Raw genomic sequence first — 55,304 nt, 5'->3', positions numbered from 1 at the left:
TGGCCATGATGTGGATGTGGTCGTCGGCGTGACGGACCGCGATCCATCGGCATGCCTTCTCGTCGCCGTCGGGGGCGATGCCCGTGGCGTGCACGACGCGGCGGGCGACCTCGGCCCACTCGGCGTCGGTGAGGTAGCGGTCGCCGGGCGCGGTGCGGACCGGGCAGTGCCAGACGTGCTGCGGTGGCTTCTTGCCGCCCAGCTCGCGGGTGCGGAGGTCGACATGGTGGTCGAGTCGCCTGGCGAGCTGGGAGTAGGTGGCTGCCGGGCCGCGGCCGGGGTCGGGAGCGCCGGCCATGTCCCATGCGGCGACGATGTGGGGGTTGGTGTGCTCGTCGCGGCGGCCAGGGCCGAAGAGGTAGGCGATCAGTCCGCGGCTGTCGGAGCCAGTGGAGACGTCAGGAACCATGAGTCGTGCCGTTCGCGAGGAGCTGGTCGATGAGGTGGAAGCTGTTCTGTGCTGCTTGCTCGACGTGGTCGAGAACCGTCTCGGCGCGCTCGGGCACGGTTCCGCGGTTGATGGCTGCGGTGATCTGGTTGAGGTTGCCGCCGATGCGGTTCAGGGCGACCGTGTGCGCCTCGACGGCCTCGATCAGGGGGCGGAGAGGATCGTCCTCCGGGCTGCCGACCATCCCCGCCTTGCCCACCGCAACGGCCAGGGCCGCGTCCCCGACGAATCCGGCGAACCTCTGACCGCGCTGCTGAGCGGCGGCGCTGATCACCTGGACCGCGGTGCGCGTGAAGCGGATGGTCTTCTCCTGGTCGCGCTTCTCCACGGTGCGCTTGCGGTTCATCTGCGCGGGCAGGGCGGGGGCGTCGAGATCCCGCCAGGAGGGCTGCTCGACGAGCGGTGGGGCATCGGCCGGCGTACTGCGAGGAGCGGAGTCGGCTGCGGGCTGGCAAGAGTCCTCAGCCACCCCCTCCTCCGGCTCGGGCGCCCCCTGGCGCTCGGCCTTGACCTCCGCCACCCCTGGGGCGGGGGCAAGCGCGGACGAAGCCTCGTTAGAGGCTCGTTCGCTCCAGCTTGCTGCTGGTCGTCGGATGAGCCTGAAGAGCTTCCTGCGGCGGCGGGAGGTGGTGTCGTCGGAGTTCGATTCGGGCATGGTGGTGCTCCGTCAGTCGTGTGGGGTGGGGCTTCGTCGCATCCGTCGCATCCGTCGCGTGGCTGGTCAGCACAGGTACGGAGAGGGCCGCAGGTACGGATCGATCCGTAACGCCGAGGAGATCCGTCCCCGCGCTGACCTGCGCAGGGACGGATGCGACGAATTGATGCGGACCTGGAGTCAGCGAGTGGGCCTGGGGCCTGCGGGCCCTCCCGGCGGGCTGGTGGGCAGCGTCCCGGACGGAGGGGCGGGCGGCCTGCCCCGGGTCGGACGTGCCGGGACCTCGGCTGTGGGTACCGATGGAGCGGGGTCAGGGCAGTAGCGAGCCCAGGCGTCCACGAACTGATTGCGGGCGTACGCCTTGGCCTGCCTGCCGTTCTCGAACCGGTAGTTGGCCGGGCTGATGCCGAAGTCGCGCAGCAGGTTGGCCAGGTGGTAGGCGTTCATCCCCTTCGTGCCGTACTCCGCCCACGGAGCCTCGGCGTCCTGGATGAGGACGGCGAGCAGGTCCTGGCTGCGCAGTGCCTCCTTGCCGCTCTCCTGGTCGAAGACGCGGCGGATGTCACGCAGCAGCCGCGTCTTCAGCGTCGTCTGCTCGTCCTGGGCCACCTCGTTGCGCGTCATCGCCAGACAGGCGGCACGTGCCCGCGCGGGCCAGTGCCCGCCGACGAGATCGGCGACGATGACCAGCGGCTCCCATGTGTCGGCGGCGCGGTCCTCGACGGGCATCTTCGGCACCGCGCCCGCGACAGTGCCGCGCAACGGGACCAGCCAGTCGGCCAGCCGGTCGCGCAGCGCGTGCAGTTCCGGTACGGAGTACCGCGATCGGAACGGGGTGATCCGCTCGCCCGGCTTGCGCTTCTGCATGCGGATGACGATCGCCCGGTCCATGATCGTGTCCGGCAGGTCACCGATACCGGCCAGCGCCGCCATCGCGAAGGTGGGGAACGCGGTCGGCTTGTGCTCCGGCCCGGAGATCCGCCAGGCCGGCCGGTTGCGCTGGTGCCCGGCGTTCAGCAGGCCGCGCAGGTCCTCCTTGTCGCCCGCCTTGGGGCCGAAGATGGTGTCGGCCTCGTCCACCAGCAGCGTCGGCGGGTTCTTGCCGATGACGCGGAAGACGACCGCCGGGGAGGTGTTCACCGTCATCATCGGCTGGTGGACGGTCTCGTAGAGGACGTCCAGGAGGCGGGACTTGCCGCACCCCTTGGTCGGCCCGACCACCGCCAGCCGTGGCGCGTGCTGGAGGCCGGGCTGGATGTGGGAGGCCGCGACCCAGAGGGCGACGGCGGTCAGGGCCTCGTCGCTCGGCAGCATCACGTACCGCCCGATCGCCGTGCGGAGGTCGTCCAGCATCGCGCTGCCTTCGCCTGCTGCCCTGCCGCCGTCTTGGGATTCTGGTCCGCCTGGAGCGGGATCGCCTGCGCTGTACGACGCTGTTGTCGGGGCACTGGCCTCGGCGGGCGGGCCTCCGATGGCGGGGCGTGTCTGCCGGTCGCAGGGCAGACCCTGTCCTGGAACCGCGATCGGTGGCCAGACAACGCTGGATGCCTTCGAGGGGGCGGGGGACGTAGGGTCCTTCATAGATGTTCCTCTCGGGTGGGGGCGAGACGGGCAAGGTCTCGCCCCCGACCAGTTCGTTCAGGGATGGGCGACGTGCGGCGGAATCTCCGGCCCTCGGCGTAGGCGCGCCGAGGGCCTTTGCTGTGTCCGGGCGGGGCGGCGGTTCATGAGGCCAGGTCCCAGTCGTCTCCGCCGTCGATCAGCGCGTTCTCGTAGCGCAGTAGTTCGGCCTCGGGGTAGAGCACCCGCTTGCCGACCTTGATGCCGCGCGGTCCCTTCCTGAGCTGGCGCCAGTAACGGACGGTGCTCTCGGCGGTGCGGTAGCGCTCGGCGACCTCGGCGGTGGTCAGGTATCGCATGCGTTCCCATTCGGCTAAGTAGCGATTCGATATGCATAATCAGTACCTCATGATCGGCGGTTAGCCAAACAGGGAAGCTCGTGTTTCAATTTGGATAGCGACGGTCGCGATGGAGGTTCGATGGCAAGCGAGAAGGCCGAGGGTGGCGAAGTGCCGCTGCTCTACAGCGAAGGCAACGTGGCGGGCCGCGTGGCCCTGGAGCGCGAGGTCAGAGGATGGAGCACGACCGAGCTGGCCGAGCGGGTGACCAGAGCCGGCGTAAAGATGAACCAGACGGCCGTGTGGCGCATCGAGAACGGTTCACCCCGCCGCCGGATCAATCTCGATGAGGCGCTCGCCTTCTCCCGCGTCTTCGAGCTCCCCCTCGAAGAGCTGATGTCGCCGCCCCTCGAAGGGCTCGACGTCGACAGTCGACGGCTCGTCCAGGAAGCCGTCGAAGCGTTCTACGAAACCCGTGACGCCCGCGATCGTCTGCACCGTGCCGTGGTCGCCGTCGCCGGCCACATCAAGGCTCACCCGGACAGCTCGCGGGCGATCCACGAGCAATGCCTCCGCCTCATGGGGGACGAGCGAGACGCCCGCGTCCTCAGCGGCGACATCGAGGACGGGGGCCACTACTGACAACCAGCACAGAGGAGAAGCCACTTGGCGAACGTACAGAAGCGCCCCAACGGCAAATGGCGCGCCCGCTACCGTGATCTCGACGGCAAGGAGCACGCTCGCCACTTCGAGCGGAAGCTCGACGCCCAGCGCTGGCTCGACGAGGTCACGGCCAGCATGGTCACCGGCCAGTACGTCGACCCCCGCGCCGGCCGCGTCACCTTCGAGAAGTACGCCGAGAGGTGGCAGGGCTCGCTCATCGCGAGCGAGGCGGGTGAGCGCATCACGGACAACGCGCTCCGGCTCCACCTCGTACCCGCGCTCGGCGCCCGCTCACTGGCGGCGATACGCCGTAACGACATACAGGTGCTCTTCAAGCACCTGTCCGACCAGCTCGGCCCCGGCAGCGTGCGGAACGTCTACGACGTCCTCGTGCGCGTCATGACGGCGGCCGTGGACGACAAGGTCATCGCCTCCAGTCCGTGCCGCCGGATCACCCTTCCGGTCATGCCGGACGAGGAGGTCACCCCGCCCACCGTCGCCCAGGTCGAGGCCATGGCGCGCGTGATGCCGCCGTACATCCGCGCGGCCGTCGTCACGCTCGCCGGATCAGGTCTGCGGATAGGGGAGTTGCTCGGCCTCAAGGTGTCGGACGTCGACTTCAAGGCCGGCAGCATTCGCGTGGAGCGGCAGCGGCTCCAGTCGGGGAAGGTCGGTCCGCCGAAGACCGCGAAGTCCCGGCGGACGGTTCCGGTCGGGGAGGTCGTCACCGACGCGCTCCTCGGGCACCTCGCCGCGCGCCCCTCCACGGAGTGGCTGTTCACGATGGAGGAGGGGAAGCCGCTCAACTACCGCCGCTGGAAGACCGAGTGGAACTGCGCCCGCAGGGCGCTCCAGGCGGAGGAGAACGAGGCGGCCGCGCACGAGGGCCGTAAACCCGTCGAACTGCCGCACATGGTGACCCACGACCTGCGGCACTTCTACGCCTCCGCGCTCATCGCAGGCGGGGCAAGCGTCAAGCAGGTCCAGATGGTCCTCGGCCACGCGTCCGCAGTCATCACACTGCGGATCTACGCGCACCTGTGGCCGGGCGAAGAAGACCGCACCCGGTCCGTGATGGACGCCGTTCTCGGCGGCCTGCGGACCGGGTGCGGACCGGTAGGGAGCCCGACCAGCGAAACCGCAGGTCAGACGGCCTAACCAGAGATCAAGCCTTCTTGGTCTCCCAGAAAATGGTGTCGATCTGGGCAATCAGGTCCAGAGCCTTCTGGCCCGTCGCCGGGTCGTTCGACGCCTTGGCCGCGGAGAGCGCCTTCAGGGTGTCGTTGACCAGCTGGTGCAGCTCCGGGTACTTCTCGAAGTGCGGGGGCTTGAAGTAGTCGCTCCAGAGCACCGAGACGTGGTGCTTCGCGAGCTCGGCGCGCTGTTCCTTGATCAGAACAGAGCGCGTGCGGAAGTCCGCGTCCTCGTTGGCCTGGTACTTCTCCTGGACGGCCTTGACGGACTCCGCCTCGATGCGGGCCTGGGCCGGGTCGTACACACCGCAGGGCAGGTCGCAGTGTGCGCTGACCTTCACCTTGGGGGCAAACAGGCGGGAAAGCATGGAGCTGTCCTTCCTCGTGATCGTCTTCTCAGGTGGGACATTACTCCGTGAGACCCGGCTTTTTGCGGGTGCCCCCATGGGCTTAGGCCAAAAGTCCAGGGTGAGGATGGGACCAGTGGCCGAATGTACGGAGCGCCGTGGGTGGCGTGTACTGGAGGACGGACCGGGAGGTGCCAGGGAGATGCCGGGGCTGACACAGGGGCCGGGGCGAGGGCGGGCGGTGCGGGTGCGGTTTCAGGTGGTGGAGGTGACGGGGCCTTCGATGGTGCCCACGCTCTATCACGGGGACTGGCTGCTCGTGCAGTTCGGGGCGCCGGTGCGCCCGGGGGACGTGGTGATTCTGCGGCATCCCTTCCAGCAGGATCTGCTGGTCGTGAAGCGTGCCGCCGAGCGCCGCGGGGGCGGCTGGTGGGTGCTCGGTGACAACACGTTCGCGGGCGGGGACAGTACGGACTACGGGACGGTGCCCGAGGAGCTGGTGCTGGCCCGGGTGCGGGCCCGTTACCGGCCGCTGAAGAAGGATCAGAGGTCGGTGTTCGGCGTGCTGGGCTGGGCGGCGTCCGCGCTGAGGCCCGTCTCCGCCGACCGTTCGGTCTCCAGGCGCTTGCGGGCCCGGTAGGCAGCCACGTTGGCCCGGGTAGCGCAGCGGTCCGAGCAGTAGCGCCGTGAGCGGTTGGTCGAGGTGTCCAGATAGGCGTTGCGGCACGGTGCGGCCTCGCACAGACCGAGCCGGTCCACCCCGTGCGAGGTGAGGTGGAAGGCCAGGCCCATCACCGCGATCGCGGCGTAACCGGCCGTCGCGTTCGACGGGTGGTCGGCCAGGTGCATGTGCCAGTCCGGCTTGCCGTCCTCGTCCCGGGTGTCGTGGCCGGAGATCTGCGGGCTCACCGGGAATTCCAGCAGCAGTGAGTTGAGCAGGTCGACCGCGAGCGTCTCGTCGCCGCCGTCGGCCGCCTCGAAGACCGCGCGCAGCCTCGCCCGTACCGACCGGAACCGGGTCACGTCCGCGTCGGTGGCCCGCCGCGCGGCCTGCGCATTGGCGCCGAACAGCTCACGGACGGCGTCGACCGAGGTGAGGGCGTCCTTGTTGCGGGCCGGCTCCTCGGTGTTGACCAGGCGCACGGCGTAGTCCGAGTAATAGGCCAGTTCCACTTGTAGTCCTTACGGCGTCGGTCTAAGGTCGATGCGTATCGACCAGTGTAATGGGTGGTCGGGGCAATTGGGCATTACGTGGAGGTTGGGATGACGGAAACAGTGACGGGTGCCGACTGGCCGGCATGGCAGGCCAGCTGGGACCGGCAGCAGGAGTGGTACATGCCGGACCGCGAGGAGCGGTTCCGGGTGATGCTGGACATGGTCGAGGCCGTGGTGGGGCCCGAACCGCGCGTACTCGACCTGGCGTGCGGTACGGGAAGTATTACGGACCGGCTCCTCAAGCGGTTCCCGAAGGCGACCAGTACGGGCGTCGACCTCGACCCCGCGCTGCTCGCGATCGCCCGGGGCACCTTCGAGGGCGACGACCGGGTCACCTTCGTCACCGCCGACCTGAAGGACCCCTCCTGGACGGAGCGGCTGCCCTTCGATTCGTACGATGCCGTCCTGACCGCCACCGCGCTGCACTGGCTGCACAGCGAGCCGCTGGCCGCACTGTACGGGCGCATCGGCCAACTCGTGCGGGACGGCGGTCTGTTCATGAACGCCGACCGGATGATCGACGCCGAGACCCCGCGTATCAACGCGGCCGAGCGCGCCCACCGGCACGCCGGGATGGACCGCGCCAAGGCGGCGGGCGTCCTCGACTGGGCCGACTGGTGGGCCCTCGCCGCCAAGGACCCGGTGCTCGCCGCACCGACCGCAGAGCGGTTCGAGATCTACGGTGAGCACGCCGACGGCGACATGCCGTCCGTGCAGTGGCACGCCCGTACCCTGCGCGAAGCCGGATTCGCGGAGGCCCGCGCGGTCTGGGCCTCGCCCTCGGACAGCCTGGTGCTCGCCGTCAAGTAGGGGCGGAAGGAGGGGGTGGTGCGGGCCGAGGGCCGTGCCGCCCCCTTTTTTTGTGTGCGGTCCGCTGCAACCCGCCGTGCACTCCGGCGCACTGGAAGGGTGAGACGGTCCGCACCCGCGGACCCGGAGAGGGGCGGGGATGCGGATCGACGACGATGCCGCGCTGCACGCCTACGTCGAGGGCAGACGCACGGCGCTGTTCCGCAGCGCCTATCTGCTGTGCGGCGACCGGCACGAGGCCGAGGACCTGGTGCAGACGACGCTGGTCAAGGTCGTGCTCGGCGGGCGGCGCCACGGGCGGCTCGACAACATCGAGGCGTACGCACGCAAGACCCTGGTCAACACCTTCATCGCCTCCCGGCGCCGCTTCTGGCGGCGCGAGCGGGCGTACGGCGAACTGCCCGAGACGGCGCACACCGCGTCCGACACGGACACCGGGCTGATGGTCCGGGCGGCGCTCGCCACGCTCACGGCCAGACAGCGCGCCGTGCTGGTACTGCGCTACTGGGAGGACCTGAGCGTCGAGGCCACGGCCGCGCTGCTCGGGATGCGGGAGAACACAGTCAAGAGCCACACGGCTCGGGGGTTGGCGGCGCTGCGCGCCGAGATGGTGGAGGAGCCGGTATGAACGACGTGCAGGAGCTGCTGGGGCGGGTCGCGGACGAGGCGGGGCGGTCCACCCTCACCACCGATGCGGTCTACGCGAAGGCCGCCCGGGTGCGGTGGCGGCGGCGTGCCACTGTGTCGGCCGCTGCGCTCGCCGTCGTCGCGGCCGGAGCGGTCGCGGTGCCGCAGCTGGGGCCGGAGGCGAAGCACTCTTCGGTCGCGGCGTCCGGGGAGCCTGTCGGCAAGAGCGGAGCGGCGGAGCGGCTGGGCGGCAAGAGCGCCAAGGCCGCGCGGCTGGCCGAGTTGCTGCCCGTCGATGCGGGGGACATCGAGCAGGTATCGCTGGCCGTCCTGCTCAAGCAGGCGACACCCCAGCAGGCCAAGGAGAAGTACATCGGGCCGCTGGACGGCCAGTACTCGGTCCGCACGGACGGAGGCGTCGGCTACCTGGTCCTCGCCAACATGACTCGTGAGGGGATCGCCAAGAAGCTCGGCGGAGCTCACATGCCGAAGGACCTGTGCGCGGGGCAGCCCAGCCAGACGCCGCACCGTACCGACTGCGAGCGCGAGGTCCTGCCTGACGGGCGGGTACTCACGACCTGGAGCAGGCAGTGGGACAATCGAGACGGCGGCACTCCGCAGTGGGGGGCGGAGATTATCGGCGAACTCACCCTGCAGGACGGCGGGCTACTGACCGTGAGGGACAGCACCGGTTTCGACGGCGAGCACGCGCAGGGGCCCCTGCTCAAGACCCCGCCGCTCACCAGTGAGCAGCTGCGCACGCTGCTACTGAGCCCGGAGCTGCTGCCGAAGAAGTAGGGGGTACGGGGAAGGGGCGGTACGGACGTCGAGTCCGTACCGCCCCTTCCGTGTACCGCTTTGTCGCTAAAGCACCTTGGACAGGAACGACTTCGTCCGGTCGTGCTGCGGGTTCGTCAGTACGTCGCGCGGGTGGCCGGACTCGACCACCACACCGTCGTCCATGAAGACCAGCGCATCGCCCACCTCGCGGGCGAAGCCCATCTCGTGGGTGACGACGATCATCGTCATGCCGTCCTCGGCCAGACCGCGCATGACGTCCAGGACGTCACCGACCAGCTCCGGGTCGAGCGCGGACGTCGGCTCGTCGAAGAGCATCAGCTTCGGCTCCATGGCCAGCGCACGGGCGATGGCCACCCGCTGCTGCTGTCCGCCGGAGAGCTGCGACGGGTAGCTCTTCGCCTTGTCGGAGAGACCGACCCGGTCCAGCAGGCTGATGGCCCGCGCGCGGGCCACGGACCTGGACTCGCCCTTGACCTGGACCGGTGCCTCCATGACGTTCTCAAGGGCCGTCATGTGCGGGAACAGGTTGAAGCGCTGGAAGACCATGCCGATGTCCCGGCGCTTCACAGCGACTTCGCTGTCCTTGAGCTCGTAGAGCTTGTCGCCCTTCTGGCGGTAGCCGACGAGCTCGCCGTCGACGTACAGCCGGCCTGCGCTGACCTTCTCCAGGTGGTTGATGCACCGGAGGAAGGTCGACTTGCCGGATCCCGAGGGGCCGATGAGGCAGAAGACCTCACCCTGGGCCACCTCCAGGTCGATGCCTTTGAGGATGTGCGCGGCGCCGAAGGACTTGTGTACGCCCTCGGCCTTCACCATGGCGGTCATGCCATGCCTCCCTTCGGGCGGCCCAGCGACAGCACGTTGGCCCGGATCTTCTGCATTGGTGTCGGCGGCAGGGTCCGGCTCGAACCCCGTGCGTAGTACCGCTCCAGGTAGTACTGGCCGACGCTGAGCACCGAGGTCATGACCAAGTACCAGGCCGCGGCCAGGAAGTACATCTCGACCGGGGCGCCGGACGCCTGCCCGATGTCCTGGGCGTACCGGAACAGTTCGTTGAACTGCACGGCGGCGACCAGGGACGTCGTCTTGAGCATGTTGATGACTTCGTTGCCCGTCGGCGGCACGATCACGCGCATCGCCTGCGGGACCACGATGCGGCGCAGCGTCTTGCTGTGGCTCATGCCCAGCGCTTGCGACGCCTCCGTCTGGCCCTCGTCGACCGAGAGCAGACCCGCACGGCAGATCTCGGCCATGTACGCGGCCTCGTTGAGACCCAGGCCGAGCAGCGCGGTCAGCAGCGGCGTCATGAAGGACGACCACTCGTCCTTGTAGATGGGCCCGAGGTTGATGTACTCGAAGACCAGACCCAGGTTGAACCAGACGAAGAGCTGGACCAGGACCGGGGTGCCGCGGAAGAACCAGATGTAGAACCAGGAGATGGACGAGGTCACCGGGTTCTTCGACAGGCGCATGACGGCGAGCAGGATGCCGCCGACCACACCGATCACCATCGACAGGGCGGTCAGCAGCAGAGTCTGCCCGACACCCTTGAGGATGCGGTCGTCGAAGAAGTAGTCCGGGATGGCATCCCAGTTGATCTGGCCCTGGGAGAACGCGTAGACGACCGCGGCGAATGCTGCGATCGCGATCACCGCGGAGGCGTAGCGCCCGTAGTGGCGGACCGGGATGGCCTTGATGGCCTCCGGTCCGGCCGCCGGGGTGGGGGGCTTGGGCGGCTCGTCGGCCGGACCCGTCTTCTTGATGTCAGTCACAGATGAGCCTTTCAGCGCCGGTCCGGATCAGGAGCCGCCGTTGATCTTGGCCTCGGTGACCGCGCCGGCCTCGACACCCCACTTGGTGATGATCTTCTCGTACTCGCCGTTCTTGATGATCGCGTCCAGGGCCGCCTGGACGGCCTTGGTGAGCTCGTCGTTGCCCTTGGCGACGGCGATGCCGTACGGGGCCGCCTCGATCTGGTCGCCGACGATCTCGAAGTCCTTGCCGCCGCCCGAGGTCTTCACCGCGTACGCGGCGACCGGGAAGTCGGAGGAAACGGCGTCGGCGCCGCCGCTGCGGAGCCGGGTCTGGGCCTCCAGGTCGGTGTCGAACGCCTCGATGGCGATCTTCTTGCCGCCGGCGCACTTCCCGGACTCCGCCTTGGCGAGGTCGTGCGAGACGGTGCCGCGCTGGACGGCGATCTTCTTGCCGCAGAGGTCGGCCCAGGTGCTGATGCCCTGGGTATCGCCCTTCTTGGTGTAGATCGAGACACCGGCGGTGAAGTAATCGACGAAGTCGACGCCCTCGCCGACCTTCTTGCCGGTCTCCGAGTCGACCCCGGTCTGGCGGTCCTTGGTGTCGGTCATCGCGGACATCGCAAGGTCGTAACGCTTCGAACGCAGACCCGTGATCAGCGTGTCGAACGTGCCGTTCTCGAACGTGAACTTCACGCCGAGCTGCTTGCCGAGTGCGGCGCCGAGGTCGGGGTCGATGCCCACGACATTGCCGGACTTGTCCTTGAATTCGACCGGCGGGTACGCGATGTCCGAACCGACCTTGATCTCGCCCTTGTCCTTGATGTCCTGCGGGACGAGGTCGGCGAGCGGGGCGCTCTTGGTGGTGGACGTCTCGGTGCTCCCGGTGCCGCTGTCGGTCTGGTCGCCGCACGCGGTCAGCAGCATGGTGCCGGCGACCGCGATGGCGCCGACCGCTGCAATCCGGGACTTTGCGGTCGTACGACGAGTGGTGCTTGCGGTCATGGTGGGGATCCTCCGGCGTGGTGAGGGTGAGCTGCCAGTTGGGGTGCGAACGCCCTATCGGGGGTCGCGACCCTGTGTGATTCAGGCATCTTGCCATTCGGACTAGCCCATTCAGGGCGCCGGGCATGTCAAAATCGGATAACGGGTCACCCCCGTACCCCAACGGGCCGGTACATCAAGGCCGGACCTTCTGTTGGAATTCCGTCTTTTGGCCGGAGAATCTCCGGCGTGTCTCGACTGCTGGACGACGTTTGTGTCGCTGAGTGGACTTGTCCCGATATTCGACTATGAGTCATGTCACCGCGTCGATACCGACTCGTCCGAGGTGCGCTTCATCCGGTAAGAAAGACGTTTACACCCCTCATCCGGGGCTCAGGGCGCGTGTGCGGCGCGCCCGCGCGTATGTACCTCCCCTGGCGGAGCGGGCCACCCGTTCGGTGCCAGGCACGTACGCGGTCCCCGCCCACCCCTCCTCAACCAGGAGTGGCCACCCTCAAACGATGAAGACTTAAGGGGTCAATACCATGGCAGCGGAGATCGTCAATCCTCGCAGCGACAGCAAGACGCACGGTGCGGCCAGTGCGGACAGTGACATCAGCGGTACGGGCAGCCTGACCGGCACTCCGGACGAGCCCTTCGATCCGGTGTTCGCCCTGCACCGCGGCGGCAAGATGGCCATCCAGGCCACCGTCCCCATGCGTGACAAGGACGACCTGTCCCTGGCGTACACGCCCGGCGTGGCCAAGGTGTGCAGCGCCATCGCCGAGAATCCCGAGCTCGTCAACGACTACACCTGGAAGTCACAGGTCGTGGCGGTCGTGACGGACGGCACCGCGGTCCTCGGCCTCGGGGACATCGGCCCGGAGGCGTCCCTCCCCGTGATGGAGGGCAAGGCGATCCTGTTCAAGCAGTTCGGCGGCGTCGACGCGGTCCCGATCGCGCTCGCCACGACGGACGCGGACGAGATCGTGGAGACCGTGGTGCGGCTCGCGCCGTCCTTCGGCGGGGTCAACCTGGAGGACATCTCCGCCCCCCGCTGCTTCGAGATCGAGCGCAAGCTCCAGGAACGCCTGGACATTCCGGTCTTCCACGACGACCAGCACGGCACCGCCGTCGTGACGCTCGCGGCCCTGCGTAACGCCGCGAAGCTCTCCGGCCGGACCCTGGGTGATCTGCGCGGCGTCATCTCCGGCGCCGGCGCGGCCGGAGTGGCCATCGCCAAGTTCCTGCTGGAGGCGGGCATCGGCGACATCGCCGTCGCCGACCGCAAGGGCATTGTCAGCCGGGACCGCGAGGACCTGACGGACGTGAAGCGCGAGCTCGCCGAGATCACCAACAAGGCGGGCATCTCCGGTCCGCTGGAGACGGCGCTGGCCGGCGCCGACGTCTTCATCGGCGTCTCCGGCGGTACGGTGCCCGAGCCGGCCGTCGCCTCGATGGCCCCCGGTGCGTACGTCTTCGCGATGGCCAACCCGACGCCCGAGGTCCACCCCGACATCGCGCACAAGTACGCGGCCGTCGTGGCGACCGGGCGTTCGGACTACCCCAACCAGATCAACAACGTGCTGGCCTTCCCCGGCATCTTCGCGGGCGCGCTCCAGGTCCGGGCCTCCCGGATCACCGAGGGTATGAAGATCGCCGCGGCGAACGCGCTGGCGGATGTCGTGGGTGACGAGCTTGCGGCGGACTACGTGATTCCGTCGCCGTTCGACGAGCGGGTTGCGCCTGCTGTGACCGCGGCGGTTGCTGCGGCTGCTCGGGCCGAGGGTGTGGCGCGGCGCTGAGGTAGTGCGGGTGGGTGGGGCGGGGTGGTGCGGTTCGCCTGCGGCGGGCCTGCTCCCCGCCCCGCCCCTTCCCATAACCGGGGGCTCTGCCCCCGGACCCCCGCTCCTCAAACGCCGGAGGGGCTGGGGGTGCCGGAGGGGCTGGGTGGGAGTTCGAGTTTGGTGTGTGTCACACCCCCGGCCGGTTACGCAGCCGCCCGCCCCCGCCCTATCGTCAGGGCCATGTTCGCCGCCTACGCCGCACGTATCGACCGCGACCAGCCCCTCAACGGACTTGAGCTGGGTGAACGCCCCGCGCCCGAGGCGCGTCCCGGCTGGACCACCGTCAATGTCAGGGCTGCCTCCCTCAACCACCACGACCTCTGGTCCCTGCGGGGCGTCGGCCTCGCCGAGGACAAGCTGCCGATGATCCTCGGCTGCGACGCCGCCGGGACCGACCAGGACGGCAACGAGGTCGTCCTGCACTCCGTCATCGGTCAGACGGGGCACGGAGTCGGTGCGAACGAGCCGCGCTCCATCCTCACCGAGCGGTACCAGGGCACCTTCGCCGAGCAGGTCACCGTCCCGTCCTGGAATGTGCTGGCGAAGCCCAGGGAGCTCTCCTTCGAGGAGGCCGCCTGTCTGCCGACCGCCTGGCTCACCGCGTACCGGATGCTCTTCACCAACGCCGGGGTGCGTCCGGGTGACTCCGTGCTCGTCCAGGGCGCGGGCGGTGGCGTCGCCACCGCGGCGATCGTCCTCGGCAAGGCGGCCGGGCTGCGGGTCTACGCCACCAGCCGTGACGAGGCCAAGCGCAAGCGGGCCGTCGAACTCGGGGCCGTCGAGGCGTTCGAGTCCGGTGCCCGTCTCCCGCAGCGCGTCGACGCCGTCATCGAGACGGTGGGCGCCGCCACGTGGTCGCACTCGGTGAAGTCCCTTCGGCCCGGCGGGACTCTGGTCATCTCCGGCGCCACCAGCGGTGACCGGCCCTCGCATGCCGAACTGACCCGGATCTTCTTCCTGGAGCTGAAGGTCGTCGGCTCGACGATGGGCTCGAAGGAGGAGCTGGAGAGTCTGCTGTCGTTCTGCGCGGCCACCGGTGTGCGGCCCGTGATCGACGAGGTGCTGCCCCTCGACCGGGCCCGCGAGGGGTTCGAACGGCTCGCCTCCGGCGACCAGTTCGGGAAGATCGTGCTGACCTCCTCCTGATCTCTTCCCGACGCCTGCTTCTGTCAATGATGGTTGACACTCCCGGATTGTCAACGTAAGTTGACATCATGACCGAAGCAACGGATCTCGCCGCGCGTGCCGGTGACCGTGACCCGCGTGTCGGGCTGCGGGCTGTCGCCGCGCTGCGGCGGCTGCTTGAGCAGCTGGAAGCCGTACAGGTGAGAAGTGCCCGCGTGCAGGGCTGGTCGTGGCAGGAGATCGCGGCCGAGCTGGGCGTGAGCCGGCAGGCCGTCCACAAGAAGCACGGGAGGCTTTGATGTTCGAGCGATTCACCCGAGGTGCCCGAGCCACCGTGACAGGCGCCGTGACGCATGCCGAGCGTGTCGGGGCCGATACGGTCACCGAGGAGCATCTTCTGCTCGCGCTGCTGGACCAGGAAGGCAGCCGGGCGTCGTTCGCCGCCGCGGCGCTGGGTCTCACCGACCGCCGCGCCTCGGTGGAGGCGGCGCTCGCCGACGCCCGTCGGCGTGGTGGTCTGACCAAGGCCGATACGGATGCGCTCGCCGGTATCGGGATCGATGTCGGGGAGATCGTGGCCCGGGTCGAGGGGGCGCACGGCGAAGGTGCCCTGGCAGGTGACCGGAAGAGCCGGCGGTGGTGGTCGGGACACCGCCCCTTCACGTCCGGCGCGAAGGGCGTCCTGGAGAACTCCCTCCGGGTAGCGCTCGGTCGCGGCGACCGTTTCATCGGCGAGGAGCACCTTCTGCTGGCGCTCACGGCCCGGCCCGGCGTGGTCGCGGACGTACTCGCGGAACACGGAGCGACGTACGCGACCGTGGAACGGGCGTTGCACGGGGCCGGGGGAGAGGGGCACGCCAAGGCGGGCTGACGCCCTCCCCGTTCCGTCCTCAATCCCCCCAGACTTCGTCCGGGGGACCCCCTGCGGGCTTGATTTTCGTCAGTTGTCCGTGGCCCCATCGGCGGGCTTGCGCAGCAGGGTGCCGATGCGGGTCGCGGCCGTCGACAGATGGCGCCGGGCTTCCGTCAGCTGGTCCTCCGTGACGCCCCGGTCCCTGGCCGCGTCGCGGATCTCGTCGCGGAAGCGGTCCAGCAGCCGGTCCAGGTCGCGGGCCGGGTCGCCCGAGCCCGTGGTGTCCTTGCCCCACTCCGGGTCGGCGTCGGTTTCGGCGGGGTCCGGCTTGGTGGAGGCCGGCGCGGTGGAGGGTGGCCAGGTGCCGGCTCTGGCGAAGCTGCCCAGCTGGCCGGTGATCTCCGCCAGCCCCTCCCGTACGCCCGTGGGCCAGTCGCCCCGTGCGAAGTGCTCCTGCACCTGGCGTGCGGCGTTCTGCATCTGCTCGCTCGCCTTCTCGTGGGCCTCCTTGGCCTGGCGGCGGGCCTGTTGGGCGTCCTCGCGGGCGCGCCGCGACTCGTCCTTCGCCCGGCGGGCCTGCTCCTTCCACTCCTGCTTCGCCTTGCGCAGCTCTTCCTTCGCCAGCCGCCACGCCTCGCTGCTGCCGAGGTCGCCGGGGTCGCCGAGTCCGGCGGGGCCGGACTCCCGGCCGCTCTTGCCGCCGGTGGTGTGCCGCGACTCGGAGGCCGCCGCCCGCATATCGCTGCGCAGCTTGCCCGCCGCCCCGCGCACGTCGTCGCGGATCTCCGCCGCCAGCTCGGCGACCGACTCGCGGATCTCCAGCTCCAGATCGGCCAACTCGCCGCTGCGGCCCGCCAGTTCGGCGCGCCCGGCGTCGGTGATCGAGTAGACCTTGCGGCCGCCCTCCGTGGCATGGGTGACCAGACCCTCGGTCTCCAGTTTGGCGAGGCGCGGATAGACGGTGCCCGCCGAGGGGGCGTACAGGCCCTGGAAGCGTTCCTCCAGCAGCCTGATCACCTCGTAGCCGTGGCGGGGTGCCTCGTCCAGCAGCTTCAGCAGGTAGAGACGCAGGCGGCCGTGGGCGAATACGGGAGCCATGTCAGAGCACCTTTCCGGTCGGCTCGGTGTCGTACGGGCCGTCCTCGGCCGGTGGGCGGCGCAGGAGGGCGATCGAGCCGGAGACGGTCGTCGCGCGCAGCGTTCCCGTGCCCGCGCCCAGCGTTCCGGTGATCTTCTTCGAGCCCCACATGCCGCTGACCCGCAGATCCTCGAAGGCGTTGGAGACGGCGCCGCTCGCGGTGTTCGCCTCGACCTTCGCGTCGGCGGGGTGCGGCAGCCGGATGGCGATCTCGCCGGAGACCGTGGTCAGCCGGATGTCGGTGGGCTTTCCGGACGGGTCGACATCCAGCACCATGTCCCCGCTGACCGATTCGGCGCGTACGGAACTTCCGGCGCCGTCGACGACAGTCAGATCGCCGGATATCGACTGGAAGTGGAGATCGCCGGTGACGGCCTGGGCCTCCAGGCTGCCGGAGACCGTCTCCCCGTGGACCGCGCCGGAGAGGCCGACGAGGGTGGTGTCGCCGGTGACGCCGCGCACCTCCGTACGCCCCCGGATGCCGGAGACGACCGCTCCGGCGCCGACGACGCCGACCTCGACGGACGAGCCGGCCGGTACGGCGAGCGAGACGACCGCGCGGCGCCCGCGGTTCTTCGGGTCGAGCCACTTGAGGAACCCCTTCCAGGGCAGGTCCTCATAGGCGACCGTGAGGATGCCGTCCTGCTGGGTCACGACGAGCGGCGGGCCCTCGACGTCCGTGATCTCCAGGCGGGCGTGCTGTTCCTCCGTACCGACCACGTTGACGGCGCCGTTGACGATGCGCACATGCAGCGCCGTCACCGGGTCGTCGAAGGTGAGCTTCCGAGGCTCGGCGATGGCCCACGTCGACACCGGCATGGATCTGACCTCCCGTTGGGTGCGGAGTGACGCAACATATCGCGTCTCTTGTGGAACACGATATATCGCGGATTGGGGAAGTCAAGGCCGGTCGGGCGGTGGGGTTCGGCTGCTAGAGCGCGCCATATGTGGGCAAACTGCCCTAGCGTGTGAGGCATGAACGCGACACCCGTGGGAGCGCTGCTGCTGTGCCGGACCGTCTCCGAGACCGTACGGCCGGCGGCGCATCTCCTGCGTGAGCCGATGGTGCTCACACCAGCCGGGGACGGTTGGAGTGTGCTCGTGCCGGAGGGCAAGCCCTGGAGAGGCGAGGGGTCGGGTGGCATGGGGGGAGAGCCCGTCGACCGGGTGATGGGCGGCTGGGCCGCCGCGCTCGCGGTCGGTTCCACCTGGCCGGTTCTCGCGCTGTGGTGGGACGGCGACCGGGCCGGATGCACCCTCGCGTCCGGATTTCGCCGCCCTGTCGGCTACGTCTGGCTCGCCGACGGCACCCCCGTCGGCGAGGACGGGGCCATGCGCACCTTCGCGGCCCGTCTCGGCCTCGATCCCGTCCTGGACGTCCAGGCGCTGGAGGCGCTGACCCTCGCGGACCCCGACGCGGACGCCGGCGCCCGGCTGCGCGGACTGCTCGCCGTCCTGGCCCGCACCGGAGCGGCGCTCCCGCCCGGGCTCGGCCCCGGCGAACCCGCCGACCGGCTGCGCGCCGCCGCCGGTGCCCAGCGCGAAGCGGAACGGATCGAGTGGGCCGGCTGGCGCGATGCCGTGCGCGTCGAACTCGACGCAGTCGAGAGCGGGAGCCTCGGCCCCTGGGTGCGCGGTCCGAGAGCGCGTGCGATCGCCGCCGCCCAGCTCGTCGTGGGTGTCCCGCTCCTGCTGACGGGCATCAGGCGGCGCAGCGGCGGCTGGCTCGTGGCGGGCGCGGTGCTGCTGGCGCAGGGCGCCCTGGGGCTCGCCTACAACCGGATCAGGGACGAAGCGGAGGGCTGCAGCACCCTCTAGGGCCTCTCGTTTGGGTCATGCCGGGCTCGCGGGGTCTGATCCAAACGAAAGGCCCTAGGACTTACGCGTCCTCGTCGTCCTCGTCGTCCAGCCGGGCCAGCCAGGTGGCGAGGCGCTCGACCGGGACCTCGAAGTCGGGGTTGAGGTCGACGAACGTACGCAGCTGCTCGGCCAGCCACTCGAAGGTGACCTCCTCCTCGCCGCGCCGCTTCTCCAGCTCCTCGATGCCACGATCGGTGAAATACATGTGCTGCGCTCGCTCCGGGTGAGAACGGTGATGGTCCCCACCAGGGTATGGCGTGCCTGGACGGAACATGGCCGGGAACCGTCGGTCGGCACTCCGGCGTCCTCCACCGTGCCCCTCGCACCGGCCGCGTACTCCCGCTAACCTGCGGGGAGTTGGGGAACGGGGGGTGTCATGGGTGACAGTGAGGCCCGTATTACGCGCATTGAAATGCCGGACGGAACACCGGTCTGGGCGCGGATCTCCGGGGCCGAGGAACTGGAGCGGCCCGCAGGCGGTCTGGCCTACACGGACATCGGTTACGCGGACCTGGCCGATCAGGTGCAGGCCAGGGTCGAGAGCCTGACGGGGGTCGTGACCAGCGTCGCGCGGTCGCTCGCCGAGTCCCTGCGGGCCGTGCGGCCCGACGAGGTCAGTGTGGAGTTCGGCATCGAGCTCACAGCCAAGGCCGGCAAGGTCGTCGGGCTGCTGGCGGACGGCGAGGCCAAGGGCGGCATCAAGGTCACGCTCACCTGGAACGGCGGCGGACCACCCGTCGACCCGCCGGTCACTCCACCGGTGCCCGCGCAGGCGCCTTTGCCGCCCCCGTCGGCCCCACCCGCGCCCGCGCAGCCGGCGGGCGCACCCGCCGGTGAACCGTCCGCCGGTGCGCCCACCGGCGCGGCGGCGCATCCGGGCGGCGGCCCCGCGCCCGGCAGCAGCGGCTCATGACAGGGGTGGCCGGAGGGGGCGCAGAGGGCGGCTGGGACCGGACAACCCTTGCCCTGATGAACCTCGTGATGGCGGCAACCGTACGCATCCATAGGGCGGAGCCCGGGTATGCCCCTGACGGAACCGGCAGGGGCTTCCTGGGCAGCGGCTTCTTCATCGCCCCGAGCTGGGTCCTCACGTGCGCGCACGTCGCGATGCAGGAGGAGGAGGAGCGCGAGGTGAACGTGGTGTTCAGAGCGGACCGCGACAGCGCCGCCGAGACCTCCGTCGCGGGGACGGTCGTCGCGACGCTGCCCGAGCCCGGCGCGCCCGGTGGCCCGGGGCCGCGCCCCGCAGGCTGGGCCGCTCCCGACCTGGCTCTCATCCGTCTGCTGCGGCCGGTCGACCACGCCTGTGTGTACGTCACCGAGCGCCCGGCCGCCATGCTGCCGGGCGGCACCGTGCACTACGTGGGCTGGACAGGTCCGCGCGACGGGCAACTGGCGGCGGTGACCGGCGACTGCACGGTCAAGGGCATGTTCGGCGGTCCTGCCGACGCCGAGCAGCAGATCCGGCTGGGCGGGGACTGGCTGGAGCCCGGCATGTCCGGCGGCCCCGTCGTCGACCTGGCCCGGGGCGAGGTGGTCGGCGTACTCAAGTCGCGGCTCGACGGCGAGCAGGGGGGCACCGCCATCGGCATCGAACGGCTGCGCACCATGCCCGTACCGGGCATCACTCCCGAGGACCCGCCCGCCGACACGTACCAGGCGGTCTTCCATGCCCACGACCGCTACCACGCCGACCGGCACAACAGCCCCGCCAGCACCGAGCGGACCTGGGCCGACACCCAGAGCGAGCTGCCAGTAAGGCCGGGGCGCGCCCTCAGTCCGAAGCAGCGCATCGACCTGCTCGGCCGGCTCGCCGAATTCCCGCCGCCGGTCAGCACCCGCGGCCTGCTCGACCTCCTGGACGGCCTTCCGGACGTGCACACGCGCGACCACCGCCCCGCCCCGCGCGGCTGGCGGGACGGTCTCGGCGCGCTGTACGAGGTGCGCGACGGCGACGGCGCGCTGGAACTGATCCTGCGCTACTGCATGGCGGTCATCGCCGCCGACCGGCCCTACGGCCACCCGTCCGCCGCGGGCGCCGCGCAGTCCCTGTGGGAGTGGGTCCGCAGGATGGCCGACGACCACCTCTCCCGTACCTTCCGCAAGGAGCTGGCCGTGCTGTGGGGGGCGGCCCGCCATCGCCCGGACGAGCACCGCAGGCCCGCCGCACCCCCGGCCGAACCGGCCCGGCGCAGAGAGCGGCTCTTCGTGCTGCTGGCGCTGGAGCTGCGTGGCTGGGAGCAGGGCCGTTACGACTGGCGGATCAGCGTCGGCGACACCCTCGGGGACTTCCTGCCCGTGGCGGAGGACGTCCGGGGCACCGCCCTGGCCGATCTGCCGGGGCGGCTCGCCGCGCCGCTGACCGAGGCGTTCCGGCGGTGCGACGAGCCGGAAGGCCCCGCCGTGCTCCAGGTCGCGGTCGGCCGGTCGCTGCTCGATCTGGACGTCGACACCTGGCGGTTGTCGCCCGGCGATCCGCCGCTCGGAGCCGTACGCCCCGTCGTCGTACGCCGCTCCGACCAGCCGCCGAGGAGCGAGGAGTGGCTGAAGGAGCGCAAGGCGCGCTGGAACCGGACGGGGGCGGCCGTGATGCGCGCCGAAGCGCTCGACTGCGACGACGGAATCATGATGAGCGTTCCGGAGACCGACGCCCTGCGCACCCTGGCGTACGGCACGGTCCCTCTGTTGTGCCACTACGGCACGGGCACCCGGCCCGATGCCGCGGCCGGGCTCGACCGGCTGCTGAGCAGCGGCTTCGGCGTGGCGCTGTGGAGACGGCGCGGGGGAGACGGCGGCGCGGTCTGTACGGAGTTCCACCGGCGGGCCGCCGACACGGTGGAAGAATCCCGTACGACCGAGCAACTGCCGTACAAAATCCATGAGTTGAGGAAGGGTGTCCATGCGGGCCGTATCGAGACGTTCTGGTCGGACGGCGTGACGCTCTATTACGACGATCCGCACCAGCCCCTGCCCGGAACCGAACAGCTCCTGGAGGCGCCATGACCGCAGGCTCCGGCCCGCCCCTTACGGAGCGTGCATCGGCTCGCTACCGTGAAGCACGCCTGGCAACGGCCTCTCCGGTGGACGAGCGACGACGAGGAACGCTATGAGTGAACCCAGTGAGTGGCTCATCTACCGAGGGGCCGGCGAACCGCACGAGGGCATAGAGCGGCTGCCCGCGCCGCCGCCCTGGCGGGACTTCGCAGGCCGCGGTACTCCCGCGGACGGCGAGGCGGACGGCTCCGCGGACCGGCGGCTGGGCAGTCACCGGCACATGGCCGAGCTGCACAGGCCGGGCGCCGAGGAACTCGAAATGATCAACGCCGCGCTCTATCTCCGCAGGCCGCTGCTGGTCACCGGGAGCCCCGGTGCCGGAAAGAGCACCCTGGCCCACTCGGTCGCCCATGAACTGGGCCTCGGCCGCGTCCTGCGCTGGCCCATCGTCAGTCGCTCCACGCTGCTCGACGGGCTGTACCACTACGACGCCATCGCCCGGCTCCAGGACGTCCAGATCGCCGCGCACGGCGGGGCCGTCGGGCCGGCCGGAGCCGACCCGACGGACAGCATCGGCAGCTATATCCGGCTCGGGCCGCTCGGCACGGCACTGCTGCCGTCCGACCGGCCGCGGGTGCTGCTCATCGATGAGCTGGACAAGAGCGACATCGACCTGCCGAACGACCTCCTCAATGTGCTGGAGGAGGGCGAGTTCGCCATTCCGGAGCTGGAACGGATCGCCGACCGGCTGCCCGACGGCGAGGCGACGGTCCTCGACAACGACGGCAACAAGGTCGCGATCAAGGGCGGCAGGGTGCAGTGCTCGGCCTTCCCCTTCATCGTCCTCACGAGCAACGGCGAGCGCGACTTCCCCGCCCCCCTCATGAGGCGCTGCATCCACCTGGAGCTCGGCCGCCCCGACCACCAGCGGCTGGCCACGTTCGTACGCGCGCACCTCGGCGACGAGGCGGCCCGCTCCGGGGACGACCTCATCACGCACTTCCTGGAGCGTTCACGCGGTGAACTCCTCGCCACCGACCAGCTGTTGAACGCCATCTACCTCACCGACGCCGCTGCCCCGGCCGGCCGTGACCGCCTCGCCGACCTGCTCATCCAGCGACTCGACCGGCCGAGGTGATGCACTGATGCCCGACGTCACGTCACGGCACGGGCCGGACGGGGGTCCGGAGCGGTACGACGGGCACCTGCTGACCGCGCTCGTCGCCCGCCTCCGCGAGGGCGGGCTCGACCCCGACGCCGAGCAGCTCTGTGACGCCCTCTGGCTGGCCCGGTGGACCCGTGTCGACGGTGCGTTACCCGACGGTGCCGAAGGGGCGGCCGCGCCCACCACCCTGCCGGGGGATGCGGCGGCCACCGGACCCGCCGTGGGCTCCGCCGACCGCGTGGGTGCGCAGGCCGCGCCGCCGGAGGACGAGGCTCCGGAGCAGCCGGAGCCCACGGGCCCCGACCGCCGGATCGCCCTGTACCCCGTCCCGCACGGGCCGCGCGACGAGGACCGGGACCGCTCGGGTGGCGCCGTGCCCCGCGCGGGCCGCGGGAGGGGTGCGTCCGCGCTCCCGCTGGGCGTGCCGGCGGCCCCCGCCCTGCCCGGCCTGCTCGAACTTCAGCGCGCCCTGCGCCCGTTGCAGCGCTACCGGTCCGCAGCGCCACCGCTGCGCACCACTCTCGACGAGGTGGCGACCGCGGAACTCAGCGCACGCGCCGGAGGACTGATCATTCCGGTGTTCCGTGGAGTGGCCCGCGCGGACGCCCTCCTCCAGTTCGTCATGGACGCCTCTTCGTCCATGCGGGTCTGGGACCGGATGTTTGCCGAATTCCAGCAGATATTCGGCCAGTTGGGAGCCTTCCGGGACGTCCAGGTGCGCTATCTGCACCAGGGGCCCGACGGTGCGCCCGCCGTGAGCCGCAGCCCCGACCCGGGCGCCGCACCCCTGAATTCCGCCGAGCGGCTCAGTGACCCCACGGGCCGCCGGGTCACCGTCCTGGTCAGCGACTGCGCCGGTCCGATCTGGCACAGCGGGCAGGCCCACCGGCTGCTGCACCACCTCGCCCGCCAGGCCCCCACCGCCGTCCTGCAACCACTGCCCCAGCGCATGTGGAACCGCACCGGGCTCCCCGTCACCTACGGCGTCCTCTCCCGCGGCGAGGGCAGCGCCGGAGCCCTGATCAAGGTCGCCGGAGACGCCGGAGCGCTCCCGGCGGCGCACGACGGCGCCCTCGCCGTCCCCGTTCTGCCACCGGCGGCCGGCGCCCTGGCCGCCTGGGCCGGACTGCTCGCCGGTACCGGAGGGGGACGTATCTCCGGAGCCGTCGGCTGGGTCCGCGCGGACCAGCCCGCGGCCGCACCGCCGCGTACCGGCAGTCGCCCGTCCTCGCTCCAACTGGTCAGCCGCTTCCGCTCGGCGGCCTCCCCGGCCGCCGGACAGCTGGCCGTCTATCTCGCCGCCGCCCCGCTCTATCTGCCGGTGATGCAACTGGTGCAGCGGACCATGCTGCCGGACTCGGGCCCGTCCGAGCTGGCCGAGGTACTGCTCAGCGGGCTGCTGACGCGCAGCAGGAACGACAGCGCGGAGGGCGGGCAGTGGTACGAGTTCACGCCCGGCGTCCAGGAGGCGCTGCTCGGGCCGCTCGGCCGGGACGAGGCCCTGCTCGTACTCAAGCACTGCTCGGAGTACATCGAGCAGCGGTTCGGCAAGGCAGGACCGAACTTCCCGGCGCTGGCCCTGGCGCAACTGGGCGACGCACGGACCGGTTCCCCGTACCGCTCGGGACGGCCGGCCGGTGGCGAGCCGGACGCGGACACCGGCGAGACCGACACCGACGCGGACGCCGAGAACGGCGGCTCCCGTGCCCCGCACCCGTTCGCGGAGGTCGCGGCGCGCGTCCTGGAGCGGTTCATGCCGCTGCCCGAGCAGTTCGCGTACTACGGCGAGCGGCACGGGCGCCACGACCCCGATCCGACGACCGCCACTGCGGTGGTGCGCGCCCGCGCGCTGCTGCGGCAGTTCGAGTCGGACAGCATGGTGCAGTATCTGATCGACGCCGTACAACTGCTGCGCGGCGCCACCTACCGTGACCAGGTGTCGGTCTCCGACCCGGAGCTGTGGGCCGAGTACGCGCGCTGTCTGCTGCGGCTCTGGGAGGTGCAGGGCGGCAGCGAGCTGCTCCGGGAGTCCGAGGACGCCGCCGAGCGTGCCGCCGCGCACCCCGGGGCCGTACGCGAACGGGCCGTCCTGGCCAAGGTGCTGCACGCCGCGGCCGACGACCGTCGGCGGCGCGGGGACCGGCGCGGTGCCCTGGACCTGCTGCGTCGCGCGGACCGCGAGTACACCGTGGCCTGCGCCGCTCCCGGTCTGGACCCGGCGGAGGCCCTGCGGCTCACGCTGGAACGGGTGCGTGCCCTGGAGGCGCAGTGGCGGCTCGGCGGCGACACCGCCCTGCTCCAGGCGGCCGTCGGCATGCTGGAGGCGTTCGCCGATGTCTGGCCCGATCAGGAGAACCGCCCCACGAGTCTGGTGCTGACCCACGGCCGCGTCCTGCTGCGGCTGACCGGCGCGACCAACGACACCGAACAGTCCCGGGTGTACGCCCGCCAGGCCGCCCGCTCGCTGCGCAAGGCGTTCGCCCCCAGCGGCGCCCAGCACACGACCGGCACCCAGGTGCGGATTCTGCTGGACCTGGTGGACGCCCTGCTGAGCTGCGGAGACGCACCGGACGAGGCCGCCACGCTGATCGAACAGGCCCTGGAGACCGTACGGGAACAGCGGATGCGCGCCCTGCTCCAGACCAGGGCGGGCCGCGTCCACCTCGCACGGTACGAGCAGAGCGGCGACCCGGCCGAACTGGTCACGGCGGCCGACTGGTTCACCAGGGCGGCACGCGGTGTTCCCCGCGACTCGCAGGATCACGCCGACCTCCTCGCGGAATGGGGGAACGTCCTGCTGCGTCGGGCCGAACTCCCCGACGGGCGCGCGTACATCGGCTCGGCCGTGCGGGTGCTGCGCGACTGCCGTACGGAGACGGCGGCGGGCAGCCCGCGCCAGGCGGGCCGGCTGCTGGCCCTCGGACGCGCCGTGATGCTGCGCCACCGGGCCACCGAGGACCGGGTGGATCTGCGGGAGGCGGAGCATCTCTTCGGCCTGGCCGCGCAGGAGGCGCGCGATCCGCTGATGGCGGCGCGGTGCTGGCTGGAGCTGGGCCGTTCCCATCTCGACGCCTACCGCGTGCTTCAGCGTCCGGCCCGGCTCGACGAGGCGGCGGAGGCGTTCCGTGACGCGGCCGAGTCGGCCAGGACCGCGGAAGCGGAGCTGGACGGTCCGCAAGAACGCGCACAGGCAGTGGAATTGGGTGCTACAGCCAACCACTGGCGGGGTATGACCTATGAGGAGGCGGGACGTCCCAGAGCCGCGCGCGACGCGTACAGGGCCGCCCGCCAGGAGTGGCGCAAGCTGCCGGACGGCGGCGGCGCTTCGGGCGAGTCGACCGAGGGGCGGCTGCTCGAGCTAGGAGGGGGCTGAAGGTCTTGGCTGGATAAGGGAGCGGCGTCTGGTGCGTGCAGCTGCAAGGCGCCGGAGCGTCCTCATAGCGGAGCTACTAGGGCGTTTCGGTAACGCCGGAGGGGGTCCCCCCCCTGGCCCTTAAGACCTTGGGGGAGTGCGTGCCAGACGCCGCGAGTCCAGCCAAGACCTTCAGCCCCCTCCTAGGCAATGAGTGTCCGACGGTGAGTGCTGGGGCAATGGGCGTTCAATGGCGAGCGCTCGGAGCTGTGTTCAACGGTGAGTACGTCAGGGGTGTGCGTCCATGGGCGGGCGCACGGCCGCGAACCGAGTACGTCAGCAACGGGGAGTCGTGATGAACCAGTCGATACGTGAGAACACCGCGCCGGACGTGACATCGCACGCCGGGACGGACAGCGCACCGGACGCGCTGCCGGATCTGCTCGGGCTCGATCTGGCGACCCTGCGGACACTCGACCACCCCGTACTCTCCGCGGTGGTCGCGGATCTGCGGGACCGGGCCGAGCAGCCGCGGGAGACGCTGTGGGGCTTCACGAGCGCCTTCTGAACGGAGTGCCCGGCTGGGTGCCCGGGCAGGGCGACCCGGTCGGTTTCGGCCGGGGAGTCCCCGGGAACAGGCCGTGCTCGCGTACCCGGGTTTGCGCTCGTATCAGGCCAGGGATACTCGGTTGGGGCCGGTGGCGGGGGCCGTACGAAGGGCCGTACGCGGACCCGGACAGCATGGGGGTGCCGGAGTGTCCCGGAAGGCGACCTCTAGCGCGGCGCCGCGCAGCGGCCCCGTGACCCCTGTCCCTTTCGGGCAGTTCATCGTCAAGGTGCACGGACGCTGCAATCTGGCCTGCCGGTACTGCTACCTCTACGAGGGCCCGGACGACACCTGGCGCGACCGCCCCTCCGCCGCGTCGCCCGCCGTCCTGGACCGGACCGCCGCCCGCATCGGCGAGCACGCGGCGACCCACCGGCTCCGGGAGGTCGGGCTCGTCCTGCACGGCGGCGAACCCCTGCTCGCGGGCGCGGACCGGCTCGCCGACTTCGCCGGGCGGGTACGCGCACGGGTCCCCGGCACGTGCACCGTCCGCACCACCGTGCAGACCAACGCCACCCTGCTCACCGACGCGCGCGTCGCCACCCTCGCACGGCACGGCATACGCGTCGGCATCAGCCTCGACGGCGGCCTGGCCGCCCACAACACCCAGCGCCTGGACCACGCGGGACGCCCCTCCTGGCCCGCCGCCTCGCGCGGCGCCCGGCTGCTCGCCGAGCGGCACCCGGAGGCGTACGCGGGCATCCTCACCGTGGTCGACCCGAGCACCGACCCGGTCGAGATGTACGAGTCGCTGCTCGCCCTGCGGCCCCCGGCCCTGGACCTGCTGCTGCCGCACGGCAACTGGACCTCGCCGCCCCCCGGCCTGCCCACGGCGGCCGAGCCCCCGGCACGGCCCGTCGGCTCCGGTCGGCCCACCCCGTACGGCGACTGGCTGTGCGCCGTCTTCGACCGCTGGTGGCCCGCCGGACACCGCGAGACCCGGGTCCGGCTCTTCGAGGAGTGCCTCGCCCTGCTGCTCGGGCTGCCCGCCGCCACGGAATCCCTCGGCCTCGACCCGCTCAACGCCGTCGTGGTGGAGACCGACGGCGCCATCGAGCAGGTCGACTCGCTCAAGTCCGCCTACGACACGGCGGCGGCCACCGGACTCGACATCTTCCGCCACACCTTCGACGAGGCACTGCGCCACCCCGGCGTCGCCGCCCGGCAGGCGGGCGCCGGTGCACTCGCGCCGGTCTGCCGCGGCTGCCCGCTGCTCACGGTCTGCGGCGGCGGCCACTACGCCCACCGCTACCGCGCAGGACACGGCTTCATCAACCCCTCCGTCTACTGCGCCGACCTCGACCGGCTGATCCGCCATATCGCCGGACAACTGGCCGACGCGACCGCGGGAGACCCCCCATGAGTCCCGCCCTGCCCGAAGGCGCGCTGCGCGCCATCGGCCGCACGGAAGGCGACGCGGACACCCTCGGCCTGCTCGTACGCGACCAGGACACCCGCCGGTTCGTCCTCCTGCGCGCCCTGCTCGACGCGGCGGCCCAGGCACCGGACACCATCTGCCCACCGGAGCTGCGCCACCGGGTCGTCACCGACTGGGCGCTCCTGGAGGCGGCCGACCGTGCCGACCGGGCCGCCGCCCGCTCCGTACTGCTCTACCCGCTCGTCGGCCCGTGGGCCCAGCGCTGTCTGCGCGGTCTCACAGGCGCCGCCCCCGGGCCCGAACTCCGCACTGACCTTGCCCACTTGGGCGCGCTCGCAGTGGCCGCCGCGATCCGCGCCGGGCTGAGCTTCACCGCCCGGCTCACCCCACGCGGGCCTGTGCTCTCGCTCCCCACCGTCGGGGCGCTGGACGTCCGGCCCGGCGAGGTACATATCAGCGCCGACAAAGGAGAATTGACGATACGTCAGTCTGACGCTGCGGAGGTCGTCGTGCAGCTCGAATCCGGCACCGCACGCTCCTGGGACCCGCGCTGGCGGGCGACGCGCACCCTGTCGCCGCTGCTGCCCGGCGCCGCCCCCGTCCCCATGGACGACGTCGACCCGTACCGGACGGCCGACGGCAGCCCCGAACCGCACGGACTGAGCGCCGCAGTCCGCGTCGACGGCCCGGATCGCACGGGCTGGGCGGAAGCCTGGGCGGGCGTGGCGGCCGAGCTGCGGACCGGCGGCCATCAGCGGCTGACCGAGGCCGCCGTCCTGCTGCGCTGCCTGGTGCCCCTCACCCCGCCGCCCGGTTCCGGCCGGACCGGCGGAAGCGCGGCGCACTGCAGCGGTACCCGGCGCGAGGCGTTCGGCGCCGTACTGAGCAGCCGGCCCGCCACCCCCGCCCACTTCGCCTCCACCCTCGTGCACGAGCTCCAGCACACCAAGATCGCCGCACTGAGCGCGATGGCGCCCCTGCACCACGAGGGCCCCGACGCCCGGTACTTCGCGCCCTGGCGGCCCGACCCGCGCCCCTTCGACGGGCTTCTTCAGGGCGCCGTGTCGCATGCCGCGCTCGCCGACTTCTGGCAGCAGTGCGCACTCGGCGCGGACCGCGCCGACCAGCGGGATCTGGCCTGGTCCGAACACGCCCGCAGACGCGAACAGGTGGGTGCCGTACTGCCCGTCCTGGCTGGGTCAGGGGCCCTGACACCCGAGGGGCGGGTGATCGTCAATGAGTTGATCACGCTCTACCACCGTCTGGCGGAATCTCCGGCCCCAACGGGGCATCAGGCACGGGCGAGGGCGTATGTCCGGACGGCCCGGGTGATATGGCAGCAGAGGAAAGACTCGAAACGACTGTGAACGGGCGCTGCCGCCACTGCGGGAACATGCGGACCCGTCCGGTCGTCGGTGTATGTTGATTAGGCTTATAACGATGCAGGGAGACGGTTGAATGCCCGTAGCGCGTAAGCAAGTTGGAGCAACGGGGACGCAATCCGTCACCATTAGTTTCGCCGGGTTCAACCGGGCCTGGGCGGCCTGGATCGGCGACCGTCTCGAACGGCGTGGTGTACGGGTCGTCTACCAGCGGTGGGACCCCCAGGCGGGGGCCACGCTCGAGGACGAACTGCGGAACGTGATGCTCGCCCCCGGCCGCATCCTCGTCGTGCTCAGCGACTGGTACTTCCAGCTGGGACCCCGCAGTCACGACGAGTGGAACCGCGCGCTGCGCACGGTGGTTGCCCCGGACGCCGAGCGCTTCGGCGCCGTCTCCGTGACCACCTCCGCGCTGCCCGGCGCCACCTCGGTCTTCGGGGCGGCCGATCTCACCAACGTCGGTGAGGACGAGGCGGAACGGCGCATGCTCGCCCACCTCGGTCTGCCCGCGGAGCCGCTGCCCCGTACGGAAGGGGGACGGCCCGGACCGCGCTTCCCGGCCGACACTCCGGAGGTGTGGAGCAGCCGGGTGCCCCGCCGCAACACACGGTTCACCGGCCGCGAGACCCTGCTCAGCGAGGCGTACCACGCCCTTCAGGGCGCGGGCCCGGGTGCAGGCGTCGTCACGCTGCACGGGATGTCCGGGGTGGGCAAGACGCAACTCGCCGCGGAGTACGTCTACCGCTTCGGCTCCGACTACGACGTGGTCTGGTGGGTGCCCGCCGACCGCCGCGCCCTCTACCGCCAGCGCCTCGCCGAACTCGCCCCGGAACTGGGCCTGGTCACCGGTGCCGAGTACGGGGAGCGGCTGCGCGCTGTCCGCGACTCGCTGCGGCGAGGCCAGCCGCACTCCCACTGGCTGCTGATCCTGGACGGCGCCGACGAGCCCGACCAGATCTGGGACCTCGTACCGACCGGCCCGGGCCATGTGCTGATCACCTCCCGCAACCCGGAATGGCGCGAGCACAACAGCCACCTGGTGGAGGTTCCGGTCTACGACCGCGACGAATCGGTCTCCTTCATCCGCCGCCGGGCCCCGCGCCTGACGCACACCGAGGCCGACCAGCTGGCGAACGCGCTGGAAGACCTCCCGCTGCTCCTCGACCAGACGGCCGGCTGGCTCAACGACTCCGACATGTCGGTCGCGGAGTACATCGAACTCCTCGAAGGCGGCATCGACCAGGACGTGGTCAAGGTGTCGGCGGACTTCCCGCTGGCCTTCCAGACCGCCTGGTCGATACTGCTCAACAAGCTCAGGGAGACCGTCCCCGAGTCCGTTGACCTGCTGCGGCTGTGCAGCTTCTTCGCCCCCGGGTCCATCCCCGTGCGGCTCCTGAAGGAGATGCCGCCGGGCGATCTGCCCGAGCAGCTCTCCGGTCTGATGAACGATCCGCTGCTGTGGAACAAGGCGATCGGTCAGCTGCGGCAGTACTCCGTCGTCCGGCTGGAGTCCCACGAGTCCTCGGTGGAGGAGGCCGCCTCCGCTGGTGAGTCGATCTATCTGCACCGCATGGTCCACAAGATCGTCGGCACCGACATGCCCGCCCGGGACCGTCAGGAATTCATCGACGTCGTCCGCAAGGCCCTGGCCGCCGCCGACCCCGGGCGCCCCATCGACGCCGTGTACTGGCCCGCGTACGCCGAGATCGCCCCGCACCTCAAGTGGGCCGAGGTCCTCCAGAGCAAGGACCCCGCCGTACAGAGCCTCGTCCTCAACTGCCTTCGCTACATGTACTTCTCCGGGGAGTACCGGGCGGGCATCAAGCTCGGCGAACGCGCCATGACCGCCTGGCGGGAACTGCTCGGTGAGACCCATCCCCGGGTGTGGGACCTCAGCTACAACTACGCCAACCTGCTGCGGGCCGTGGGCGATTACGCCGAGACCGAGGCCATGGAGCGGGCCGTCGTCGACCATCTGCGTACCGAACGCGGCGCGGAGGACCTGGAGCACCTGAGGGCCGCCAACGGCCTCGCCGCCGACCTCCGCGGCCTCGGCCGTTACGACGAGGCTCTGGAGCTCTCCAGGTGGCTCCTCGGTTCCTACCGCGACCTGCTCGGCGACCAGGACGCCCGTACCGTCAACGCGCAGAACAACCTGGCCATCTCACTGCGCCTGCTCGGACGGTACGAGGAGTCCCTGGAGCTCAACCGGCGCACCCTGGAGGCCCGCCGCCAGCTGCTGAAGGCGCGGCACGGCTGGACCCTGATCTCCGAGATCAACTACGCCACCGACCTGCGGCTCCTCGGCCGCTACAACGAGGCCGAGTCGCTCCAGGCGCAGAGTGCCCGTGTGCACCGGATCGCGCTGGGCGAGGACAACCCGCAGACCCTGCTCGCCGAATACAACCTGGCGCTCTGCCGCTACCGCTCCGGCGAACGCGGCAAGGCCGCGACGGCGTTCACCCGGGTCCTGGAACGCTGCGAGCGCGTCCTCGGCGAGCACGACCCGCTGACCCTGATGTTCGCGGCCGGACAGAGCTGTTTCGCCCGCGAGCACGCCGACATCGACCAGGCCAGGACCATAAGCGATTACGTCATCAACGGGTATCTGATGATGCTCGGCGAGGGCCACCCGTACGTCGCGGGAACCCGTTCCAACCACGCCCTGATCCTGCGCAACGTCGGCGAGCGGGACCAGGCCCACCAGCTCATGGAGCAGGCCCTCACCGACATGACGAGGTCCGTGGGTGAGAACCACCCCTGGACCCTGGGCTGCGCGATCAACGCCTCGGCGCTGCGCAACCTGGTCGGCGACCCGGAATCCGCTGCCGCCCTCACCGAGCTGACGGTCACCCGGGCCTCCGAAGTCCTCGGCAGGACCCACCCGCTGACCCTGTCCGCCAGGGTCGCGCACGCTGCGGACCTGCGCGGTCTGCGAGACCGGCAGCGGGCGGAGAAGGTCGAGGCCGAGGCCCTGGGCGATCTGGGCGCGACCCTCGGCCCGCAGCACGTCCACACCGTGTCGGCCCGCTCGCGCAACCGGCCGTTCTGGGACTTCGAGCCCCAGATGATCTGACCGGCATGTACACCCCGGCAGGCCGAAGGGCCCGGCCCCGCGATCGACTCGCGGGACCGGGCCCTTCGGTTGGTACAGCGGCTTCGTACAGCGGCTGATCAGGCCTCGAACACCTCGGCGAGCAGCTGAGCCTGCTCGGCCTGGTGGCGCTTGGCCGAGCCGACCGCAGGCGACGAGCCGCGCGGCCGCGAGATGCGGCGCAGGCGCTCACCGTGCGGGACGTCGGCGCCGACGGCCAGGTCCAGGTGGTCGATCAGGTTGAGCGCGATGAACGGCCACGCACCCTGGTTGGCCGGCTCCTCCTGGGCCCAGAGGTACTTCTCCGCGTTCGGGTACTTGGCGATCTCGGCCTGGAGCTCGGCACCCGGCAGCGGGTACAGACGCTCCACACGGATGATCGCCGTGTCCGTGATGCCGCGCTTCTCGCGCTCGGCGTCCAGGTCGTAGTAGACCTTGCCGGCGCAGAAGACGACCTTGCGGACGTTCTCGGGGCTGACCGTCTCGTCGCCGATGACCGGGCGGAAGCCGCCGGTGGTGAACTCCTCCACCTTCGACGCCGCCGCCTTGAGGCGGAGCATCGACTTCGGCGTGAAGACGATCAGCGGCTTGTGGTGCGGGTTGTGCACCTGCCACCGCAGAAGGTGGAAGTAGTTCGACGGCAGCGTGGGCATGGCCACCGTCATGTTGTCCTGCGCGCACATCTGGAGGAAGCGCTCCGGGCGGGCGGACGAGTGGTCCGGGCCCTGGCCCTCGTAGCCGTGCGGCAGCAGCAGCGTGACGCCGGAGGTCTGGCCCCACTTCTGCTCGGCCGAGGAGATGAACTCGTCCACGACGGTCTGCGCGCCGTTGACGAAGTCACCGAACTGGGCCTCCCAGATGACCAGCGACTCCGGGCGGGCCAGCGAGTAGCCGTACTCGAAGCCCATCGCCGCGTACTCGCTGAGCAGCGAGTCGTAGACGTTGTAACGGGCCTGGTCCTCGGTGAGGTAGAGCAGCGGGGTGTAGTCCTCGCCGGTCTTCTGGTCGACGAGCACCGCGTGGCGCTGGCCGAACGTGCCGCGGCGGGTGTCCTGGCCGGCGAGGCGGACCGGGGTGCCCTCCATCAGCAGCGATCCGATGGCCAGGGTCTCGCCCATGCCCCAGTCGATCGTGCCGTTCTCCACGGACGCGGCGCGACGCTGCATCTGCGGCATCAGGCGCGGGTGGACGGTGATCTCGTCGGGGATGTTCACCTGCGACTCGGCGATCGCCTTGACGACCTCGTTGGAGATCGCGGTGGTCACGGGCACGGGGAACTCGGCCTGGACGTCCGGGACATGCGGCTGGGCCGGCGCCGAGGTGGCCTCGCGGACCTCCGCGAAGACCTTCTCCAGCTGGCCCTGGAAGTCCTGGAGCGCCTGCTCGGCCTCCTCCAGCGTGATGTCGCCGCGACCGATGAGGGACTCGGTGTAGAGCTTGCGCACCGAGCGCTTCTTGTCGATCAGGGTGTACATCTGCGGGTTGGTGAACTCCGGGTTGTCGCCCTCGTTGTGACCGCGGCGGCGGTAGCAGATGAGGTCGATCACGACGTCCTTGTTGAACGTCTGCCGGTACTCGAAGGCGAGCCGCGCGACGCGGACCACGGCCTCCGGGTCGTCACCGTTGACGTGGATGATCGGCGCCTCGATCATGCGCGCCACGTCGGTGGCGTACATCGAGGAGCGCGAGGACTCCGGGGCGGCGGTGAAGCCGACCTGGTTGTTGATCACCACGTGCACCGTGCCGCCGGTGCGGTAGCCGCGCAGCTGCGACATGTTGAGCGTCTCGGCGACGACGCCCTGGCCCGCGAAGGCCGCGTCGCCGTGGAGCGCGACGGGCAGGACCGTGAAGTCCGTGCCGCCCTTGTTGATGATGTCCTGCTTGGCGCGGGCGATGCCCTCGAGGACCGGGTCGACGGCCTCCAGGTGCGAGGGGTTCGCGGCCAGCGAGACCTTGATCTGCTCACCGTCCAGACCCGTGAAGGTGCCCTCGGCGCCCAGGTGGTACTTGACGTCGCCGGAGCCGTGCATCGACCGCGGGTCGAGGTTGCCCTCGAACTCCCGGAAGATCTGCGCGTACGACTTGCCGACGATGTTCGCCAGGACGTTCAGCCGGCCGCGGTGGGCCATGCCGATGACGACCTCGTCGAGGCGGGCCTCGGCGGCGGAGTCGATGACCGCGTCGAGCAGCGGGATGACGGACTCGCCGCCCTCCAGCGAGAACCGCTTCTGGCCGACGTACTTCGTCTGCAGGAACGTCTCGAACGCCTCGGCGGCGTTGAGGCGGCGCAGAATCCGCAGCTGCTCCTCGCGCTCCGGTGCGGGGCGCGGACGCTCCACCCGGTCCTGGAGCCACTTGCGCTCCTTCGGCTCCTGGATGTGCATGAACTCGATGCCGGTGGTGCGGCAGTACGACTCGCGCAGGACACCGAGGATGTCGCGGAGCTTCATCATCGTCTTGCCGGCGAAACCGCCGACCGCGAAGTCCCGCTCCAGGTCCCACAGGGTGAGGCCGTGCTCGGTGATGTCGAGGTCGGGGTGCTTGCGCTGGCGGTACTCCAGCGGGTCGGTGTCGGCCATGACGTGGCCGCGGACCCGGTAGGAGTGGATCAGCTCGAAGACCCGTGCGGCCTTGGTGACGTCGTCGTCGTGCGAGGCGTCGATGTCCCGGAGCCAGCGGACGGGCTCGTAGGGGATGCGCAGCGCCTTGAAGATCTCGTCGTAGAACCCGTTCTCGCCGAGCAGGAGCTGGCTCAGGACGCGCAGGAACTCGCCGGAGGCGGCGCCCTGGATGACCCGGTGGTCGTACGTCGAGGTCAGCGTCATGACCTTCGAGATGCCCAGCTTGTTCAGGGTGTCCTGCGACGTGCCCTGGAACTCGGCCGGGTAGTCCATCGCGCCGACGCCCATGATGAGGCCCTGTCCGGGCATCAGGCGGGGCACCGAGTGCACGGTGCCGATGCCGCCGGGGTTGGTCAGCGAGGCGGTGACTCCGGAGAAGTCGTCCATGCCGAGCTTGCCGACGCGGGCACGGCGGACGATGTCCTCGTACGCCTGCCAGAACTCGAAGAAGTTGAGCGTCTCGGCCTTCTTGATGGCCGCGACGACGAGCTGGCGGTCACCGTTCGGCTTGACCAGGTCGATGGCCAGGCCGAGGTTCACGTGCTCCGGCTTGACCAGGGTCGGCTTGCCGTCCTTGACCGCGAAGGAGTAGTTCATCGACGGCATGGCCTTGAGGGCCTGCACCATCGCGTACCCGATGAGGTGGGTGAAGGAGATCTTCCCGCCCCGGGCGCGCTTCAGATGGTTGTTGATGACGATGCGGTTGTCGAAGAGCAGCTTCACCGGGACGGCGCGGACGGACGTGGCCGTCGGCAGCTCCAGCGAGGCGTTCATGTTCTTCGCGACGGCAGCCGAGGGGCCGCGCAGCGTCACGTACTCGGGTCCCGCCGTGGCCTCGGCCGCCGGAGCGGCCTTCACCGGCGCGGCCTTCACCGGAGCGGCAGCCGGTGCCGCCGGGGCGGCGGGCGCGGGTGCGGCGGCTGCGGGCTGCGCCGGGGTGACAGGCGCCGCGGCCGGAGCCGGGGCCTTCACGGGCGCTGCCGGAACAGCGGTGGTGGTCTGGGTCGGTGCGGGCCCGGCCGGGGCCGGCGTCACCGCAGCCCCCGCGGCTGCGGCGCCGGGCTTTTCCGCCGTGCCGGATGTGCCCGGCTTGTAGTCGGCGAAGAAGTCCCACCAGGCGCGATCGACCGAACTGGGGTCCTGGAGGTACTGCTGGTAGATCTCGTCGACGAGCCACTCATTGGGGCCGAATGCGGCGGCAGGGTTCTTCCCCTGCTCCGATTGGTCGGTCGAGATGCTCGAGTTACTGGGGGACTGAGACGACACGGCGGCAACCGCCCTCTTCCGCTTCACAAGGTGATGGACAGCGGAAATCAAGGCTACGCCTCCCCGGCCGTTACGTGCAGACCGGGCCTGTCTTCGTCGCATACATCACATCGGAAGCCGGGTTTCGGCGCATGAAATGGCGGGAAACAAGCGGGGTTCCGCCGCACTTCGGGTACGCGACAGCGCGGTTACGGCCACTCGACCGTATCCACACAGGGAACTACACGCAGAACGTGCCGTTCCGGTTCGAACTCTATGTCAACCTCGCGGCTGACGGACTCCCGGAAGAGTGACCTGTATCCGGCAGCCGCGTGCGGATTCGGCCACCCCGATGCGGCCACCGTGCAGTTCCACCGCCCAGCGCGCGATCGCCAGGCCCAGTCCCGTACCGCCGTCGCTGCCGGGACCGTGCGGGGAGGGCGCCTGACCGCGGTTGAACCGCTCGAAGACCCGGTGGCGCTCGGCCTCCGGGATGCCGGGGCCCTCGTCGACGACCTCCAGCTCCAGCGACTCGGGGTACTCCCCGCGCCGTGCCAGCACGGTGACCCGGCCGTGCGGCGGGCTGTGCTTGACCGCGTTGTCGATGAGATTGGCGACCACCTGGTGCAGCCGCTCGGCGTCGGCGTGCGCCGTCAGTTCGGGCGGCGACACATCGAGATGCAGATGGACGTCGAGGCGGGAGTGGTTGCCGGAGCCGGAGGGGAGCCCGCGCCGCGAGGCCGCGAGGTTGGCCTCCTTCAGCACTCCCGAGAGATACGGCCACACCTCGAAGCGGCGGGCCTTCAGCGCCACCACTCCGTTGTCGAGCCGGGAGAGATCCAGCAGGGTCTCCACCAGCCTGCCCAGCCGCTCGGTCTGCTTCAGCGCCGTACGCATCGTCTCGGGATCGGCGGCCGACACCCCGTCGACGACGTTCTCCAGCACGGCTCTCAGCGCCGCGATGGGTGTGCGCAGTTCATGGGAGACATTGGCCACCAGCTCCTTGCGGTGCCGGTCCTCGGCCTCCAGATCGTCCGCCATGCGGTTGATCGTCTGCGCCAGGTCACCCAATTCGTCGCGGCGGCCGGCCCCGCTCACCCGCGTCGTGTAGTCGCCGTGCGAGATGGACCTGGCCACGGCTCTCATCTCGTCCAGCGGCGCGGTCAGGCCGTGCGCCACGAACTGGGTGATCAGCAGGGTCGCGATCACCGAGAACACCGTGATGAACCGGAACTCGGTCCTGGTCCGCAGCGCCACGATCAGCAGACCGGTGGTGATGAAGACCGAGATCACGACGAGCGTGCCCAGCTTGGCCTTGATCGAGAAGGGTCTCAGCCGGCGGCCGGGCCCGTTCATGGCGCGGGGGTCTCCAGCGCGTAGCCGACGCCGTGGACGGTACGAATCCGCTCGGCGCCGATCTTCCGGCGCAGGGCCTTGATGTGGCTGTCGACGGTACGGGTGCCCGAGGCGTCCGCCCAGTCCCAGACCTCGGCCAGCAGCTGCTCACGGGAGAGCACCGCACGCGGCGTATTGGCCAGGCAGACCAGCAGGTCGAACTCGGTGGGTGTGAGGTGGACGTCGTCCGCCCGCACCCGGACCCGGCGCTGCGCGTGGTCGATCTCCAGCTCGCCGAGGCGCAGGATGCCGCTGCGCGGGGTCACCGCGGCGAGCGCCGCACGCTCCACCCGGCGCAGCAGGACGTGCACCCGGGCCGCCAGCTCACGCATGGAGAACGGCTTGGTCATGTAGTCGTCGGCGCCGACGCCGAGCCCGACGAGCATGTCGGTCTCGTCGTCGCGCGCCGTCAGCATCAGCACCGGCACGGGGCGCTGGGCCTGCACGCGGCGGCAGACCTCCAGGCCGTCGAAGCCGGGGAGCATGATGTCGAGCACCATGAGATCGGGCTGCCATGCCTCGGCCGCGTCCACGGCCGCGGGGCCGTCCAGCGCGGTCTGCACCAGGAAGCCCTCGGCCCGGAGTCTCGCGGCAATGGCTTCCACGATCGTGGAGTCGTCCTCGACCACCAGAACCCGGCGCTGTGCACCCGGGGTGGCCGCGACGCCGTTGTGGGTGGTGTGTGTCTGTTCCATCGCCCCGCCCCTGCCCGTTCTCGCGGGAGCCATTCCCCCGGAGGCACGGTCTTCGCTTGTGAATTTCGTGGGAGATCCCATGTGCCGGTCAGAAGCGTAAAGGCAGCGGACGGTCCACGGCTACGCAGGGTGTTGTCCGCGTGAGGAGTTTCTTCCTCGGGGAGGGCGGATCGTCGGCCTTGTGTGGCTTGGCCCGTGCCATACGGGCGATGTGCATACCGGGTGGGGGGTCAGTCGGTCCGCAGTGCGAGATGGACCACGTCCGGAACACCTCGGGCAACGGCTACTTCTTCAGTGCGTACCGCGCTGAATCCGGCATTCCGCATCGCTTGCTCGAAGGCGGGGGAGGGCTGCGCGGACCAGACGGCGAGGACTCCGCCCGGCGTGAGACGCTCCCTGCAGAGCGCGAGACCGGCGGCGGAATAGAGGCTTCCGTTATCTTCTGTGACGGTCCAGTCGGGTCCGTTGTCGATGTCCAGGCACAGTGCGTCGTAACGCTCCGTGGTCGTACGGAGATGGGTGACCAGGTCGGTGTGCGCGATCTCGGTCCGCGGATCGGCCAGCGCCGGGCCCGAGATCCGGTCCAGCGGCCCTTGGCGGTGCCAGTCGACGATCGCCTGCTCCCGCTCGACGACGACGATCCGCCCCCAGCGCTCCTCCTCGGCGGCCCGGACGAGCGAGAACCCGACGCCGAGACCGCCGATGAGCACGGCAGGGGCGGTGCGCTCGTCGGGCAGCGCCGCGAGCGCCGCGTCGATCAGCAGCCGCTCGGACCGTCCGTCGGAGGTGTCCATGAGGAAACACCCGTTGGCGATGATCTCGAAGTCGTCCCCGCGCTCGCGCAGGACAACTTCGCCGAACGGTCCTTCGCGGCGGTCGAGCGTGACGGGGGCGGTGCTGGCGGACATGACGTGGCTCTCCGGTCTCCGGTGGTGGCGGTCGGTTCGACGAACCATCCTGGCGCGCCCGGCAGCCCGGGACCAGCGAATTGAGGAGGTGGCGGCGGGGGCATCGGTGCGCGGACGCGCTCAGCCGGGCTCCGGTCGCGCGCCGCGCACCACGAGGAGCGCCGCCCCGGCCACGTACACCGTCAGCGCCACGGCCCACGCGGCGGGCTGCGGCCCCGGCTGCATCGGCCACGCCCAGAACGCCGCCGCGCCGCCCGGGGTGCGGGGCGCCGCCAGATAGACCGCGCCGCCGTAGACGGTCATCGGCATCCAGCTCAGCCGGGCCCCGAGCAGGGCCGCCCCGGCCGCGGCCACGCCCGTCGCGCCCAGGACGTTGCGGACCATGCCGGGGTAGCCGAACTCCTCCGGATACCCCGGTACGGCCAGCGCGAGCGCACCCGCGGTGAGGGCGGTCAGGCCCAGCAGATGCGCCAGCCGGAGCGGCCACCAGCGGCGTACGGCGGTCCGGTCCAGCTCGTCGGTGTACGAGTGCAGCCCCGTGCCGATGGCGGCCGAGGCGAGCAGCGGGGCGAGGACCAGGACGGGGACGCGCGCGGTGTGGTCGAAGTACGGCCGGTCCTCCAGCCAGTCAGCGGCCCAGGCCGCGACCAGGACGATGCCGGTCAGGGCGGTGGCGGTGAGCGGCAGAGCGCGGGAGCGGAGGTAGAGGACGGGGAGGCGGGGGACGCGTAGGGGGTGGTGCGCGGGCGTGCTCACAGGACCGGGATCTCCTTCGGGTCGCAGCTGCCGCGCAGGACCAGATAGCGGCCGAGCCAGATCCTGCGGTCCGCGTCGGGCATCGCGGTGAGGCGGGCCACGTAGGCCAGGTGCGACGAATCCTCCGGTGGGTAGCCGTCGTCGGCCCCGGGGGCCAGCCAGGTCTGGACGGCCAGGTCGGTGTCCCAGATCCGGGTGGCAGCTGCCGATGCGTCGTCATACATCCGGTCGGGACAGTCCAGGCTGGGCATCAGGTTGTGCACGGTGTCGGTGGCGTAGGCGTCGGGGTGGACGAGTCTGTTGCGTACGACGGTCCACCCGCGGGTCAGCTGCGGCAGTGCCAGCTCGCCCCCGCGGGGGCGGACAGCCGGGTCCACGTACCGGACCGGTGCGCCCGGCACCCCCTCCAGCCGGGAGAAGAGCCCGGCCAGCGCCTCGGACGCCTGGGGCAGCAGCGGCTCGTCGAGCCCGCTCACGCAGACCTGCGGAGTGGTGTCCCCGCACACCAGCCGCGCCGCCACAGGGTCGTCCCGGAACAGGTCGGGGCCGGTGTGCACGATCAGCGGCGCCACCGACGCGGCCACCGCGAGCGGTACGACGGCGAGGAACCGGTGCCGGGCCGCGTGCCCCAGCACCAGGGCGAGCGTCAGCCCGCCGAGCCAGGCCGCCATGACCGGCCCGAACCACCACACGGGGACCCCGAACGGAATCTGCTCGGCGGGGCTCAGGAACCGGACATCGGAGTAGACGTACGAAGGGGCGCCCAGGGAGACGTACGCGACCGCCGCGACGACCGGCGCGGTCAGCCGCCACCGGCACACCCGCCCGGCCACGAAGCCCAGGAACGCCGCGCACACCAGGAAGCAGACATCCGCGAGGACGACCGTGAGCGAAGGGCCGCCCGCGCCGGTGTACGGCCAGGTCGCCGCGAACGTCCCGGCCAGGGCGACGAGATACCCGGCGACCGCCCACACGGCGATGGGCGCGGCGGCCGTCACCAGCCGCGCCAGCCGGCTGCGGGGGACGGACAGCCACAGGCCGTCGGTCCGGCGCCGGTGCTCGCGACCGCCCTGCCAGCAGCCCGCGGCGGCCGTGAGCGGGCCGGTGAGCAGGGTGGCGCCGGAGTGCAGCAGGCTCTGCGTCTCGCCCCAGCTCCCCTGCCACTGGTCCGCCTTGGCGGCCATGGTCACGAGGAGGGTGAGGGCGACGGCCGGCCCGGTCCAGGGGGCGAAGCCCCGCCGGAACTCGGCGCCGAGAGCGGCACGCACGGGGTGTCCGGCCGGCCGGCTCCGGGTGCCGTCCGGCGGGCTCAGTACGTCCGTCATCGGGCGGCCACCGCCGAGCGGTGTGCCCGCAGCGCCGCCGTGTAGCCGCGCTCGATGGGATTGGCGTCGGGGCCGCCCGGCTCCACCGCCTCGCCGCCCAGCCCGACGAGCTCGGCGGTCGTGCCCCGGTAGGCGACCCGGCCGTCCTCGATCAGCGTCACATCGGTGCACGCGGCGGCGACGTCCTCGACCAGGTGGGTGGAGACGATCACGGTGGCTGTGCGCCCCAACTCCCTCAGCAGCGCCCGGAACTCGACCCGCTGTTCCGGGTCGAGGCCGGCGGTCGGCTCGTCGAGCAGCAGCAGGTCCGGTTCGTTGACGATCGCCTGCGCGATGCCGACCCGGCGGATCATGCCGCCCGACAGGGTCTTCACCTTGGCGTCGATCCGGTCCGCCAGGCCGACGCGTTCCACGGCGCGTTCCACGGCAGTGGGGGTGACCGCGCCGTCCATCTCCTTGAGCCAGGCGACGTACCCGACGAACTCGCGGACCGTGAAGCCCGGGTAGTACCCGAACTCCTGGGGCAGATAGCCGAGTCTGCGCCGCACCGTCGCGCGGTTGCGGTGGCCCGACGCGTCACCGACGTCGTGGCCCAGCAGCTCCACCTGCCCCCCGGCGGGTGGTGCCACTGTGGCCAGCACGCGGATCAGCGAGGTCTTGCCCGCGCCGTTCGGCCCGAGTAGGCCGTGTACGCCCGCCGCGAAGGCGAGGTCGACGGCGTCGAGCGCGGTCTTCTTGCGGTGCCGGACGGTCAGTCCGGTGACCCTTGCACTCACGACGTCTCCAGATGGTCGAAGGATCTGCGGCGTACGGCGAGAACCGCCGCGCACGCCAGCGCACCGGCTGCCCAGCAGCCCTGGACGCCGGGCCCGGAGAAGTACGGGGCGGCCTCGGCGGCCAGCGCGGAGGGGCCCCGGGGCGAGGCGCCGACGGTGGGAAGGGCGACGGCGAAGGCCCAGCCGGCGGCGACGGCCGCGGCGCCCGCCCGGCAGCCGACGTACGAACCGAGGGCGAGGGCCGCGAGTGTGAGCGCCAGCCCGGGCAGTAGCCACGCCACGGCGCCGGGCCCGCTTACCGCCGCGGGCAGCGCGGCCCCGGCGAGCGTCAGCGCCGGGATGCTCGCCCCGAGCACCGCGGCGGTCCTGGTCAGCAGCAGCCGCAGCCCGCCGGCGGGGGTGGAGGCGGTGACCTCGTGCAGGGGGTCGGCGTGCCGCCCGTACGAGACGAAGACCCCCGCGAGCGGCAGTACGGGCGCGACGACGAGAAGCAACGGCCGGACCGCCCCGCCGAGCCCCGCCCCGTACGCCAGGGCGAGGGCCCCCGAGGCCACCAGGACGAGCGCCAGCAGCCAGGGTCCGCGCAGGGCCGGCCCGGCGGCCCAGAGCACACGGGCGAGGGGCGATCCGGGCCTGGCGCCGAGAATGCGGGCGGCCCGGTCGCCGGCCCCGACCCGGCGCGCACGGGCGGCCGGGGAGCCCGCCCCGGCCAAGTGCGCCCGGGTGACGGGCGCGCCTGCCCGGCCCCGGAGCCTGCGGGCCGCCCCGGCTCGGACCCCTGCCCAGCGAGCACCGATGCCCGCAGTGCCCACCCCGGTCCGGCGCCGCCCGTCGGCCGCGGAGCCCGCCTCGTCACGGAGCGCCCGCCAGGGCCGCCGGACCGGCGCCCGGACCATCGCCCCCTGCGGCACCGCCGCCAGTACGTCCGCCCGGATGTCCGCCAGGACCGCGCCCATGCCGTCCCGGGTCCTGACCGCCGACGACACCCGCGCCGCGCAGTTCCCGCACGCCTCGACGTGCTTCTCCAGGGACCAGGCGTCCGTCTCCGCCGCCATGCCGGCCGCGTACCGGGTGGCGAGTTCCTCTTCCACGTGCCACGCATGCGTACGCCTCATGCCGTACCTCCCAGCGGATCGCGGTCCGAGGCCAACAGGTCCAGGGCTGCGCGCAGTTCACGTCTGGCGCGCATGGCCCGTGTCTTGACGGTGCCCTCCGGTATGCCGAGCAGCCGGGCGGTCTCGCGGGTCGTCAGGCCGTCGATGACCGTCGCCCGCAGGACCTCCCGCAGCTCGGGGGAGATCCGGTCGAGGGCGGTGCCGACATCGCCGTACTCCAGTCCGGCCAGCACCCGTTCCTCTGCGGAGGGCACCGCGGTGTCCCACCCGGTGTCCCCGGACCCGGACCGTGCCGCTCTGGCCCCCGCCCGTTGCGCGTCGACCAGGCGGCGGGCCGCGATCACCCACAGCCAGCCACCGACCTTCGCGCCCCGGTGTGATCCGGCGGACTGCCAGGCCGTCACGAACGTGTCCTGCAGTACCTCCCGTACGGTCTCCGCGTCCCCGCACCGCCGGCTCAGCCGGGCATGGAGCCAGCCCGCGTGCCGGTCGTAGAGCGCGCCGAGTGCGCTCGCGTCGCCTTGAGCGACGGCGCGCAGCAGCGCGCCGTCCTCGTCGTCCCCATCGGCCCCCGAAGGGCGCAGCAGCCTCACATCTGCTCTATCGACGGCCGGACCGTGTCCGGTTCACCGGCCCGGCGATTCAGTGGGTCAGTGAAGGCAGGGGCGCGAACGCCACGTCCGCGGCGCGCGCGGTGACCTCGGCCTCGTTGCTGATGGCCCAGGCGGCCACCCGCGACGCCGCGGCCGCCGGGATCTCCTCGCTGATTCCGGGGGCCGCGGGAATGTTGTGCGTCGCGTGGGCGTCGTACGGGAGGACAACTCGATAACCACGTGCCAGGGCCCCGCGAGCCGTGGCCTGGACGCACATCTCGGACATCAGGCCGCAGACGACGAGTCCCCGCACTCCGCGGTCGGCCAGCAGGCCGCCCAGCGAGGTCCCCTCGAAGCCGTCGTCCCTGGACTTGCGGACGACGAACTCACCGGTGCCGGCCTCGACGGGGAGGTGGAGCTCCCAGCCGGGCGTGTGGGGCTCGTCGCCCGCTCCGGCGGACCCGTCGTTCTGAATGTGGACGACGAGCGCCCCGCCCGCACGGGCCCGTGCGATCAGGTCGGTCGTCCGGTCAAGGAGCAGGGCCGCTCCGGGGACCGCACCCGCCCCCGTGACGGAGGTGGACTGCACGTCCACCACGAGAAGGGCCTGGAGGGGAGAGCCGGAAAGCGTCATGGCGCCATCATCGCGATCCGGCCCCGCGCCCTTCCACGCGATTTCCGGCCGTGGAGCTGCACAGACCGGCCCCGGATGGTGATCGCTGAGGGCGAACAGACCCTGGGGAACATTCGGCCGCTCAGGAGCATTGAGTCCACATAGCTCAACTTGACTGCCGAAGGGGAGATCATGGCTACGGAGTCCAAGGCGTTCACACCGATCGATCTGCCTGTGCTGCCGCTCGACGACGAGGTAGTGCTGCCCGGAATGGTGGTGCCGCTGGATCTGTCGGACACGGAGGTACGGGCTGCCGTGGAGGCCGCGCAGGCCGCCGCGCGTGCCGGTGGCGGCAAGCCCGAGGTGCTGCTCGTCCCGCGTATCGACGGGACCTACACGGGGACCGGCGTCCTCGGCACCGTCGAGCAGGTCGGCCGGCTCTCGGACGGAGACCCGGGTGCGCTCATCCGGGCCCGTGACCGGGTGCGGATCGGTGCCGGGACCAGTGGGCCCGGCGGAGCGCTGTGGGTGGAGGGGACCAAGGTCGACGTGCTCGTCCCGGACCCCCTGCCCGGCTCCGCCGTGGAACTGGTCACGGAGTACAAGGCACTCGCCACCAGCTGGCTGAAGAAGCGCGGCGCCTGGCAGGTCGTGGACCGGGTGCAGCAGATCGAGGACATTTCCGCGCTCGCCGACAATTCCGGTTACTCACCTTTCCTGACCACCGCCCAGAAGGTGCAACTCCTGGAGACCGCCGACGCGGTCGCCCGGCTGAAGCTCGCCATCCAGTGGCTCGGCGAACACCTCGCCGAGCAGGATGTGGCCGAGTCCATCGCCAAGGACGTCCAGGAAGGCGTCGACAAGCAGCAGCGCGAATTCCTGCTGCGGCGCCAGCTCGACGCCGTACGCAAGGAGCTCTCCGAGCTCAACGGCGACCCGGAGGACGAGTCCGACGACTACCGGACCCGCGTCGAAGCCGCCGACCTTCCCCAGCACGTCCGCGAGGCCGCGCTCAAGGAGGTCGACAAGCTGGAGCGCTCCTCCGACCAGAGCCCCGAGGGCTCCTGGATCAGGACCTGGCTCGACACCGTCCTCGAACTGCCGTGGACCGAGCGGACCGAGGACGCGTACGACATCCCCGGCGCCCAGCGCGTTCTCGACGCCGAGCACGCGGGCCTCGAGGACGTGAAGGAGCGGATCACCGAGTACCTGGCGGTGCGCAAGCGGCGCGCCGACCGGGGGCTGGGGGTCGTCGGCGGCCGCCGCGGCGGCGCCGTGCTCGCGCTGGTCGGTCCTCCTGGAGTGGGAAAAACCTCGCTCGGTGAATCCGTCGCGCACTCCATGGGCCGTAAGTTCGTCCGCGTCGCGCTCGGCGGTGTCCGGGACGAGGCGGAGATCAGGGGCCACCGGCGTACGTACGTGGGCGCCCTGCCCGGACGTATCGTCCGCGCCATCAAGGAGGCCGGTTCGATGAACCCGGTCATCCTGCTCGACGAGATCGACAAGGTCGGCTCGGACTTCCGGGGCGACCCGGCCGCCGCCCTCCTGGAGGTCCTCGACCCGGCGCAGAACCACACCTTCCGCGACCACTACCTGGAGGTCGAACTCGACCTCAGCGACGTCGTCTTCCTGGCGACGGCCAATGTGCTCGACGCCATCCCGGAGGCCCTGCTCGACCGCATGGAGCTGGTCAGGCTGGACGGCTACACCGAGGACGAGAAGGTCGTCATCGCCCGCGACCACCTGCTCCCCCGCCAGCTGGAGCGGGCAGGTCTGGAGAAGGAAGAGGTCACGCTCGACGAGTCCGCGCTGCGCAAGTTGGCCGGCGAGTACACCCGCGAAGCCGGCGTCCGCAACCTGGAGCGGGCCGTCGCCCGGCTGCTCCGCAAGGTCGCGGCCCAGCACGAACTGGGCGACCGTGAGCTGCCGTTCACCGTCACCGACGAGGATCTGCGGGGCCTGATCGGACGCCCGCACCACGTGCCCGAGTCCGCGCAGGACCCGGCCGAGCGCCGCACCGCGGTGCCGGGTGTGGCCACCGGACTCGCGGTGACCGGCGCGGGTGGCGACGTGCTGTTCGTCGAGGCCTCGCTGGCCGACCCGGAGACCGGGGCGTCCGGACTGACCCTGACGGGTCAGCTCGGTGACGTGATGAAGGAGTCCGCGCAGATCGCGCTGAGCTTCCTGCGGTCGCACGGTGCCGAGCTGGAGCTGCCGGTCGCGGACCTGAAGGACCGCGGGGTGCACATCCACTTCCCGGCGGGTGCGGTGCCCAAGGACGGTCCGAGCGCCGGAATCACGATGACGACGGCGCTGGCCTCGCTGCTGTCCGGCCGGCAGGTCCGTACGGATGTGGCGATGACCGGTGAGGTGTCGCTGACCGGACGGGTGCTGCCGATCGGCGGCCTGAAGCAGAAGCTGCTGGCCGCGCACCGCGCCGGGATCACCACCGTGGTGATCCCCAAGCGGAACGAGGCCGACCTGGACGACGTACCGGCCGAGGTGCTCGACGGTCTGGAGGTCCACCCGGTGACGGACGTCCGCCAGGTGCTGGAGATCGCCCTCGCCCCGGCCGCGGCCGGGCTCCGGGAGCAGAGGGCCCCGGCCGCGGCGTGAGTGTCATGCAGTGACGGGCGTGGCATGACGTGCACGGCCGGTACGGACGGCCCGTTCTCCCCGATGGGGAGGGCGGGCCGTTCCGCTCAGGACCTGTCCGGCGCCTACGGGCGGTAGATCGTGCCGGGCACCGGCTCCGCCGGGGCCATCAGCTGGGGGACCGTCACGAAGGTGTAGCCGCGCTTCTTCAGTGCGTCGATGATGCCCGGCACCGCGGGCACGGTGCCCTTGTAGATGTCGTGCAACAGGATGATGCCGTCTTTGCCCGCCTGGTCGAGTATCCGCTTCTTGATCAGCGCGGAGTCGTTCGTGGAGTAGTCCTTCGCGGTCGCGCTCCACAGGATCTGCGACAGCCCCAGCTCCTTGCAGATCTTGGAGACCGTGTCGTCGGTGCGGCCCTGCGGCGGACGCATCAGCCGCGGCTTCCTGCCGGTGATCGCCGCGATGGCGTCCTGCGTCTTCTCCAGCTCGGCCCGTATCTCGGCGGGCTTCCGGTCGGTCAGGATCTCGTGCGACCAGGTGTGGTTGGCCACCTCGTGTCCCTCGGCCTCGATGCGGCGCACGGTGTCCGGGTACTTGGTGACGTGCTTCTTGCCGAGCAGGAAGAAGGTGGCGGGCACCTTCTTCTCCTTGAGGGTGTCCAGGAGGCGCGGGGTGTCCTCGGCCGGACCCGCGTCGAAGGTCAGCGCTATGCACTTCGCCTTGCGGCAGTCCACCGGCCCGAATGACCCCTTGGCGTCGGATGCGGCGTCCTGACGCGCCGAACCGGGTGCGGTGGTGTCCATCGAACATCCGCTGAGCGCGAATGTGAGCGCGGTCACCAGCACGGCAGCCAACCCGGCACCGGACGACGTCATCTTTCTGGGCACAGCAGGTCACTCCTCAAGGCCGACCGCACACGGACTGTGCGGCACGCCGAGGACTATACATAGTGCGTATACACGCAGTGTATAGAGGGGTGAGGTGCGGGACGTAAGCAGTGAAAGCCCAGGTCGGGCGGGTGTCGGTCCGATACGGCGAAGGCCCCGGCGACACGTGCTCGTCGTCGGGGCCGCTGTGCGAAACGGTGGGTCGCTGTGCGAAACGGTGAGGCCGCTGTGGTGGAGTTCCGGGCCGGATCAGCCGTACGCGAGCGCCTGTACGCGGTCGAGGGCGCCGTTGAAGTGGTTGTGGTCGCCGACCGTCGGGCCGGACGACGTGTACTGCCACATCGTGTAGTAGCCCCAGCCGGCCGGGAGTTCACCGACGGTGGTGTTGTAGCGGGCCACCCAGAGCGGGTTGGTGGCGCCGAAGCCGGCGTTGTTGCCCGTGCAGGTCTGCCACCAGCTGGTCGCGGTGTAGATCACCGCGTCGCGTCCGGTGCGCGCCTTGTAGGTGTTCACGAAGTCGCGGATCCAGGAGACCATCCCGGCCTGGGTCTTGCCGAAGCACTGCGCACCGTACGGATTCCACTCGATGTCGAGCACGCCCGGCAGCGTCCTGCCGTCCCTCGACCAGCCGCCCCCGTTGTCCACGAAGTAGTTGGCCTGGGTCGCCCCGCTCGTCGTGTCCGGGGTCGCGAAGTGGTACGCCCCGCGGATCATGCCGACGTTGTAGGAGCCGTTGTACTGCTGCGCGAAGTAGGGGTTCTTGTAGTACGTCCCCTCGGTGGCCTTGGCGTAGGCCCACTTCACGCCGCTGTTCCAGAGAGTCGACCAGGCGACGTTGCCCTGGTGGCTGCTGACGTCCACGCCCTCGGTCTGGACGGCGCGGGTCTCGCGGGGGAGCCCGCCCTGACCGTCGTGGGCGATGACGCCCTGGCCCATCCTGGCCGTACCGCGGGCGGGGGTCTCGGCGGCGGTGGCCGCGCCGGGCAGGGTGAGGAGGAGGGAAAGGGCTGCGAGGAGGGCTCCTGCCGCGGCGAAGCGCGAGCGGCGGGACGTACCGGATCTGTGCACGGGCATGTGGGTGCCTCCGGGGCCTCGGTGGGGGGAACTGCTGACCCAGGGGTGCGTGCGGGACATCCCTGGAACGCTGCCATGGTGTGTGCATGCCACTAGTGACAGTTATGAAGCTACGCACGTAGACCCGCGCGGCGGAAGGGGGTCTGGGAGCTGCCGTTGGTCTACGCCTGCGAAATACTGACCGAGCTGCGGCGATGACCGGCGGCGAAAGAAACTTTCATCGGCAGGAAAGCGTATGAGGGGTGCTGACGTGCACGGGAGTGAACGCGGGAGTGAACCCGGCGCGGGCGGCGGGAGTGGTGTGGACCACGAGTTCCTGGCCCTGGAGCGGGAGTTGGCCGTCTTTCTGCGCCGGGCGCGGGCCAACTCCGGGGAGATGGCCCGCGAGGTGCACCCGGACCTGGAGTCCGCCGCCTACGGCCTCCTCGTACGGCTGGAGTCGGCGGGCCCGCAGCGGGCCACCGATCTCGCCGCCTATATCGGCGTCGGCAAGGCGACCATGAGCCGTCAGCTGCGCGCCCTGGAAACGCTCGGCCTGGTGGCCCGCGAGCCCGATCCGGCCGACGGCCGCGCCTGGCTCGTCCACCTCACCGACGAGGGTCTCGCCCGCTTCCGTAGCGTCCGCGATGCCCGTCGCGACCGCTACGTACGCAAGCTCGCCGACTGGGACCGCACCGAAGTCGCCGAACTGGCCCGGCTGCTCCACCAGTTGAACGCCCGGGCCGAGGGCTGAGTGCCGGCCCGGTCACTCTTCCGCCGGACACGCCCTAGAACTCGATGAAGGCCGCTGTCGCGTCGTCATGGGTCTTGCTCCGGCGCAGGTATCTGCGGTCCGTGTCCGCCCGCTCCAGCTCCCGCACCCGGTCGATGAGCCCCTGGGGCCCCGTCTTGCGCAGCAGCTCCAGGGTGGCCGTCCAGTCGCCCTCCCGGAACTTCTCCGTCCAGCGGCTCGCCCCGTCCGTCAGTGCGGCCAGGGACCGGACCTCCGTGCGCGGCACCCGGCCGGTCACCGCGCGGGACGCCACCTGGGGGTCGGCGGCGGCGGTGAAGAAGCCGCCCTCCTTGTTCCTGGCCCGGGCGTCGGCGATCGCCTCGGAGGCGAGGGAGCCGGGCGGCAGCCGGTCGAGCCGGTCGTCGAGGACCGCGCGCACCGCCCCGTCGGGCGACTCCAGGAGGAGTGCGGAGTCGGAGAGGACCAGGTATTCGATCTCGCGTTCGTCCCAGCGTGCGAGCACCACGGTCGCCTGCGGCGTCCTCACGTGAGAAAGGTCACAGGGGGAACGGTGCGTGTCGGCGGTGCGCCGGATGGACTCGGCGAGGATCTCCGTCAGCGTCAGATCTCGTCGCGAACAGGACAGTTCGGCCAGGGCGCCGCCCAGTCGGGCAGTGAACCAGGGCACCGAGTGCACACAACCGTCGTCACCCTGCGGTGGCGTCACGCCGTCGAGCAGGACCAGCGCCCCGCCCTGGCCGGACGCGGGGAGAGCGGCGGACACCCAGTCCTCGTTGGGGCGTTCCGGGCTGCCGGATTCGGTGGCGAGTTCCATGCGCATACAGCCAGTCTGCACGATGCCTTCACGGGCCCTGCACGAGCGGGCCGTTGGCCCGTACCAGCAGGTCAGCCGGGCCAATGCGAGCGGAAGGAATCGCTCCGTGGCGGGTGCGGGTGGGCATCCTGCCAAAGCCTGGGCGGAACTTCCACCCGGTGAGCCGTGCATGCCCGACAGCGCCTCCGGGAAGACTTGTTCGCCAACTCCGGAGTGATGTTCACTCGTTCGAGTGGCGGAGCGGTTGAAGCGTGCGCCCCTCTCAAAAGCACTGGAATGGTCAGAAGCCGTACCAGGGGTGGGGGCGCCTTTCCACGTGACCGCACGTCACCTCTGCTTCATGGGTGGACGAGTCAAGATTGCGAGCACCGGTGCAGAAGAAGCGGCCTCGGAGCAAGGGCAGCACGCGCGACGGTTCCGGGGCGATCCCTCCGGTTCCGAGCGCCGACAAACGGACCGTGCGGGTACGCAGTCGGCTGGTCGCGGGTGTCGCCGTCGTCGGCATCACCGTCATCGCGGCGGGCGCCCCTGCCGCGCTCGGTGCCTCGTCCGACCTCAACGAATCCCAGCAGCTGGTCACCCTCGCCGAGCTGAACCAGCAGGCCATCACCCTCGCGCACTCGCTCGCCGATGAGCGCGACGAGGTCACCGCGTACATCGCGGCGGGCCGCAAGGAATCGATGGCCGAAGGCGCCGAAGGCTCGGCCGTCCCTTCCGCCCGCGTCGACCAGCAGGTGGACGAGATCCGCGCCGAAGCCCCCGCGGGCCTGCGCCGGGACCTCTCCACGATCCCCTCGCTGCGCCGCGACTCCCTCTCAGGCAAGGGCTCGGCCATGGAGGCCCACCGGGCGTACTCCGAGGTCATCGCCAAGCTCCACGGCCTCGCCGAGGAACTGGTGGGCAAGACCCCGCCGCGCGCCGCGGGCTCCACCCGCGCGCCGCTCGCACTCGGTGGCGCCGTCGAGCAGGCGTCCGCCACCCGGGGCCTGCTCCTCGCCGCTCTCGCCGTACCGCGCAGTGAGCCCGTCACGCAGACCGACCCGTTCACCGGGCTTCCGGTGGAGATCCAGGGCGAGGGCTCCGCCGAGGACAACCGCAACCGCAACGAACTGAGCGCCGCCGCCCAGCAGGCACGGGTCCACGAACTCGCCTCGCTAGCCGACTTCGACCAGGCAGCGAACCCGATCGCCCGCGACAAGCTCTCCTCGACCGTCACGGGCCCCGAGGTCAACAGCGCGGAGAAGTACCTCTCCAGGCTGACGGACCGGCCCGAGCTGTCCGACACCGACCAGAAGGCCGACCGCGAGAAGGTCGCAGCCGCCCTCTCCGCCCGCATCGACCGGATGCGCGGCGTCGAATCGGCGCTCGGCACCGCCCAGGTCCAGCGTCTGGAGCAGCTTCGCGACGACGACGTCACCGCACTCGAACTGCGGCTCGCGCTGCTCGGCGGCTGCTTCCTGATCGTCGTGGGCGTCTCCACCGCCGTCGCCCGCACCCTCACCCAGCCGCTCGCCGTCCTGCGGATCGGCGCCGCCAGGCTCGCGGGCGAGCCCGAGACCGCGGAAGCGATCCGCTACACCGGCCGTAACGACGAATTCGCCCAGGTCGTCCGGTCCATCAACGCGCTGCACGGCAAGCTGTACGGGCTGCACCACACGTTCAGCGGGCAGCTGGAGACCCTCCGGAGCGAGCGCGGCGAACTGGTCGCGGGCCGCGAGGCGCTCACCGTCCAGCGGGCCGAACTCCAGGTCCACGCGGCCGATCTCGCCGCCCAGCTGGAGCGGCTGAAGAACACGGTCCACCACACCTTCGTCAACCTCTCGCTGCGCACCCTCGGCCTCGTCGAGCGCCAGCTCGGCGTCATCGAGAGCCTGGAGGAGCGCGAACAGGACCCGGAGCGTCTCGGCACGCTCTTCAAGCTCGACCACATGGCCACCGTCATGCGCCGCCACAGCGAGAACATGCTGGTCCTCGCGGGCGCCGAGCACGGTCACGGCCACGTGGGGCCGATCCCGCTGGTCGACGTCCTGCGTGCGGCCGTCAGCGAGATCGAGCGGTACGAGCGGGTGACGATCCAGTCCCTGCCGCCGCACGCCCAGATCGCCGGATTCGCCGCCGACGACCTCAGCCACCTGGTCGCCGAACTCCTGGAGAACGCGACCTCCTTCTCGCCCCCCGACTCCCATGTCGAGCTCTCCGGCTGGCTGCTGGAGACCGGCGAGGTGATGCTCTCCGTGCAGGACGAGGGCATCGGCATGTCGGCCGTCCGGATGGGCGAGCTCAACGCCAGGCTGGCCGACCCGGCTTCGTTCGAGGCGGGCGAGCAGAGCGCCGACGGTGCCGGGCTCGGCCTTCAGGTGACCTCGCTGCTGGCCGCGCGCCACGGCGTACGGGTGCAGCTGCGCGAGCAGAAGGGCAGCGGGGTGACGGCGGTCGTCGTTCTGCCGCAGGCCCTGCTGCCGAAGGCGCCGCCCGCCGCCTCTCCGCCGCCGGTCCACAAGGCGGGGGACGCGCCCACGCTGAACCTGCCGGGCTCGGTGGCCGAGGCCAACTCCAACGCCCTGCCGCGCCGTGCGGGCGAGCTGCCCGGCGATCCGCAGACCGGGGCGGCCGAGGCGGCCGAGCTGCCCGGCGATCCGCAGACCGGGGCGGCCGAGGTGCCGGGCGATCCGCTGATCGCGGCGGCCGAGCAGACGATCCGGGAAGTCGGCGCCACACCCGCCGATACGGCTCCCGCCCCCGCCCCGGCCACGGAACCGGCGATGCCCGAGCCCCGGCCGGTCGCCGTCGAGTCCGAGGCCGAGACCACGATGCAGGTCAGGCTCCCGGCGTCGCCGGGGACCTCCGACCCGTACGCCATCGGCCCCGACCGGCACGAGCGCGCCGCCGACAACGACTCCGCGCCCACCCCGGAACCCCACGCCGCACCCGGACAGGCCGCCGCCCCCGCCCCCGCGCTCGCCCCCGCCGCCGAGACCGTTCCCGGGCCCCGGCGGCCGCAGAGCGAGGTCCGCAGCGAGGACGAGGGCGTCGTCACGGACAAGGGGCTGCCCAAGCGCACCCCCAAGGTCGTCAAGCCCGCGGGCGCCCCCGCAGTCGAGCGCAAGGGCAGCCTGGACAAGGACGCCCTGCGCCGCCGGCTCGGCGGCTTCCACCAGGGTGCGAAGGACGGCCGTCGGGACGTCGAGGCGGAGATCGCCGAGGACACCCTGGGAGGCGGCATCGCCGTGGCTGCCGCGCACACCGACCACACCGAGCTGACCGAGCTGACCGACCGTACCGACGGTCGAACCGATGAGACGGGGGACACAGTCGAGGAGGCACGCAGTTGACTGCGCCCAGCACATTCGGGCTGAGCACCGAGGCCCGGAATCTTCACTGGTTGCTGAGCAATCTGGTGGAGGAGGTGCCAGGGGTCCACTCGGTCACCGTCGTCTCGTCCGACGGACTCATGCTGCTCTCCTCGGACCCCGGCCACCTGAACGCCCCCTTGGCCGACAGGCGCACCGGTCCACGGGGCTCCAGCGCCGACCTGGCCACCATCGTCTCCGGCATCGGTTCCCTCACCGCGGGAGCCGCCAAGCTGATGGACGGCGGCGGCGTCAAGCAGACGATGGTCGCCATGGACGAGGGCAGCGTCTTCGTCATGTCCATCAGCGACGGCTCGCTGCTCGGCGTGCACGCCACCCCCGACTGCGACATGAGCGTCGTCGCCTACCACATGGCGCTCTTCGTCGGCCGCGCCGGACACGTACTCACCCCCGAACTCCGCAGTGAACTGCGCAAATCGATGGAGAGCGCCCAGTGACGCCCGCTGCTGAACCCGCCCGAAGGCTCCCCGTCCGCGGCGCCGACAAACGGCCCGCCCGGGTCCGCCCGTACTCCCTCACCGGCGGGCGCACCCGCTTCGGCCACGTCCTCCTCGTCGAGACGTTCGTCGCCGCCCTCGAAGCACCCGAGGAGCGCCGCGAGCTCACCAACGGCAACCTCGCCTCGCGCGTCATGCCGGAGCTCCGGGCCATCGTCGAACTCTGCCGCCGTATGCGTACGGTCGCGGAGATCTCGGCCCTGCTGAAGATGCCGCTCGGCGTGGTCCGCGTGCTGCTCAGCGACTTGGCCGACCAGGGAAAGATCCGCGTGTACGGAACCGGTCACGGCACCGGCCAGCCCGACCGCGCACTGCTCGAAAGGGTGCTCAATGGACTCCGCCGTCTCTGAGCCGACGCTGTTCGCCCCGCGCCAGCCGGGGCCCAAGGAACAGGCCGAGGAGTCGTTGCAGGCCTGGCAGCTGGACCACACCCGTGCCCCCATCGCGACGAAGATCGTGGTCGCGGGCGGCTTCGGCGTCGGCAAGACGACCTTCGTGGGCTCGGTCTCCGAGATCACCCCGCTGAAGACCGAAGCGCTGATGACCCAGGCCAGCGAGGAGACCGACGACCTCACCGCCACGCCCGACAAGGTCACCACGACCGTGGCGATGGACTTCGGCCGCCTCACACTCGACGACGACCTCGTCCTGTACGTGTTCGGCACACCCGGTCAGCAGCGCTTCTGGTTCATGTGGGACGACCTGGTGCGCGGGGCGATCGGTGCGGTCGTGCTCGCCGACACCCGGCGCCTCGCCGACTGTTTCCCCGCACTCGACTACTTCGAGAGCTGCGGGCTTCCCTACATCGTCGCGGTCAACCACTTCGAGGGAACGCCCGGTTACGAGCCGGAGGACGTCAGGGAGGCCCTGACCGTGCCCCCGCACGTGCCTGTTGTGATCATGGATGCGCGTAACAGGATCACTGTCGTCGAGTCGCTGCTGGCCCTGGTCGGTCACGCCCTTGACGCCACCCCGGCGTAGGGCCTGTCCTGCGGATCACGGCCGGGGCCACGCCGCGTCCTATCCGACCCTGATCCGCAGGGCAGGCCCTAACAGCTGCCACGCGTACGAACACGTAACGGAGAACCGCGATGCGGAAGA

Annotated in this window: 51 protein-coding genes (2 of these 51 cut by a window edge); 26 read left to right on the top strand and 25 right to left on the bottom strand. The window is 71.0% G+C overall.

Going from position 1 to position 55,304, the window contains the following annotated elements:
• The 4 genes from ACFT7S_RS05910 to ACFT7S_RS05895 all read right to left on the bottom strand — a co-directional run.
• Positions 1-409 carry the 5' end (the start) of a relaxase/mobilization nuclease domain-containing protein gene (locus tag ACFT7S_RS05910; protein WP_382727514.1) on the bottom strand. It extends 1,289 nt beyond the left edge of the window, so only the first 409 of its 1,698 coding nucleotides appear in the window; its start codon is at positions 407-409; its stop codon lies off the left edge, out of view.
• Positions 399-968: a hypothetical protein gene (locus ACFT7S_RS05905; RefSeq protein ID WP_382727689.1), complete on the bottom strand. Its 570-nt coding sequence runs from the start codon at positions 966-968 to the stop codon at positions 399-401. Before ACFT7S_RS05905 ends, ACFT7S_RS05910 begins: the two co-directional genes overlap by 11 nt.
• A 315-nt stretch (positions 969-1,283) precedes the next feature.
• Positions 1,284-2,456, bottom strand: a complete 1,173-nt coding sequence (locus tag ACFT7S_RS05900) for a DUF3631 domain-containing protein (RefSeq protein WP_382727511.1) — start codon at positions 2,454-2,456, stop codon at positions 1,284-1,286.
• A 371-nt stretch (positions 2,457-2,827) separates the two neighbouring features.
• Positions 2,828-3,022 (bottom strand): helix-turn-helix transcriptional regulator, encoded by a 195-nt coding sequence (locus tag ACFT7S_RS05895; RefSeq protein WP_382727508.1) that lies wholly within the window; start codon positions 3,020-3,022, stop codon positions 2,828-2,830.
• Between the two features lie 120 nt (positions 3,023-3,142).
• Here ACFT7S_RS05895 and ACFT7S_RS05890 point away from each other — a divergent pair, with 120 nt between their 5' ends.
• Together ACFT7S_RS05890 and ACFT7S_RS05885 are read left to right on the top strand one after the other, a co-directional pair.
• Positions 3,143-3,643, top strand: a complete 501-nt coding sequence (locus tag ACFT7S_RS05890; RefSeq protein WP_100561490.1) for a helix-turn-helix transcriptional regulator — start codon at positions 3,143-3,145, stop codon at positions 3,641-3,643.
• Between the two features lie 24 nt (positions 3,644-3,667).
• Positions 3,668-4,822 carry a tyrosine-type recombinase/integrase gene (locus ACFT7S_RS05885; protein WP_382727505.1) on the top strand — a complete coding sequence of 385 codons (1,155 nt, stop codon included), beginning with the start codon at positions 3,668-3,670 and terminating at the stop codon, positions 4,820-4,822.
• A gap of 7 nt (positions 4,823-4,829) precedes the next feature.
• Here ACFT7S_RS05885 and sodN read toward each other — a convergent pair whose 3' ends face one another.
• Entirely contained in the window at positions 4,830-5,225 is a 396-nt protein-coding gene (gene sodN / locus ACFT7S_RS05880; RefSeq protein ID WP_382727503.1) for a superoxide dismutase, Ni, read from the bottom strand.
• A 181-nt stretch (positions 5,226-5,406) separates the two neighbouring features.
• On the opposite strand from sodN, the gene sodX reads away from it, so the two are divergent.
• Positions 5,407-5,844, top strand: a complete 438-nt coding sequence (gene sodX, locus ACFT7S_RS05875; RefSeq protein WP_382727500.1) for a nickel-type superoxide dismutase maturation protease — start codon at positions 5,407-5,409, stop codon at positions 5,842-5,844.
• On the opposite strand, the gene ACFT7S_RS05870 is transcribed toward sodX, so the two are convergent.
• Complete coding sequence (locus tag ACFT7S_RS05870; RefSeq protein ID WP_382727497.1) at positions 5,748-6,377, bottom strand: CGNR zinc finger domain-containing protein; 630 nt, start codon at positions 6,375-6,377, stop codon at positions 5,748-5,750. The genes sodX and ACFT7S_RS05870 overlap by 97 nt on opposite strands.
• Positions 6,378-6,467: 90 nt before the next feature.
• On the opposite strand from ACFT7S_RS05870, the gene ACFT7S_RS05865 reads away from it, so the two are divergent.
• From ACFT7S_RS05865 to ACFT7S_RS05855, 3 genes are all read left to right on the top strand, one after another.
• Positions 6,468-7,229 (top strand): class I SAM-dependent methyltransferase, encoded by a 762-nt coding sequence (locus ACFT7S_RS05865; RefSeq protein WP_382727494.1) that lies wholly within the window; start codon positions 6,468-6,470, stop codon positions 7,227-7,229.
• A gap of 139 nt (positions 7,230-7,368) precedes the next feature.
• Positions 7,369-7,857, top strand: a complete 489-nt coding sequence (locus ACFT7S_RS05860; protein WP_382727492.1) for a SigE family RNA polymerase sigma factor — start codon at positions 7,369-7,371, stop codon at positions 7,855-7,857.
• Positions 7,854-8,654 (top strand): hypothetical protein, encoded by an 801-nt coding sequence (locus ACFT7S_RS05855; RefSeq protein WP_382727489.1) that lies wholly within the window; start codon positions 7,854-7,856, stop codon positions 8,652-8,654. Before ACFT7S_RS05860 ends, ACFT7S_RS05855 begins: the two co-directional genes overlap by 4 nt.
• Before the next feature lie 66 nt (positions 8,655-8,720).
• Here the strand turns inward: ACFT7S_RS05855 and ACFT7S_RS05850 are convergent, their stop codons facing one another.
• From ACFT7S_RS05850 to ACFT7S_RS05840, 3 genes are read right to left on the bottom strand one after another with little or no spacing between them, the layout of a single operon-like run.
• The gene (locus ACFT7S_RS05850) at positions 8,721-9,482 is read right to left on the bottom strand and encodes an amino acid ABC transporter ATP-binding protein (RefSeq protein ID WP_382727486.1); all 762 of its coding nucleotides are present in this window, start codon (positions 9,480-9,482) and stop codon (positions 8,721-8,723) included.
• Positions 9,479-10,429: an amino acid ABC transporter permease gene (locus ACFT7S_RS05845; RefSeq protein ID WP_382727483.1), complete on the bottom strand. Its 951-nt coding sequence runs from the start codon at positions 10,427-10,429 to the stop codon at positions 9,479-9,481. Before ACFT7S_RS05845 ends, ACFT7S_RS05850 begins: the two co-directional genes overlap by 4 nt.
• A 27-nt stretch (positions 10,430-10,456) precedes the next feature.
• The gene (locus ACFT7S_RS05840; RefSeq protein WP_382727480.1) at positions 10,457-11,413 is read right to left on the bottom strand and encodes an ABC transporter substrate-binding protein; all 957 of its coding nucleotides are present in this window, start codon (positions 11,411-11,413) and stop codon (positions 10,457-10,459) included.
• Positions 11,414-11,937: 524 nt separating this feature from the next.
• Here ACFT7S_RS05840 and ACFT7S_RS05835 point away from each other — a divergent pair.
• From ACFT7S_RS05835 to ACFT7S_RS05820, 4 genes are all read left to right on the top strand, one after another.
• Entirely contained in the window at positions 11,938-13,197 is a 1,260-nt protein-coding gene (locus tag ACFT7S_RS05835; RefSeq protein ID WP_382727477.1) for an NADP-dependent malic enzyme, read from the top strand.
• A 222-nt stretch (positions 13,198-13,419) separates the two neighbouring features.
• The gene (locus ACFT7S_RS05830) at positions 13,420-14,385 is read left to right on the top strand and encodes a zinc-binding dehydrogenase (RefSeq protein ID WP_382727475.1); all 966 of its coding nucleotides are present in this window, start codon (positions 13,420-13,422) and stop codon (positions 14,383-14,385) included.
• A 68-nt stretch (positions 14,386-14,453) separates the two neighbouring features.
• Positions 14,454-14,663, top strand: coding sequence for a helix-turn-helix domain-containing protein (locus ACFT7S_RS05825; protein WP_382727473.1), 210 nt, complete (start codon positions 14,454-14,456; stop codon positions 14,661-14,663).
• Entirely contained in the window at positions 14,663-15,235 is a 573-nt protein-coding gene (locus ACFT7S_RS05820) for a Clp protease N-terminal domain-containing protein (RefSeq protein ID WP_382727470.1), read from the top strand. Before ACFT7S_RS05825 ends, ACFT7S_RS05820 begins: the two co-directional genes overlap by 1 nt.
• 69 nt (positions 15,236-15,304) lie before the next feature.
• Here the strand turns inward: ACFT7S_RS05820 and ACFT7S_RS05815 are convergent, their stop codons facing one another.
• Both ACFT7S_RS05815 and ACFT7S_RS05810 read right to left on the bottom strand, forming a co-directional pair.
• Positions 15,305-16,315 carry a helix-turn-helix transcriptional regulator gene (locus ACFT7S_RS05815; protein ID WP_382727467.1) on the bottom strand — a complete coding sequence of 337 codons (1,011 nt, stop codon included), beginning with the start codon at positions 16,313-16,315 and terminating at the stop codon, positions 15,305-15,307.
• Position 16,316: 1 nt separating this feature from the next.
• Positions 16,317-17,174 (bottom strand): DUF4097 domain-containing protein, encoded by an 858-nt coding sequence (locus ACFT7S_RS05810; protein WP_382727465.1) that lies wholly within the window; start codon positions 17,172-17,174, stop codon positions 16,317-16,319.
• Positions 17,175-17,330: 156 nt separating this feature from the next.
• Here ACFT7S_RS05810 and ACFT7S_RS05805 point away from each other — a divergent pair, with 156 nt between their 5' ends.
• Complete coding sequence (locus ACFT7S_RS05805; RefSeq protein WP_382727463.1) at positions 17,331-18,173, top strand: hypothetical protein; 843 nt, start codon at positions 17,331-17,333, stop codon at positions 18,171-18,173.
• A 61-nt stretch (positions 18,174-18,234) separates the two neighbouring features.
• Here the strand turns inward: ACFT7S_RS05805 and ACFT7S_RS05800 are convergent, their stop codons facing one another.
• On the bottom strand, positions 18,235-18,420 hold the full coding sequence (locus ACFT7S_RS05800) for a DUF6104 family protein (RefSeq protein WP_003966321.1): 186 nt from the start codon (positions 18,418-18,420) through the stop codon (positions 18,235-18,237).
• A 171-nt stretch (positions 18,421-18,591) separates the two neighbouring features.
• Between ACFT7S_RS05800 and ACFT7S_RS05795 the strand changes: the two genes are divergently transcribed.
• The 8 genes from ACFT7S_RS05795 (at position 18,592) to fxsT (ending at position 32,169) form a co-directional block, all read left to right on the top strand.
• A complete protein-coding gene (locus tag ACFT7S_RS05795) occupies positions 18,592-19,128 on the top strand; it encodes a CU044_2847 family protein (protein WP_382727460.1) in 537 nt (178 codons plus the stop codon).
• A 56-nt stretch (positions 19,129-19,184) separates the two neighbouring features.
• The gene (locus ACFT7S_RS05790; protein ID WP_382727457.1) at positions 19,185-21,218 is read left to right on the top strand and encodes a trypsin-like peptidase domain-containing protein; all 2,034 of its coding nucleotides are present in this window, start codon (positions 19,185-19,187) and stop codon (positions 21,216-21,218) included.
• Positions 21,219-21,321: 103 nt separating this feature from the next.
• Positions 21,322-22,347 carry an AAA family ATPase gene (locus tag ACFT7S_RS05785; protein ID WP_382727454.1) on the top strand — a complete coding sequence of 342 codons (1,026 nt, stop codon included), beginning with the start codon at positions 21,322-21,324 and terminating at the stop codon, positions 22,345-22,347.
• A 7-nt stretch (positions 22,348-22,354) separates the two neighbouring features.
• Positions 22,355-25,747 carry an SAV_2336 N-terminal domain-related protein gene (locus tag ACFT7S_RS05780; protein WP_382727451.1) on the top strand — a complete coding sequence of 1,131 codons (3,393 nt, stop codon included), beginning with the start codon at positions 22,355-22,357 and terminating at the stop codon, positions 25,745-25,747.
• A 334-nt stretch (positions 25,748-26,081) separates the two neighbouring features.
• A complete protein-coding gene (gene fxsA / locus ACFT7S_RS05775; protein WP_382727450.1) occupies positions 26,082-26,294 on the top strand; it encodes an FxSxx-COOH cyclophane-containing RiPP peptide in 213 nt (70 codons plus the stop codon).
• 232 nt (positions 26,295-26,526) lie between these two features.
• Entirely contained in the window at positions 26,527-27,696 is a 1,170-nt protein-coding gene (locus ACFT7S_RS05770) for an FxsB family cyclophane-forming radical SAM/SPASM peptide maturase (protein WP_382727447.1), read from the top strand.
• Entirely contained in the window at positions 27,693-29,078 is a 1,386-nt protein-coding gene (locus ACFT7S_RS05765; RefSeq protein WP_382727444.1) for an aKG-HExxH-type peptide beta-hydroxylase, read from the top strand. The genes ACFT7S_RS05770 and ACFT7S_RS05765 overlap by 4 nt, the downstream gene beginning before the upstream one ends.
• 91 nt (positions 29,079-29,169) lie before the next feature.
• Complete coding sequence (fxsT, locus tag ACFT7S_RS05760; protein WP_382727441.1) at positions 29,170-32,169, top strand: FxSxx-COOH system tetratricopeptide repeat protein; 3,000 nt, start codon at positions 29,170-29,172, stop codon at positions 32,167-32,169.
• A 98-nt stretch (positions 32,170-32,267) separates the two neighbouring features.
• Here the strand turns inward: fxsT and ACFT7S_RS05755 are convergent, their stop codons facing one another.
• The 10 genes from ACFT7S_RS05755 to ACFT7S_RS05710 form a co-directional block, all read right to left on the bottom strand.
• Positions 32,268-36,074, bottom strand: coding sequence for a multifunctional oxoglutarate decarboxylase/oxoglutarate dehydrogenase thiamine pyrophosphate-binding subunit/dihydrolipoyllysine-residue succinyltransferase subunit (locus ACFT7S_RS05755; protein WP_382727437.1), 3,807 nt, complete (start codon positions 36,072-36,074; stop codon positions 32,268-32,270).
• 258 nt (positions 36,075-36,332) lie between these two features.
• Positions 36,333-37,409 (bottom strand): ATP-binding protein, encoded by a 1,077-nt coding sequence (locus ACFT7S_RS05750; protein WP_382727435.1) that lies wholly within the window; start codon positions 37,407-37,409, stop codon positions 36,333-36,335.
• Entirely contained in the window at positions 37,406-38,143 is a 738-nt protein-coding gene (locus tag ACFT7S_RS05745; protein WP_382727432.1) for a response regulator transcription factor, read from the bottom strand. The genes ACFT7S_RS05750 and ACFT7S_RS05745 overlap by 4 nt, the downstream gene beginning before the upstream one ends.
• Before the next feature lie 230 nt (positions 38,144-38,373).
• Positions 38,374-39,051: a spermidine synthase gene (locus ACFT7S_RS05740; RefSeq protein WP_382727429.1), complete on the bottom strand. Its 678-nt coding sequence runs from the start codon at positions 39,049-39,051 to the stop codon at positions 38,374-38,376.
• 120 nt (positions 39,052-39,171) lie between these two features.
• On the bottom strand, positions 39,172-39,807 hold the full coding sequence (locus tag ACFT7S_RS05735) for a hypothetical protein (protein ID WP_382727427.1): 636 nt from the start codon (positions 39,805-39,807) through the stop codon (positions 39,172-39,174).
• The gene (locus ACFT7S_RS05730) at positions 39,804-41,132 is read right to left on the bottom strand and encodes a hypothetical protein (RefSeq protein ID WP_382727424.1); all 1,329 of its coding nucleotides are present in this window, start codon (positions 41,130-41,132) and stop codon (positions 39,804-39,806) included. Before ACFT7S_RS05730 ends, ACFT7S_RS05735 begins: the two co-directional genes overlap by 4 nt.
• Positions 41,129-41,908, bottom strand: coding sequence for an ABC transporter ATP-binding protein (locus ACFT7S_RS05725; protein ID WP_382727422.1), 780 nt, complete (start codon positions 41,906-41,908; stop codon positions 41,129-41,131). Before ACFT7S_RS05725 ends, ACFT7S_RS05730 begins: the two co-directional genes overlap by 4 nt.
• A complete protein-coding gene (locus tag ACFT7S_RS05720) occupies positions 41,905-43,023 on the bottom strand; it encodes a zf-HC2 domain-containing protein (RefSeq protein ID WP_382727420.1) in 1,119 nt (372 codons plus the stop codon). Before ACFT7S_RS05720 ends, ACFT7S_RS05725 begins: the two co-directional genes overlap by 4 nt.
• Positions 43,020-43,616: an RNA polymerase sigma factor gene (locus ACFT7S_RS05715; RefSeq protein ID WP_382727418.1), complete on the bottom strand. Its 597-nt coding sequence runs from the start codon at positions 43,614-43,616 to the stop codon at positions 43,020-43,022. Before ACFT7S_RS05715 ends, ACFT7S_RS05720 begins: the two co-directional genes overlap by 4 nt.
• A 49-nt stretch (positions 43,617-43,665) precedes the next feature.
• Positions 43,666-44,250 (bottom strand): isochorismatase family protein, encoded by a 585-nt coding sequence (locus ACFT7S_RS05710; RefSeq protein WP_382727415.1) that lies wholly within the window; start codon positions 44,248-44,250, stop codon positions 43,666-43,668.
• Between the two features lie 171 nt (positions 44,251-44,421).
• Here ACFT7S_RS05710 and lon point away from each other — a divergent pair, with 171 nt between their 5' ends.
• Positions 44,422-46,845, top strand: a complete 2,424-nt coding sequence (gene lon / locus ACFT7S_RS05705) for an endopeptidase La (protein ID WP_382727412.1) — start codon at positions 44,422-44,424, stop codon at positions 46,843-46,845.
• Positions 46,846-46,949: 104 nt separating this feature from the next.
• Here the strand turns inward: lon and ACFT7S_RS05700 are convergent, their stop codons facing one another.
• Positions 46,950-47,702 carry a polysaccharide deacetylase family protein gene (locus tag ACFT7S_RS05700; RefSeq protein WP_382727686.1) on the bottom strand — a complete coding sequence of 251 codons (753 nt, stop codon included), beginning with the start codon at positions 47,700-47,702 and terminating at the stop codon, positions 46,950-46,952.
• A gap of 261 nt (positions 47,703-47,963) precedes the next feature.
• Positions 47,964-48,788 carry a lysozyme gene (locus tag ACFT7S_RS05695; protein ID WP_382727409.1) on the bottom strand — a complete coding sequence of 275 codons (825 nt, stop codon included), beginning with the start codon at positions 48,786-48,788 and terminating at the stop codon, positions 47,964-47,966.
• Positions 48,789-49,023: 235 nt separating this feature from the next.
• On the opposite strand from ACFT7S_RS05695, the gene ACFT7S_RS05690 reads away from it, so the two are divergent.
• On the top strand, positions 49,024-49,521 hold the full coding sequence (locus tag ACFT7S_RS05690; RefSeq protein ID WP_382727407.1) for a MarR family winged helix-turn-helix transcriptional regulator: 498 nt from the start codon (positions 49,024-49,026) through the stop codon (positions 49,519-49,521).
• A gap of 34 nt (positions 49,522-49,555) precedes the next feature.
• Here the strand turns inward: ACFT7S_RS05690 and ACFT7S_RS05685 are convergent, their stop codons facing one another.
• A complete protein-coding gene (locus ACFT7S_RS05685; protein ID WP_382727404.1) occupies positions 49,556-50,341 on the bottom strand; it encodes a protein phosphatase 2C domain-containing protein in 786 nt (261 codons plus the stop codon).
• A 365-nt stretch (positions 50,342-50,706) separates the two neighbouring features.
• On the opposite strand from ACFT7S_RS05685, the gene ACFT7S_RS05680 reads away from it, so the two are divergent.
• The 5 genes from ACFT7S_RS05680 to ACFT7S_RS05660 form a co-directional block, all read left to right on the top strand.
• Positions 50,707-53,667, top strand: coding sequence for a nitrate- and nitrite sensing domain-containing protein (locus tag ACFT7S_RS05680; protein ID WP_382727401.1), 2,961 nt, complete (start codon positions 50,707-50,709; stop codon positions 53,665-53,667).
• Positions 53,664-54,143 (top strand): roadblock/LC7 domain-containing protein, encoded by a 480-nt coding sequence (locus tag ACFT7S_RS05675; protein ID WP_382727398.1) that lies wholly within the window; start codon positions 53,664-53,666, stop codon positions 54,141-54,143. The genes ACFT7S_RS05680 and ACFT7S_RS05675 overlap by 4 nt, the downstream gene beginning before the upstream one ends.
• Positions 54,140-54,553, top strand: coding sequence for a DUF742 domain-containing protein (locus ACFT7S_RS05670; RefSeq protein WP_382727395.1), 414 nt, complete (start codon positions 54,140-54,142; stop codon positions 54,551-54,553). The genes ACFT7S_RS05675 and ACFT7S_RS05670 overlap by 4 nt, the downstream gene beginning before the upstream one ends.
• Positions 54,534-55,184: an ATP/GTP-binding protein gene (locus ACFT7S_RS05665; protein WP_382727392.1), complete on the top strand. Its 651-nt coding sequence runs from the start codon at positions 54,534-54,536 to the stop codon at positions 55,182-55,184. Before ACFT7S_RS05670 ends, ACFT7S_RS05665 begins: the two co-directional genes overlap by 20 nt.
• 110 nt (positions 55,185-55,294) lie before the next feature.
• On the top strand, positions 55,295-55,304 hold the 5' portion of the coding sequence (locus ACFT7S_RS05660; RefSeq protein ID WP_382727390.1) for a styrene monooxygenase/indole monooxygenase family protein. The gene runs 1,235 nt beyond the window's last position; only the first 10 of its 1,245 coding nucleotides appear in the window; its start codon is at positions 55,295-55,297; its stop codon lies beyond the right edge, outside the window.

This window comes from Streptomyces sp. NPDC057136 (assembly GCF_042670885.1).
In the GTDB taxonomy this organism is placed as follows: domain Bacteria; phylum Actinomycetota; class Actinomycetes; order Streptomycetales; family Streptomycetaceae; genus Streptomyces.
Note: the sequence above shows the minus strand (reverse complement) of the source record. Positions and strands in the feature narration are given on the sequence as shown.

What these genes read in the sequence shown, in the direction of transcription:
- ACFT7S_RS05900 (WP_382727511.1), bottom strand. Translation starts at nt 2,456, where the DNA reads ATGCTGGACGACCTCCGCACGGCGATCGGGCGGTACGTGATGCTGCCG.
- ACFT7S_RS05895 (WP_382727508.1), bottom strand. Translation starts at nt 3,022, where the DNA reads ATGCGATACCTGACCACCGCCGAGGTCGCCGAGCGCTACCGCACCGCC.
- ACFT7S_RS05890 (WP_100561490.1), top strand. Translation starts at nt 3,143, where the DNA reads ATGGCAAGCGAGAAGGCCGAGGGTGGCGAAGTGCCGCTGCTCTACAGC.
- sodN (WP_382727503.1), bottom strand. Translation starts at nt 5,225, where the DNA reads ATGCTTTCCCGCCTGTTTGCCCCCAAGGTGAAGGTCAGCGCACACTGC.
- sodX (WP_382727500.1), top strand. Translation starts at nt 5,407, where the DNA reads ATGCCGGGGCTGACACAGGGGCCGGGGCGAGGGCGGGCGGTGCGGGTG.
- ACFT7S_RS05865 (WP_382727494.1), top strand. Translation starts at nt 6,468, where the DNA reads ATGACGGAAACAGTGACGGGTGCCGACTGGCCGGCATGGCAGGCCAGC.
- ACFT7S_RS05860 (WP_382727492.1), top strand. Translation starts at nt 7,369, where the DNA reads ATGCGGATCGACGACGATGCCGCGCTGCACGCCTACGTCGAGGGCAGA.
- ACFT7S_RS05855 (WP_382727489.1), top strand. Translation starts at nt 7,854, where the DNA reads ATGAACGACGTGCAGGAGCTGCTGGGGCGGGTCGCGGACGAGGCGGGG.
- ACFT7S_RS05850 (WP_382727486.1), bottom strand. Translation starts at nt 9,482, where the DNA reads ATGACCGCCATGGTGAAGGCCGAGGGCGTACACAAGTCCTTCGGCGCC.
- ACFT7S_RS05840 (WP_382727480.1), bottom strand. Translation starts at nt 11,413, where the DNA reads ATGACCGCAAGCACCACTCGTCGTACGACCGCAAAGTCCCGGATTGCA.
- ACFT7S_RS05835 (WP_382727477.1), top strand. Translation starts at nt 11,938, where the DNA reads ATGGCAGCGGAGATCGTCAATCCTCGCAGCGACAGCAAGACGCACGGT.
- ACFT7S_RS05830 (WP_382727475.1), top strand. Translation starts at nt 13,420, where the DNA reads ATGTTCGCCGCCTACGCCGCACGTATCGACCGCGACCAGCCCCTCAAC.
- ACFT7S_RS05825 (WP_382727473.1), top strand. Translation starts at nt 14,454, where the DNA reads ATGACCGAAGCAACGGATCTCGCCGCGCGTGCCGGTGACCGTGACCCG.
- ACFT7S_RS05820 (WP_382727470.1), top strand. Translation starts at nt 14,663, where the DNA reads ATGTTCGAGCGATTCACCCGAGGTGCCCGAGCCACCGTGACAGGCGCC.
- ACFT7S_RS05815 (WP_382727467.1), bottom strand. Translation starts at nt 16,315, where the DNA reads ATGGCTCCCGTATTCGCCCACGGCCGCCTGCGTCTCTACCTGCTGAAG.
- ACFT7S_RS05810 (WP_382727465.1), bottom strand. Translation starts at nt 17,174, where the DNA reads ATGCCGGTGTCGACGTGGGCCATCGCCGAGCCTCGGAAGCTCACCTTC.
- ACFT7S_RS05805 (WP_382727463.1), top strand. Translation starts at nt 17,331, where the DNA reads ATGAACGCGACACCCGTGGGAGCGCTGCTGCTGTGCCGGACCGTCTCC.
- ACFT7S_RS05800 (WP_003966321.1), bottom strand. Translation starts at nt 18,420, where the DNA reads ATGTATTTCACCGATCGTGGCATCGAGGAGCTGGAGAAGCGGCGCGGC.
- ACFT7S_RS05795 (WP_382727460.1), top strand. Translation starts at nt 18,592, where the DNA reads ATGGGTGACAGTGAGGCCCGTATTACGCGCATTGAAATGCCGGACGGA.
- ACFT7S_RS05790 (WP_382727457.1), top strand. Translation starts at nt 19,185, where the DNA reads ATGAACCTCGTGATGGCGGCAACCGTACGCATCCATAGGGCGGAGCCC.
- ACFT7S_RS05785 (WP_382727454.1), top strand. Translation starts at nt 21,322, where the DNA reads ATGAGTGAACCCAGTGAGTGGCTCATCTACCGAGGGGCCGGCGAACCG.
- ACFT7S_RS05780 (WP_382727451.1), top strand. Translation starts at nt 22,355, where the DNA reads ATGCCCGACGTCACGTCACGGCACGGGCCGGACGGGGGTCCGGAGCGG.
- fxsA (WP_382727450.1), top strand. Translation starts at nt 26,082, where the DNA reads ATGAACCAGTCGATACGTGAGAACACCGCGCCGGACGTGACATCGCAC.
- ACFT7S_RS05765 (WP_382727444.1), top strand. Translation starts at nt 27,693, where the DNA reads ATGAGTCCCGCCCTGCCCGAAGGCGCGCTGCGCGCCATCGGCCGCACG.
- fxsT (WP_382727441.1), top strand. Translation starts at nt 29,170, where the DNA reads ATGCCCGTAGCGCGTAAGCAAGTTGGAGCAACGGGGACGCAATCCGTC.
- ACFT7S_RS05750 (WP_382727435.1), bottom strand. Translation starts at nt 37,409, where the DNA reads ATGAACGGGCCCGGCCGCCGGCTGAGACCCTTCTCGATCAAGGCCAAG.
- ACFT7S_RS05745 (WP_382727432.1), bottom strand. Translation starts at nt 38,143, where the DNA reads ATGGAACAGACACACACCACCCACAACGGCGTCGCGGCCACCCCGGGT.
- ACFT7S_RS05740 (WP_382727429.1), bottom strand. Translation starts at nt 39,051, where the DNA reads ATGTCCGCCAGCACCGCCCCCGTCACGCTCGACCGCCGCGAAGGACCG.
- ACFT7S_RS05730 (WP_382727424.1), bottom strand. Translation starts at nt 41,132, where the DNA reads ATGACGGACGTACTGAGCCCGCCGGACGGCACCCGGAGCCGGCCGGCC.
- ACFT7S_RS05720 (WP_382727420.1), bottom strand. Translation starts at nt 43,023, where the DNA reads ATGAGGCGTACGCATGCGTGGCACGTGGAAGAGGAACTCGCCACCCGG.
- ACFT7S_RS05710 (WP_382727415.1), bottom strand. Translation starts at nt 44,250, where the DNA reads ATGACGCTTTCCGGCTCTCCCCTCCAGGCCCTTCTCGTGGTGGACGTG.
- lon (WP_382727412.1), top strand. Translation starts at nt 44,422, where the DNA reads ATGGCTACGGAGTCCAAGGCGTTCACACCGATCGATCTGCCTGTGCTG.
- ACFT7S_RS05700 (WP_382727686.1), bottom strand. Translation starts at nt 47,702, where the DNA reads ATGACGTCGTCCGGTGCCGGGTTGGCTGCCGTGCTGGTGACCGCGCTC.
- ACFT7S_RS05695 (WP_382727409.1), bottom strand. Translation starts at nt 48,788, where the DNA reads ATGCCCGTGCACAGATCCGGTACGTCCCGCCGCTCGCGCTTCGCCGCG.
- ACFT7S_RS05690 (WP_382727407.1), top strand. Translation starts at nt 49,024, where the DNA reads ATGAGGGGTGCTGACGTGCACGGGAGTGAACGCGGGAGTGAACCCGGC.
- ACFT7S_RS05685 (WP_382727404.1), bottom strand. Translation starts at nt 50,341, where the DNA reads ATGCGCATGGAACTCGCCACCGAATCCGGCAGCCCGGAACGCCCCAAC.
- ACFT7S_RS05665 (WP_382727392.1), top strand. Translation starts at nt 54,534, where the DNA reads ATGGACTCCGCCGTCTCTGAGCCGACGCTGTTCGCCCCGCGCCAGCCG.